The 57,207-nt window shown below is 71.5% G+C and carries 46 protein-coding genes and 1 other RNA gene (1 of these 47 running past the window's edge); 16 read left to right on the top strand and 31 right to left on the bottom strand.

Going from position 1 to position 57,207, the window contains the following annotated elements; genetic code table 11:
• Together ABD120_RS33070 and ABD120_RS33065 are read left to right on the top strand one after the other, a co-directional pair.
• Nucleotides 1-1,813, top strand: the 3' portion of a protein-coding gene (locus ABD120_RS33070; protein ID WP_343954194.1) for a primary-amine oxidase. Its footprint begins 128 nt before the window's first position; 1,813 of the gene's 1,941 nt are visible here — the last part of the coding sequence; its start codon lies off the left edge, out of view; it ends in the stop codon at nt 1,811-1,813.
• Between the two features lie 23 nt (nt 1,814-1,836).
• Entirely contained in the window at nt 1,837-2,472 is a 636-nt protein-coding gene (locus ABD120_RS33065; protein WP_343954192.1) for a LysE family translocator, read from the top strand.
• A 59-nt stretch (nt 2,473-2,531) separates the two neighbouring features.
• On the opposite strand, the gene ABD120_RS33060 is transcribed toward ABD120_RS33065, so the two are convergent.
• The 5 genes from ABD120_RS33060 to ABD120_RS33040 are packed head-to-tail and all read right to left on the bottom strand — an operon-like array spanning nt 2,532 to nt 8,682.
• A complete protein-coding gene (locus tag ABD120_RS33060) occupies nt 2,532-4,121 on the bottom strand; it encodes an acyl-CoA synthetase (RefSeq protein WP_343954191.1) in 1,590 nt (529 codons plus the stop codon).
• On the bottom strand, nt 4,121-5,269 hold the full coding sequence (locus ABD120_RS33055; RefSeq protein WP_343954190.1) for a thiolase domain-containing protein: 1,149 nt from the start codon (nt 5,267-5,269) through the stop codon (nt 4,121-4,123). The genes ABD120_RS33060 and ABD120_RS33055 overlap by 1 nt, the downstream gene beginning before the upstream one ends.
• Complete coding sequence (locus tag ABD120_RS33050) at nt 5,269-6,252, bottom strand: thiolase domain-containing protein (protein WP_343954189.1); 984 nt, start codon at nt 6,250-6,252, stop codon at nt 5,269-5,271. The genes ABD120_RS33055 and ABD120_RS33050 overlap by 1 nt, the downstream gene beginning before the upstream one ends.
• Nucleotides 6,252-7,148 (bottom strand): Zn-ribbon domain-containing OB-fold protein, encoded by an 897-nt coding sequence (locus ABD120_RS33045; RefSeq protein WP_343954188.1) that lies wholly within the window; start codon nt 7,146-7,148, stop codon nt 6,252-6,254. The genes ABD120_RS33050 and ABD120_RS33045 overlap by 1 nt, the downstream gene beginning before the upstream one ends.
• Nucleotides 7,138-8,682, bottom strand: a complete 1,545-nt coding sequence (locus ABD120_RS33040) for an acyl-CoA synthetase (protein WP_343954186.1) — start codon at nt 8,680-8,682, stop codon at nt 7,138-7,140. Before ABD120_RS33040 ends, ABD120_RS33045 begins: the two co-directional genes overlap by 11 nt.
• A gap of 278 nt (nt 8,683-8,960) precedes the next feature.
• Here ABD120_RS33040 and ABD120_RS33035 point away from each other — a divergent pair, with 278 nt between their 5' ends.
• The 4 genes from ABD120_RS33035 to ABD120_RS33020 all read left to right on the top strand — a co-directional run bounded on the left by ABD120_RS33035 (nt 8,961) and on the right by ABD120_RS33020 (nt 13,117).
• The gene (locus ABD120_RS33035; protein WP_343954184.1) at nt 8,961-10,538 is read left to right on the top strand and encodes a COG1361 family protein; all 1,578 of its coding nucleotides are present in this window, start codon (nt 8,961-8,963) and stop codon (nt 10,536-10,538) included.
• Nucleotides 10,539-10,728: 190 nt separating this feature from the next.
• On the top strand, nt 10,729-11,358 hold the full coding sequence (locus tag ABD120_RS33030) for a class F sortase (RefSeq protein ID WP_343954183.1): 630 nt from the start codon (nt 10,729-10,731) through the stop codon (nt 11,356-11,358).
• Nucleotides 11,359-11,399: 41 nt separating this feature from the next.
• Nucleotides 11,400-12,209, top strand: a complete 810-nt coding sequence (locus tag ABD120_RS33025; protein ID WP_343954182.1) for a crotonase/enoyl-CoA hydratase family protein — start codon at nt 11,400-11,402, stop codon at nt 12,207-12,209.
• Nucleotides 12,206-13,117 (top strand): RNA polymerase subunit sigma-70, encoded by a 912-nt coding sequence (locus ABD120_RS33020; protein WP_343954181.1) that lies wholly within the window; start codon nt 12,206-12,208, stop codon nt 13,115-13,117. Before ABD120_RS33025 ends, ABD120_RS33020 begins: the two co-directional genes overlap by 4 nt.
• Nucleotides 13,118-13,125: 8 nt before the next feature.
• Here ABD120_RS33020 and ABD120_RS33015 read toward each other — a convergent pair whose 3' ends face one another.
• Nucleotides 13,126-14,232, bottom strand: coding sequence for an NAD(P)H-dependent flavin oxidoreductase (locus tag ABD120_RS33015; protein WP_343954180.1), 1,107 nt, complete (start codon nt 14,230-14,232; stop codon nt 13,126-13,128).
• Between the two features lie 97 nt (nt 14,233-14,329).
• On the bottom strand, nt 14,330-15,241 hold the full coding sequence (gene pgfA, locus ABD120_RS33010; protein ID WP_343954178.1) for a cell envelope lipid trafficking protein PgfA: 912 nt from the start codon (nt 15,239-15,241) through the stop codon (nt 14,330-14,332).
• 134 nt (nt 15,242-15,375) lie between these two features.
• On the opposite strand from pgfA, the gene ABD120_RS33005 reads away from it, so the two are divergent.
• Complete coding sequence (locus ABD120_RS33005) at nt 15,376-16,095, top strand: methyltransferase domain-containing protein (RefSeq protein ID WP_343954177.1); 720 nt, start codon at nt 15,376-15,378, stop codon at nt 16,093-16,095.
• Nucleotides 16,059-17,249 carry an acyltransferase family protein gene (locus ABD120_RS33000; RefSeq protein WP_343954176.1) on the top strand — a complete coding sequence of 397 codons (1,191 nt, stop codon included), beginning with the start codon at nt 16,059-16,061 and terminating at the stop codon, nt 17,247-17,249. The genes ABD120_RS33005 and ABD120_RS33000 overlap by 37 nt, the downstream gene beginning before the upstream one ends.
• Here ABD120_RS33000 and ABD120_RS32995 read toward each other — a convergent pair.
• The 5 genes from ABD120_RS32995 to ABD120_RS32975 form a co-directional block, all read right to left on the bottom strand.
• On the bottom strand, nt 17,182-21,285 hold the full coding sequence (locus ABD120_RS32995; protein ID WP_343954174.1) for an alpha-(1->3)-arabinofuranosyltransferase domain-containing protein: 4,104 nt from the start codon (nt 21,283-21,285) through the stop codon (nt 17,182-17,184). The genes ABD120_RS33000 and ABD120_RS32995 overlap by 68 nt on opposite strands.
• The gene (locus ABD120_RS32990; RefSeq protein ID WP_343954173.1) at nt 21,282-22,406 is read right to left on the bottom strand and encodes a glycosyltransferase family 4 protein; all 1,125 of its coding nucleotides are present in this window, start codon (nt 22,404-22,406) and stop codon (nt 21,282-21,284) included. The genes ABD120_RS32995 and ABD120_RS32990 overlap by 4 nt, the downstream gene beginning before the upstream one ends.
• Complete coding sequence (locus tag ABD120_RS32985) at nt 22,403-23,206, bottom strand: glycosyltransferase (RefSeq protein WP_343954172.1); 804 nt, start codon at nt 23,204-23,206, stop codon at nt 22,403-22,405. The genes ABD120_RS32990 and ABD120_RS32985 overlap by 4 nt, the downstream gene beginning before the upstream one ends.
• Nucleotides 23,207-23,217: 11 nt before the next feature.
• Nucleotides 23,218-23,352, bottom strand: coding sequence for a hypothetical protein (locus ABD120_RS32980; RefSeq protein WP_343954171.1), 135 nt, complete (start codon nt 23,350-23,352; stop codon nt 23,218-23,220).
• Between the two features lie 114 nt (nt 23,353-23,466).
• On the bottom strand, nt 23,467-25,077 hold the full coding sequence (locus tag ABD120_RS32975) for an MmpA family trehalose lipid delivery protein (RefSeq protein WP_343954169.1): 1,611 nt from the start codon (nt 25,075-25,077) through the stop codon (nt 23,467-23,469).
• Nucleotides 25,078-25,160: 83 nt separating this feature from the next.
• On the opposite strand from ABD120_RS32975, the gene ABD120_RS32970 reads away from it, so the two are divergent.
• On the top strand, nt 25,161-25,910 hold the full coding sequence (locus tag ABD120_RS32970; protein WP_343954168.1) for a hypothetical protein: 750 nt from the start codon (nt 25,161-25,163) through the stop codon (nt 25,908-25,910).
• A gap of 3 nt (nt 25,911-25,913) precedes the next feature.
• On the opposite strand, the gene ABD120_RS32965 is transcribed toward ABD120_RS32970, so the two are convergent.
• The gene (locus tag ABD120_RS32965; protein WP_343954167.1) at nt 25,914-28,091 is read right to left on the bottom strand and encodes an acyl-CoA dehydrogenase family protein; all 2,178 of its coding nucleotides are present in this window, start codon (nt 28,089-28,091) and stop codon (nt 25,914-25,916) included.
• A 307-nt stretch (nt 28,092-28,398) separates the two neighbouring features.
• On the bottom strand, nt 28,399-29,316 hold the full coding sequence (locus ABD120_RS32960; RefSeq protein WP_343954166.1) for a hypothetical protein: 918 nt from the start codon (nt 29,314-29,316) through the stop codon (nt 28,399-28,401).
• A 585-nt stretch (nt 29,317-29,901) separates the two neighbouring features.
• Here ABD120_RS32960 and ABD120_RS32955 point away from each other — a divergent pair.
• From ABD120_RS32955 to ABD120_RS32945, 3 genes are all read left to right on the top strand, one after another.
• The gene (locus tag ABD120_RS32955; RefSeq protein WP_343954165.1) at nt 29,902-30,960 is read left to right on the top strand and encodes a S1C family serine protease; all 1,059 of its coding nucleotides are present in this window, start codon (nt 29,902-29,904) and stop codon (nt 30,958-30,960) included.
• 80 nt (nt 30,961-31,040) lie between these two features.
• A complete protein-coding gene (locus ABD120_RS32950; RefSeq protein ID WP_343954164.1) occupies nt 31,041-32,240 on the top strand; it encodes an MFS transporter in 1,200 nt (399 codons plus the stop codon).
• 3 nt (nt 32,241-32,243) lie between these two features.
• Nucleotides 32,244-32,792, top strand: a complete 549-nt coding sequence (locus tag ABD120_RS32945) for a TetR/AcrR family transcriptional regulator (protein WP_343954163.1) — start codon at nt 32,244-32,246, stop codon at nt 32,790-32,792.
• Between the two features lie 4 nt (nt 32,793-32,796).
• Here ABD120_RS32945 and ABD120_RS32940 read toward each other — a convergent pair whose 3' ends face one another.
• The 6 genes from ABD120_RS32940 to ftsE all read right to left on the bottom strand — a co-directional run bounded on the left by ABD120_RS32940 (nt 32,797) and on the right by ftsE (nt 38,129).
• Nucleotides 32,797-33,267 carry a hypothetical protein gene (locus ABD120_RS32940; protein WP_343954162.1) on the bottom strand — a complete coding sequence of 157 codons (471 nt, stop codon included), beginning with the start codon at nt 33,265-33,267 and terminating at the stop codon, nt 32,797-32,799.
• 171 nt (nt 33,268-33,438) lie between these two features.
• Nucleotides 33,439-33,823, bottom strand: a transfer-messenger RNA (tmRNA) gene (gene ssrA, locus ABD120_RS32935).
• A gap of 296 nt (nt 33,824-34,119) precedes the next feature.
• A complete protein-coding gene (locus tag ABD120_RS32930; protein ID WP_343954160.1) occupies nt 34,120-35,979 on the bottom strand; it encodes a penicillin-binding transpeptidase domain-containing protein in 1,860 nt (619 codons plus the stop codon).
• Complete coding sequence (smpB, locus tag ABD120_RS32925) at nt 35,976-36,443, bottom strand: SsrA-binding protein SmpB (protein ID WP_343954159.1); 468 nt, start codon at nt 36,441-36,443, stop codon at nt 35,976-35,978. The genes ABD120_RS32930 and smpB overlap by 4 nt, the downstream gene beginning before the upstream one ends.
• Nucleotides 36,444-36,465: 22 nt before the next feature.
• The gene (gene ftsX, locus ABD120_RS32920; RefSeq protein WP_343954158.1) at nt 36,466-37,371 is read right to left on the bottom strand and encodes a permease-like cell division protein FtsX; all 906 of its coding nucleotides are present in this window, start codon (nt 37,369-37,371) and stop codon (nt 36,466-36,468) included.
• A gap of 68 nt (nt 37,372-37,439) precedes the next feature.
• Nucleotides 37,440-38,129 (bottom strand): cell division ATP-binding protein FtsE, encoded by a 690-nt coding sequence (gene ftsE / locus ABD120_RS32915; protein ID WP_343954157.1) that lies wholly within the window; start codon nt 38,127-38,129, stop codon nt 37,440-37,442.
• Nucleotides 38,130-38,331: 202 nt separating this feature from the next.
• Between ftsE and ABD120_RS32910 the strand changes: the two genes are divergently transcribed.
• Nucleotides 38,332-38,523, top strand: coding sequence for a hypothetical protein (locus ABD120_RS32910; protein ID WP_343954156.1), 192 nt, complete (start codon nt 38,332-38,334; stop codon nt 38,521-38,523).
• Here ABD120_RS32910 and prfB read toward each other — a convergent pair.
• The gene (prfB, locus tag ABD120_RS32905) at nt 38,509-39,624 is read right to left on the bottom strand and encodes a peptide chain release factor 2 (RefSeq protein WP_343954155.1); all 1,116 of its coding nucleotides are present in this window, start codon (nt 39,622-39,624) and stop codon (nt 38,509-38,511) included. The two genes, ABD120_RS32910 and prfB, sit on opposite strands and share 15 nt — an antisense overlap.
• A 46-nt stretch (nt 39,625-39,670) precedes the next feature.
• On the opposite strand from prfB, the gene ABD120_RS32900 reads away from it, so the two are divergent.
• Complete coding sequence (locus tag ABD120_RS32900) at nt 39,671-40,696, top strand: DUF8094 domain-containing protein (RefSeq protein WP_343954153.1); 1,026 nt, start codon at nt 39,671-39,673, stop codon at nt 40,694-40,696.
• 381 nt (nt 40,697-41,077) lie between these two features.
• On the opposite strand, the gene ABD120_RS32895 is transcribed toward ABD120_RS32900, so the two are convergent.
• Nucleotides 41,078-45,952, bottom strand: a complete 4,875-nt coding sequence (locus tag ABD120_RS32895; protein WP_343954151.1) for an NAD-glutamate dehydrogenase — start codon at nt 45,950-45,952, stop codon at nt 41,078-41,080.
• Between the two features lie 440 nt (nt 45,953-46,392).
• Here ABD120_RS32895 and ABD120_RS32890 point away from each other — a divergent pair, with 440 nt between their 5' ends.
• Entirely contained in the window at nt 46,393-47,019 is a 627-nt protein-coding gene (locus tag ABD120_RS32890) for a GNAT family N-acetyltransferase (RefSeq protein WP_343954150.1), read from the top strand.
• A gap of 142 nt (nt 47,020-47,161) precedes the next feature.
• Here ABD120_RS32890 and ABD120_RS32885 read toward each other — a convergent pair whose 3' ends face one another.
• The 3 genes from ABD120_RS32885 to ABD120_RS32875 are packed head-to-tail and all read right to left on the bottom strand — an operon-like array spanning nt 47,162 to nt 50,864.
• A complete protein-coding gene (locus tag ABD120_RS32885) occupies nt 47,162-49,057 on the bottom strand; it encodes an acetoacetate--CoA ligase (RefSeq protein ID WP_343954148.1) in 1,896 nt (631 codons plus the stop codon).
• 32 nt (nt 49,058-49,089) lie between these two features.
• On the bottom strand, nt 49,090-49,950 hold the full coding sequence (locus ABD120_RS32880) for a serine hydrolase (RefSeq protein WP_343954146.1): 861 nt from the start codon (nt 49,948-49,950) through the stop codon (nt 49,090-49,092).
• The gene (locus ABD120_RS32875) at nt 49,947-50,864 is read right to left on the bottom strand and encodes a LysR family transcriptional regulator (protein WP_343954144.1); all 918 of its coding nucleotides are present in this window, start codon (nt 50,862-50,864) and stop codon (nt 49,947-49,949) included. The genes ABD120_RS32880 and ABD120_RS32875 overlap by 4 nt, the downstream gene beginning before the upstream one ends.
• Nucleotides 50,865-50,951: 87 nt before the next feature.
• Between ABD120_RS32875 and ABD120_RS32870 the strand changes: the two genes are divergently transcribed.
• Nucleotides 50,952-52,541 (top strand): penicillin-binding transpeptidase domain-containing protein, encoded by a 1,590-nt coding sequence (locus tag ABD120_RS32870; protein WP_343954143.1) that lies wholly within the window; start codon nt 50,952-50,954, stop codon nt 52,539-52,541.
• 8 nt (nt 52,542-52,549) lie between these two features.
• On the opposite strand, the gene ABD120_RS32865 is transcribed toward ABD120_RS32870, so the two are convergent.
• From ABD120_RS32865 to ABD120_RS32840, 6 genes are all read right to left on the bottom strand, one after another.
• Nucleotides 52,550-53,305: an HAD family hydrolase gene (locus tag ABD120_RS32865; RefSeq protein WP_343954142.1), complete on the bottom strand. Its 756-nt coding sequence runs from the start codon at nt 53,303-53,305 to the stop codon at nt 52,550-52,552.
• Nucleotides 53,306-53,332: 27 nt separating this feature from the next.
• The gene (locus ABD120_RS32860; protein ID WP_343954141.1) at nt 53,333-53,959 is read right to left on the bottom strand and encodes an HAD family hydrolase; all 627 of its coding nucleotides are present in this window, start codon (nt 53,957-53,959) and stop codon (nt 53,333-53,335) included.
• A gap of 39 nt (nt 53,960-53,998) precedes the next feature.
• The gene (locus ABD120_RS32855; RefSeq protein WP_343954140.1) at nt 53,999-54,505 is read right to left on the bottom strand and encodes a DUF6912 family protein; all 507 of its coding nucleotides are present in this window, start codon (nt 54,503-54,505) and stop codon (nt 53,999-54,001) included.
• Between the two features lie 31 nt (nt 54,506-54,536).
• Nucleotides 54,537-55,187: an HAD family hydrolase gene (locus ABD120_RS32850; protein ID WP_343954139.1), complete on the bottom strand. Its 651-nt coding sequence runs from the start codon at nt 55,185-55,187 to the stop codon at nt 54,537-54,539.
• Between the two features lie 42 nt (nt 55,188-55,229).
• Nucleotides 55,230-56,537, bottom strand: a complete 1,308-nt coding sequence (nagZ, locus tag ABD120_RS32845; RefSeq protein ID WP_343954138.1) for a beta-N-acetylhexosaminidase — start codon at nt 56,535-56,537, stop codon at nt 55,230-55,232.
• 92 nt (nt 56,538-56,629) lie between these two features.
• The coding region (locus ABD120_RS32840) for a putative PEP-binding protein (RefSeq protein WP_343954137.1) at nt 56,630-57,207 on the bottom strand (578 nt) is incomplete at its 5' end.

Genomic DNA, 57,207 nt, shown 5'->3' with positions numbered 1-57,207 from the left:
CAAGAACCCGGCCCGGCCCACCGCCGGCCCGGACGAACCGTCAGGGAAGACGGTAGAACCGGCCGCGACGGACGGCGGGACGGTCGCGCCCGAGCGCCGGGTGCGCGCGTTCCTGCACGATCTGGGCGGAGGCCCGGCCAAGGACGTGCGGGTCTCGCTCACCCGCGAGCAGGTCCAGGACGTGCGGGTGCTCGACGCCGCCGTCGACGGCCAACTGCCGGTGATGGAGGAGGAGTTCGGGCTGGTCGAGGAGATCCTGGCCACCGACGAGCGGTGGCTGTCGGCCCTCAAGGCCAGGGGCCTGGACGTCGAGAAGGTCCGCGCCGCCCCCCTCTCCGCCGGTGTGTACCCCGAGTACCCCGGCGAGGCGGGCCGCCGCATGGTGCGCAGCCTCGCCTTCCACCAGGAGCACGAGAAGGACCACGCCTGGGCCCACCCCGTGGACGGCCTGGTCGCCTACGTGGACCTCGTCAACAGGACCGTGGACCAGGTCATCGACGCCGGCCCGATGCCGGTGCCCGCCGAATCGGGCAACTTCGACGACCCCGAGGTGACCGGCCCGGCGCGCGAGGGCCTGCGGCCGATCCGCATCACCCAGCCGGACGGCCCGAGCTTCACCCTCGACGGCCACGCGGTGAGCTGGCAGAACTGGACGCTGCGGGTCGGCTTCGACCTGCGCGAGGGCCTGGTGCTGCACCGGATCGCCTACCAGGGGCGGCCGATCGTGAACCGGGCCTCCATCTGCGAGATGGTGGTGCCGTACGCGGACCCGGCGCCGGTACGGTCCTGGCAGAACTACTTCGACGTCGGCGAGTACCTCATCGGCCGCTACACCAACTCCCTCGAACTCGGCTGCGACTGCGTCGGCGAGATCACCTACCTCGACGCGGTGATCCCCGACTGGGACGGTGCCCCGCGCACCCTGTCCAACGCGATCTGCCTGCACGAGGAGGACTTCGGCATCCTCTGGAAGCACACCGACCTGTGGACGGGCGCGTCGGAGACCCGCAGGCAGCGCCGTCTGGTGATCTCCACGTTCGCCACGGTCGGCAACTACGACTACGGCTTCGCCTGGCACCTCTACCTGGACGGCACCATCGAGTTCGAGGCCAAGGCCACCGGCTTCGTCTTCACCTCCGCCCACCGGGACGGCTCGCCGTACGCATCGCAGATCGCGCCCGGCCTCGGGGCGCCGTACCACCAGCATCTGTTCTGCGCCCGCCTGGACATGGAGGTGGACGGCCCGGCCAACCGCGTCGAGGAGGTGGAGGCGGCGCGGATGCCGATCGGCCCGGACAACCCGAGGGGCAACGCGTTCACGATGCGCCGCACGCCGCTGCTGCGCGAGCGTGAGGCCGGGCGACTGGCCGACGCGTCGGCGGGCCGGGTGTGGCACGTCACGAACCCGGGCTCGCGCAACCGCTTCGGCGACCCGGTCGCCTACGCGCTGCACCCGGAGGGCGGGCCGGTGCTGCTGGCCGACCCCGGCTCCTCGATCGCCGCCCGCGCCGCGTTCGCCACCCGCCACCTGTGGGTGACGCGCTACGCGCCCGACGAGAGGTACGCCGCGGGCGACCTGCCGAACCAGCATCCGGGCGGCGCCGGGATCCCGGCGTACACGGCTCAGGACCGCGACCTCGACGGGCAGGACGTGGTGCTCTGGCACACCTTCGGGCTCACCCACGCGCCCCGGCCGGAGGACTGGCCGGTCATGCCGGTGGACCGTACCGGGTTCACGCTGCGGCCGGTCGGCTTCTTCGACCGGAACCCGGCCTTGGACGTGCCGGCACCGCAAAGTCATTGCGAGGGCTGAGAGTGGCCTCCTAAGCTCTGCGCATGCCGGACATATCGACACTCGCCCTCTTTGCCGCCGCCACGCTGGCCATCCTCGTCATCCCGGGTCCCGCCGTGGTGTTCATCGTGACCCGTAGCGTGGCGCAAGGACGGTCGGCTGGGTTCGTGTCGGTGCTCGGCGTGCACGCGGGCTCGCTGGTCCACATCGCCGCCGCCGCGCTCGGCGTCAGCGCCCTGCTGGCCACCTCGGCGACGGCCTTCACCGTGGTCAAGCTGGCCGGCGTCGCCTACCTGCTGTGGCTCGGAGTGAGCAAGCTGCTCGCGCGCGGCAGTGGCACCGTCGTCGGCGAGGAGGCGGCGCCGGTCGTCCACTCGCGGCGGCGCATGTTCTGGGAGGGGTTCGTGGTCAACGTGCTCAACCCGAAGACCGCGATCTTCTTCCTCGCCTTCCTGCCCCAGTTCACCGACCCGGCCGCCGGGCCGGTGCTGCCGCAGATCCTGGTGTTCGGCGCGATCTGGTGCGCCCTCGGCCTGATCAGCGACGGGGTGGTGGCGCTGCTGTCGTCGGCCATCGCCGGGCGGGTGCGCTCCTCCGCGCGCGCCCAGCGCCGGGTCGAGGTCGGCAGCGGCGTCGTCTACCTGGGGCTGGCCGCCTTCCTGACCACCCAGAAAGCCTGAGCCCGGAACCCGGCCCGGGTCGCCGACCATAAGCCCCCGGCGGCCGTCCTGATACCGCGCTAAAGGCCCGTGTCGCGTCCCAGCGGGCCTGAGGCCGTCTCCCTGGCCCAGCGATAGTCGGCCTTGCCCGCCGGGGAGCGGATGAGTTCGTCCACGAACGCGTACGTCCGAGGCACTTTGAACCCCGACAGCCGCGCCCGGCAGTGGACGTCGAGCGCGGCGATGCCGGCGGAGGCGCCGGGCCGGACCTCGACCACGGCGGCCACTCGGCTGCCCCAGCGTTCGTCGTCGATGCCGGTGACGACCGCGTCGAACACGGCGGGATGCCCCTTGAGCACCGCCTCGACCTCCTCGGGGAAGACCTTCTCCCCTCCGGTGTTGATGCACTGCGAGCCTCGGCCGAAGACGTTCACGGTGCCGTCGGGTCCCACACTGGCCAGGTCGCCGGTGAGCAGCCACTTCGTGCCGTCGGCGGCCGTGACGAAGGTGCTGGCGGTCTTGACGGGGTCGTTGTAGTAGCCGAAGGCCACCCGCCCGGACTTCGCGACGGTGCCGATCTGACCCGCCGCGACCGGCCGCAGGCGTTCGTCGAGGACGGCCAGGCGGGCGGAGGCGTTCGGCTGGTAGCGCAGGCCGCTCTCCGGCGAGGAGCCCGCCACCCCGGAGGCCGTGAACCCGGACTCGGTGGAGCCGAAGTTGTCGAGGATCATCGTGTTCGGCAGCCGCTCCTGAAGGCGCTCACGCACCGACCCGGTGAGGATCGCGCCCGTGGAGCTGATCGCGGCCAGCGACGAGAGATCGTAAACCGCCGTCTCCAGCGCCTCGGCCAGCGGCCGCGCCATGGCGTCGCCGGTGATGCTCAGGGTGAGTACGCGCTCGCGTTCGACCGCCCGCCAGACGGCGTCGGCCGTGAACCTGCGGACGTACACGATCGTGGCGCCCATCCACCAGGCGATGAAGGTGGCCATCTGGGCGGCGCCGTGCATGAGCGGGGGCGCGGCCATCATGGTGACGGGGGCCGCCTCGGCGGCGGCGTCGATCACCTCCTGCGGGGTGGCGCGCGGCTCGCCGTACGGGTTGCCGCCGCCGAAGGCCATGAACAGGTCCTCGACGTGCCACATCGCGCCCTTGGGCAGGCCGGTGGTGCCGCCGGTGTAGATGATGTACACGTCCTGGCCGCTGCGCTCGGGGAAACCGCGCCCGTCCGAGCTCCCGGCGACGGCCTCCTCGTACGGCACCGCCCCCTCGGCCGCCCCGCCCACCGACACCAGGTGGGCCAGCGTGGGCGCCTGTGGCGCGACGGCCGCGACCCGGGCGGCGAACTCGGCGTCGAACAGCAACGCGACGATGTCGGAGTCGCGGTAGAGGTGGAGCAGTTCGGCCTCGACGTAGCGGTAGTTGACGTTCACGGGCACCGCGCGCAGTTTGAGCGCGGCCAGCATCCCGGCGGCGTACTCGACGCCGTTGTAGAGCTGGAGCCCGACGTGGCGGCCGGGTCCGACGCCGAGCCCGGCCAGGTAGTGGGCCAGCCGGTTGGCCTCGGCGTCGAGTTCGGCGTAGGTGCGGCGGCGCTCGCCGCACACCAGGGCGGTCCGCCCGCCGATCGCGTCGGCGAGCCCCTCGAACAGGTCGGCGTGGTTGAACTCCATCAGGGCCTCTCCCGTCCCACGATCCACATCGCGAAGAACTGGGCGCCGCCGCCGTAGGCGTGGCCGAGCGCGCGTCCGGCGCCGTCCACCTGGTGCTCCCCCGCTCTCCCGCGCACCTGCTGGGCGGCCTCGGCGAACCTGATCAGGCCGGAGGCGCCGATCGGGTTCGCCGACAGCACGCCGCCGGACGGGTTCCAGGGGATGTCGCCGTCGAGCGCGGTCGCGCCGGACTCGGTGAGCTTCCAGCCCTCGCCGTCCGCCGCGAAGCCCAGGTTCTCCAGCCACATGGGCTCGTACCAGGAGAACGGCACGTACACCTCGGCCACGTCGAGGTCGGTGCGCGGGTCGGCGATGCCCGCCTGACGGTAGACGTCGGCGGCGCAGTCCTTGCCCGCCTGCGGGTTGACGGTGTCGCGACCGGCGCGGAAGATCGGCTCCGAGCGCATCGCCGTACCGTGGACCCAGGCCGGGGTGCCGGTGGCGGCGCGCGCGGAGCTGAGGACCATCGCGCAGGCGCCGTCGCTGGAGGGGCAGGTCTCCAGGTAGCGGATCGGCTCCCAGAGCATCGGGGTCGACTCGACCATCGCCCGGTCGATGCCGGGGATGCGCAGGTGCGCGTAGGGGTTCTTCAGGGCGTTGCGCCGGTCCTTGACGGCGACCAGGGTGCCGATGTGGGCGGGGGCGGCCGAGCGGCGGATGTACTCGCGGATGTGCGGGGCGAAGTAGCCGCCCGCGCCGACGACGAGGGAGGCGTTGAACGGCAGGTGCGTCGACAGCGCCCAGGTGGCGTTCGACTCCGACTGCTTCTCGAAGGCGACGACGAGCACCCGGTCGTGGACTCCGCCCTGGATGAGCGAGGCGCCGACCAGCGCGGTCGAGCCGCCGACGGACCCGGCCGTGTGGACGCGCATCATGGGCTTGCCGGCCGCGCCCAGCGCGTCCGCCAGGTAGGACTCGGGCATCATCACGCCCTCGAACAGGTCGGGCGCCTTGCCGATGACGACCGCGTCGATGTCCTTGAAGGTGAGTTCGGCGTCCTGGAGGGCGCGCAGCGCCGCCTCTCTCACGAGCCCGGCGATCGAGACGTCGCGGCGCCTGGCGGTGTAGTGGGTCTGGCCGACACCGATGACCGCGCACGCGTTGCCCATCAGACCTCCAGGACGGCGACGAGGTTGTGCTGCAGGCAGGGCCCGCTCGCGGCGTGGCCGACGGCGCGCCGGGCGCGGCCGTCCATGACGCGCCGGGCGGCCTCCCCGATGCGGATCAGGCCGGTGGCCATGACCGGGTCGGCCGACAGCGGGCCGCCGCTGGGGTTGATCTCGGTCTCCGGCGGCAGGTCCAGTGCCCGCCGCAGGATGATCTCCTCGTGGGCGAACCGGGCGTGCAGTTCGGCGACCTCCACCGGGCCCTTGCCGACTCCGGCCGCCCGCGCGGCGTCCTCGGCCGACGGCGAGCGGGACAGCTCGCGCACGCCCGGGTAGTGGGGTTCGATGCGGTGGGCGATCCCGGTGATGCGGGCGGGGTTCTCGCACAGGTCCCCCGCGCGGTCTCCGGCCGCGAGGACGATCGCGGCGGCGCCGTCGGTGACGGGCGGCTCGTCGCCGTCCAGGGGCAGGTCCAGCGCGTGCGGGTTGGCCCGCCCGGCGGTACGGCTGCGCCGGACGACGGCGTCGAGTTCCTCCTGCGGGGCGCCGAGGGCGGCGCGCTGGAGTCCGGCCATGGACAGCCGGTCGAGGCCGAGCGGTGCCAGGTAGTAGGGGTCGAGCTGGAGGGTCGTGAGCGTGCGCAGGTCGCCGAGGGACGACTTGCCGAACCCGTACACGAGGGCGGTGTCGACGTCGCCGTGCTGGAGCCGTACCCACGCCTCGTACAGCGCCCAGGCGCCGTCCATCTCGACGTGGCTCTCCGAGATCGGCGGCCAGGCGCCGACGGCGTCGAGGGCGGAGACGAACGAGAACGGGGCGCCCGCGAGATAGTCGCAGCTTCCGGAGCAGGTGAAGTCGAAGGCGCGCAACCCGGTTCGGGCGCGGACCTCCTCGATGACGGGCAGGATCAGCTCCGGTTCCGAGGCGCCGGTGTCGTGGGCGGTGTGAGCGGTCTGGGCGAAGGCGACGACGGCGACCTCCCGCATCACAGCTCCACGTCCGGTTCGCCGGTGGGCGCGAACCACCGGACGCAGGCCATCGACGGCGTGCGTTCCTCCTCGGGAAGCCATTCGGCGCGCACCCGCATGCCCTGGCGGACCTCGTGCGCGGGCACGCCGCCGACCAGGGCGATCATGGGTACGTCCGCGCCGTCGAGCAGGATGTAGGCACTGACGAAGGGCACCTCCGGGGCGCGCGGGTCGGGCAGGTTGTTGATCGCGAACGTGGTGACGGTGCCGGTGTCCGGCAGTTCCACCTCTCCGGTGATCCGGCCGCCGCAGCCGGGGCACGACGGGCGCAGCGGGACGTACACGTGGTCGCAGGCGGTGCAGCGGCAGCCGAGGAAGACCCCGCGACTGACGCCTTCGAGGAAGCGGGTGAGCGAGGCGGAGGCGGTGATCCGGTACTCCGCGCGCACCGGCGAGACGATCTCGGTGACCTCGGGGGCGAAGTGGGAGATGTCGCCGATGTGGCCGGTGCGCCGGTCCCTCCAGACGGGCCGGACCCGGGTGCCGGTGCGCAGCGTCTTGGGGTCTCCCACGTCCACCGCGTGCACCAGCGCCGTGTCGGCGCCGTCGAGGCGGATCAGCGCCCAGGCGAAGGGGCGGTCGAGGGGGTGGCGGTCGAGCGGGGTGTCCACCCAGGTCCAGGTGGTGACCGTACCGGCGGGGCCGACCTCGGTCCACTCGTCGGTGACCGGTTCTCCGCTGTCCGGGTCGTACTCCAGCGGCGGCACCAGGACCCGGCCGTCCGCAGTGCGGACGCCGACGATCCGGCGCTCGCGCAGTTCGGTGAGGAATCTGCCGATCACCGGTCCGGTCGTGCGCGTGTAGCCGCCGGGGAACTCCAGGACGTGCTCGGCGACGAGCGGCTCAGATGGCACGGCCGCGTCCTTCCCAGTACGGTGCCCGGAGCTTGCGTTTGAGGAGCTTGCCGTTGGGTTCGCGGGGCATCTCCGCGATGAAGTCGATGCTTCTGGGCCATTTCATCCGGGCCAGCCGCCCCTCCAGCGAGGCGAGGATCTCGGCGGCGAGTTCCGGTCCCGGCGGGCAGCCGGGCGCGGGTTCGACGACGGCCTTGATCTGCTCGCCCCACTCCTCGTCGGGTACGCCGAAGACGGCGACGTCGGCGACCTTCGGGTGGATCATCAGCTCGTTCTCGATCTCGGCCGGGTAGATGTTGGCGCCGCCCGAGATGATCAGGTCGGCCTTGCGGTCGCACAGGAACAGGAAACCGTCCTCGTCGAGGTAGCCGATGTCGCCGACGGTGAAGTGGTCCTTGAGCCGTCCGGCCGCCGTCTTGTCCGGGTCGCCCTTGTACTCGAAGGCGACCCCGGCCATCTTCATGTAGATCGTGCCGGGTGTCCCGGCGGGGACGGGTTCGCCCGCGTCGTCCACGATGAGCAGTTCGCTGATCGGCCAGGCTCTGCCGACGGTGCCCGGGTGGGCCTTCCATTCCTGCGGGGTGGCGATGGTGCCGCCGCCCTCGGTGGCGGCGTAGTACTCGTAGACGACGTCGCCCCACCACTCCAGCATCTGCCGCTTGACGGGCACGGGGCAGGGGGCGGCGGCGTGGATCATCCAGCGCAGCGACGACAGGTCGTACTTGCGCCGGGTCTCCTCCGGCAGCGAGAGCAGCCGCTTGAAGTGGGTGGGCACCAGGTGGGAGTTGGTGACCCGGTGGCGCTCGCACAGCCGCAGCGCCTCCTCGGCGTCCCAGCGGTCCATGTAGACGAGCCGGTGGCCCATGTGCAGGGCGGTGCCGCCGAACTGGGCCACGGCGGTGTGGTAGCTGGGCGAGGTCACGAGGTGGGCGTTGCCGCTGCCGGGCGTCACGCCGAACAGGCCGAGCAGGAAGGTCGTGAACTCGGCGGCGTCGTCGGGGTCGAGGCCGCTGAGCGGGCGTCTGACGCCTTTGGGCCGTCCGGTGGTGCCGGAGGTGTAGTGCATGGCGGCACCGGCGGTGCGGTGCTCGGGCGCGGTTCCCGGCTGCCCGTCGAGCAGGTCGGCCACCGGCCGGAACCCCGGCAGATCCGGTACGGCGAAACGCAGCCCCGCCGCGATCGCCTCGGCCCCTCTGGTGCCCTCCTCGGCGTATCTGGCGTCGACGAACAGGGCCTTGGCCTCGCTGTCGGCGACGATGTAGGCGATCTCGGGGCCGGTGAGGTGCCAGTTGATCGGGGTGTAGTACCAGCCTGCCTGCAGTGCGGCGAGGTAGAGGACGAGTCCGTCGGCGCCGTTGGGCACCAGCGCGCAGAAGCCGTCCCCCGGCCTGAGGCCGAGGGCGCGCAGTCCGTGGACGAGCCGGTTGGAGCGGGCGAGGAGGTCGCCTGCCCGGTGTTCCGTGCCGTCGGGGTCCACGGCCGCGATCCAGTCGGGATCGGCCTGCGCCAGCCGCCAGAATCCGAGCGTGCCCATGGCACTCCTCACGTCGGAAGGTCAAGCTGGACGCAGCGTAACTCGGGACCTCAAACCGAGCAAGCGCTTGATTTCACACCTTTCCCGGCCGTGGGCTAGAGTTTCGTTTTTGACCTTCGACCTGGGTGAACGTAATGAAAAGGTCAAGAAAAACCTCCCTTGTCCGTTTTGGACACTTCTGTCACTTTTGTTGCGAGATGATGTCCCTCGCGAGGCGGCGTGTTCCCGAGAAACGGGGATCTCCTGAACCCCGCGCCGCCTCCATCGATTGGGAGAACATGCGCTTCAACAAGTCCCTCGCGGTGGCCGGCGCCCTCGGCCTCGCCGTACTGACCGCGAGCCCCGCGCTCGCGGAGCCCGCCCCCGAGCCGGCGGGGACCCCGGCCGCGCCGGCGAGCACGGCACCGGTCGAGACCCCGTCTCCCGAGGCTCCGAAGACCCCGGCGCCCAAGCCGGAGACCCCGAAGACCGAGACCCCGAAGACCGGGACGCCCAAGACCCCGGCGCCGAAGGCTCCGGCGGAGAAGGCCAGCCCGAAGCCGGCCCCCTCCGAGACCGCCTCGGAGAAGGAGGTCGAGCAGAAGGGCACGATCTCGCTGAGCGCCACCACGGCCAAGCCCGGCGACATCGTCACGGTCACCGTCACCTCCACCCGCGAGGCCATCACCGCGATCACCTCGCGCGGCTTCTCCCCCAGCTCCTGGAACGTTCCCGGTGAGCGCAAGGAGTACCGCTTCCAGGTCCGCGTCTCCGACGCCCTCGGCGAGCACGCGGTGGACGCCCACTTCGCCGACCGCTCGAACGCCCGCGCCGTCCTGACGGTGGTCGCGGCCGAGGACGAGGCCGTCAAGCCCGCCTTCGGCTTCGACACCCAGGAGGTCGCGCCCGGCGGCCGGGTCAAGGTCCAGGTCTCCGGCGACATGCGGGCCGGAGAGGTCATCGTCAGCTCCGACCTGCTCGGCCACCCGCGCACGCTGCCCCTGCAGGAGAGCGCGGCCAAGGGCACCGGCACGGCGTTCCTGACCGTGGACGTGGCCTCCGACGCCAAGCCGGGCCGCTACCCGATCCGCGCGGACTTCGGCCGCTTCGGCACGGTCTCCAGCAGCATCGAGGTCGTCGCCGGCAAGCCGCCGGTGAAGCCGGTGCCCGTCACCGGTCTCGACCTGAAGCTGGAGCCGAACCGCGTGATCGCGGGCCAGAGCTACTTCGCCGGTGTCACCACGACGAACGTCAAGGCGGGCACCCCGGTCACGATCACCGACCCGGGCGGCAAGAAGTACACGGCCAAGGTGGACGGCTGGGGCACCGCCCGGGTCAAGCTGACCTCGCCGAAGGGGGCCAAGCCGGGGGCGTACACGGTGAAGGCGGCGCTGCCGAGCGGCCAGAGCCGCTCCGCGAAGCTGACCGTGCTCAAGCGCCACCCGCAGACCTCGCTCGCGCTCATCCTCGACCCGGGCAAGGTCTACGCAGGCGGCAAGTTCGACGCGATCGTGGCGACGGAGAAGGGCGAGAAGACCACCGCCACGATCACCGACCCGAACGGCAAGAAGTTCACCGTGAAGGTCGGCACGTCCGGCGTGGCGGTCAAGCGGTTCCACGTGGCCTCCAGCACCAAGGCGGGCGACTACTGGTTCCAGGCCCGGCTGGCCGACGGCACCAAGGCGTGGGCGAAGCTGACGGTCAAGCCGCGCTACAAGGCCAGCGACTACACGCTGACGCCGCGCGGGGGCGCCGCGACCGGCGGCGGCCACTCCGAGAGCACCGGCTTCGCCGGCGTGGCCCTGGGCGGCCTGCTCCTCGCGGGCGGCGCCGGCTCGGCGCTGTTCGCCCGCCGCCGTGCGGGCGAGGCGGCCTGACGGCTGCCGTCCGATGAAGGCCCGGCCGCCGCGCCCCTCTCGGGCGAGGCGGCCTGAGGCCCGGTTTCCGTTCAAGGCCCGCCCGCCGCGCCCTCCCGGCAAGGCGGCCTGAGGCCTGGTATCCGATGAAGGCCCGGCCGTCGCGTCCCTCCCGGGCGCGGCGGCCGGCCCGGCACCCAAGGGGAGGGTGATGGACAAGCGCATGCTGGCGACGGCCGCGGCGGCCGTCCTGGTGTTCTGCGGCGCGCTGGCCACGGCGGGGGCGCTCAAGGGCGAACCGCGCCCTGCCCAGGCCGCTCCGGTTCCGGCCGCCGTGCCGCCGGAGGCGGCGGCCCCGGTGTTCGCGGAGGCGGCGCCGACACTGCCGAAGTCGGAGCCGACGAGCGTTTCCGTACCGAGGATCGGGGTGAAGGACGCCCCGATCGACCCGGTGGGCCTCAACCCCGACCAGAGCGTAGAGGTGCCGCCGCTGGACCGGCCGGAGCTGGTCGGCTGGTACGAGCACCGGCCGACGCCGGGCGAGGCGGGACCGGCCGTGCTGCTCGGGCACGTGGACGCGCGCGGCAAGCCCGCCGTCTTCTACCGGGCGCACACGCTGCGGCAGGGCGATGTGATCACGGTCGAGCGCGCGGACGGGACGACGGCGCGCTTCGCGGTGGACGCGGTCGAGCGGGTGGACAAGGACGCCTTCCCGACCGAGAAGGTGTACGGCGCGACGGACTCGGCCGAACTGCGCCTGGTCACCTGCGGCGGCGCCTTCGACGAGGCGAGCGGTCACTACGAGGACAACGTCATCGTCTACGCGCACCTCACCGGGTAGCCTAACAAGCGCTTGATACTTCAGCGCCTGGAGGCTACGCCGTGGAACTCCTGCCGATCAGCACGCCCCACTGCCGCGTCGAGCGCGACGGACACGTCGTGATCGTCACCCTCGACCGCCCGCAAGCCCGCAACGCGCTCTCCTCCGACATGCTGGTCGGCCTGGCCTCCGCCTGGGCCTACGTCTCGGAGGAGCGGGAGGTGCGCGTGGCCGTGCTCACCGGAGCCGGTGGCACGTTCTGCGCGGGCGCCGACCTCAAGGCCATGGGGCAGCCGTCGGCCGACCCCGAGGTCGCCGCCCGCGCCGCGCGCATCCCCGATTTCCACTGGAAGGGCCTGCTGCGCCAGGACGTCCCCGCCAAGCCCGTCGTCTGCGCGGTCGAGGGCCACGCCGTCGCCGGAGGCACCGAACTGCTCATCGGCACCGACCTGCGCGTGGTCGCCGAATCGGCCGTACTCGGCCTGTTCGAGGCCAGGCGGGCGCTGTTCCCGATGGGCGGCGCGGCGGTCCGGCTGCCGAGACAGATCCCCTACTGCCACGCCATGGACCTCCTGCTCACCGGCCGCCCGGTCACCGCCGCAGAAGCCCTGGCGATGGGCCTGGTCAACCGGGTGGTGCCGGACGGCCAAGCCCTCACGGAGGCCCGGCGGATCGCCGACGACGTGGCGGCGTCCGGCCCGCTCGCCGTACAGGCGATACTACGGACGTACCGCGACACTCTCGGCATGTCCGAGCCGGAGGCGCTGAAGGTGTCCGACGCGTACGGCTGGCCCGTGATCGGTTCCTCGGACGCGCGGGAGGGGGCCAGGGCGTTCCAGGAGAAAAGGCCGGCGGAGTTTCATGGGGGATGAACGTGGAAGAGGCCGAGCGCTACCGGCGCGAGTTGCATGTCCACTGCTACCGGATGCTGGGCTCATACAGCGAGGCGGAGGACGCCGTCCAGGAGACGATGGTCCGGGCCTGGCGTAAGGCCGACACCTACGAGGGGCGCTCCACCTACCGCGCCTGGCTGTACAAGATCGCGACCAATGTCTGTCTCGACCTCATCGCCGGGCGCAAGGAGGTGGTGCTGTCGGAAGCGCCGCTGTCGGACGTGCCGTGGCTGGAGCCGTACCCCGACGACCAGTTGCCCGAGGAGCTGGCCGTGGCCAGGGAGACGATCGAGCTGGCCTTCCTCGCGGTGATCCAGCACCTGCCGCCGCGCCAGCGGGCGGTGCTGGTCATGCGCGACGTGCTCGGCTGGCCCGCGACGGAGGTCGCCGAGGCCCTGGAGATGAGCGTGCCGTCGGTCAAGAGCGCCCTCCAGCGCGGGCGCGCAACGCTGCGCGCCAACCTGCCGGAACGGCGCAGCGAGTGGGCCAAGGCCACCGAGCCGAGCGCGGAGGAGCGCGAGGTGCTCAAGCGCTTCGTCGACGCCTCGATGCGGGCCGACATGGCCACCCTGGCCAAGCTGCTGCGCGAGGACGCGATGCAGTGCATGCCGCCGACCCACGATTTCTACATCGGCCGGGCGGCCATCCTCGACATGTGGCGGCCGGTCCTCGAAGGGCAGCAGGCGTGGGGCGAGTGGCGCACCCTCGCGACCTCGGCCAACCGCCAGCCCGCCGTCGCCAACTACGTGCGCAAGCCGGGCGAGGACCACTTCTCCGCCGTCAACCTGGACGTGCTGCGGATCGAGGACGGGCGGATCGCCGAGATCACCACGTTCCCGCCGGAGCGCATCCCCTCCTTCGGCCTGCCGGAGAAAATCTTCGACTAGACCGACGGTCAGGCTCGGGTGATGGCGGTGAGTCGTTCCATCGCCTCGACGTACCCCTCCACCAGCGAGAACATCACCTCCTTCGTCGGCCGCACCTGATCGGTGACCCCGATGATCTGACCCGCCGGGAACGTGGCCAGCTCGGCGGCCTCCGACCGGCCGATCCGCCGCAGCGCATCCGAGACCAGCATGAACTGCAGCGGCATCGGCAGTGTGCCAGGGGAGTCCGCGGCTTCCCAGGCCTCCGTCCACGCGTTCTTCAGCAACCGGGCGGGTTTGCCGGTCCAGCTCCGCGACCGCACGGTGTCTCGCGAACTCGCCGCGAGGATGCGGCGTCTGGCCAGTTCGGGCGTGTCCGCCTCCTCGACCGTGAGCCAGAGCGAGCCGGTCCACACCCCTTCGGCGCCGAGCGCGAGCCCGGCGGCCACCTGCCGGCCGTCGCCGATCCCCCCTGCGGCCAGCACGGGCACGTCCACGGCGTCGACGACCTGCGGGACCAGCACCATCGTCGAGATCTCACCGGTGTGCCCGCCCGCCTCCGTGCCCTGTGCGACCACCACGTCCACGCCGACCTCGACCTGCTTCACGGCGTGGCGGGGGGTGGAGGCGAGGGCGGCGACCCGCACCCCCCGGGCGTGGGCGAGGTCGACCACGTCGGCTGGGGGCGGGCCGAGGGCGTTGACCAGCAGCGCGATGGGGTGCCGCAGCGCGACCTCGACCTGGGGTCGGGCGGTCGCGTCGGTCCAGCCGAGCAGCACCTTGCCCGGGTCGGCCGCCGAGGTGAGCGGCGGGACGTCGTGCCTGGCCAGCAGGTCGTCGACGAAGGCGCGGTGGCCGGGCGGGATCATGCCCTGGAGGCGGCCGACGAGTTCGTCGGGGGCGAAGTCCGCACCCTCGTAGGAGGCGGGCATGACCACGTCCACGCCGTACGGCCGCCCGTCCACGTGCGCGTCGATCCAGGCGAGTTCGGTCTCGAGTTCTTCGGGGGTGAAGTAGAGGGCGCCGAGCACGCCCATGCCGCCGCAGCGGCTGACGGCCGCGACGACGTCCCTGCAGTGACTGAAGGCGAAGATCGGCAGATCGAGGCCGAACATTTCGGTGGCACGGGTCCGCATGACCCTGAAGATAACATCGAATTGAAACGCGTTCTACCGAGTTGGGGCTGACGTGTACCGACTGGTAACTTACATCTGGAACGTGTTCTAATTTTGGTCAGGCGGGCCTGCGGCGGCCGAGCACCACGCCGAGCAGCGCCACGGCCACGCCCACCACCAGCAGCACCAGCGGGATGACGTTCTTCAGCAGGTTGATCTGGCTCTTGCCCTCCTGGGCGCCCGCCACCAGGTCGCCCACCGTCTGTTCGGTCATCTTCGCCGTCGCCACGAAGGCCGGCGAGCGCTCGACGCTGTCCTGCGTCTTCAGCACCTCGTGCCGCTGCTGCTCCTGCCGTACCGGGGAGCCTGTGACCGGTTCGATCCAGAAGGTGTTCTTGCCGTCGTACCAGCGGTCCACCTGCACGTCGCCCTTCTCGGTCATGCCGAGCACCGCGGCGGGGGCGGTCAGTGTCTCGGTCTTGGTGGCCGGGATCGGCTGCTCGAAGACGTACACCGGCAGGCCGTTGACCCGGTCCTCGCGCACGAACCGCGCCTGGTGGGCCTTCTGCACGCTGGAGTTGAAGACCAGGTAGTCCCTCTTCTCGGTGCCGAACGGGAACTTGTAGATCTGCCCTTCGAGGGTGACCGGCGCCTTCTTGACGTTGACGCCGCAGCAGTTGAGTCCCACGCCCGTGTACTTGTCGAAGGCGCTGCGCCGGTCCGACAGGTCGATCTGCGGGCGGCGGTTGGTCACGTCGTTGACCACGGTGGCCTCGTCCCAGACCACCCGGTCGCCGATGGACTCCTTCACGTCGCCCCGGGTGGTGACGATGATGTCGAGGTCGGCCGTGAGCACCTTCAGGTCCTGGCGGGAGAAGTACTGCGCGCCGGTCGCCGTCAGCCGTGCGATGCCGAACTGGTCGGCGGGCGCGGCGATGATCCTCTCCGCCGCCCAGAACTTCACCAGCGGGGCCAGCGTGATGAAGAACGCTCCGACCCCGATGAGGACAAGCGTGGATAAGCGGCCCATCAACGGCTCCTAGAACGTGTTGTCGTACGGCCGGACGTCAGGCCACCAAAGTATGACGGTCAGTGACATGCGTCACGGGGCGGTATGCAGCCGCAATCAAATTGATAGAAACAAGTTCTAGCGTAGGGACCGCTATGGAGGAGGATCCGGTGCGCGCCGATCTCGCGCGATCGCTGCGGCTGTTCCGCGCGTTCCGCTCGGAGCAGTCCGACGGCGAGTCCTACTACACGACGCTGGCCGCCGACACGGCCGCGCTGCTGTCCGGGTACGTCGCGCTCGACGGCCTGACCGTGCTCGACGTGGGCGGCGGGCCCGGATACTTCGCCCGGGAGTTCCGCTCGCGCGGGGCCCGGTGCGTGTGCGTGGACATCAGCGCCGGGGAACTGGCCGGGGGCGGGGTGCTGGGCAGCGCGCTGGAGCTGCCGTTCCGCGACGGCAGCGTGGATGTGTGCTTCTCCTCCAACGTCCTGGAGCACGTGCCGCAGCCATGGCGGATGGCCGGGGAGATGGGCCGGGTGGTCCGGCCCGGCGGACTGGTCTTCCTCGCGTACACGAACTGGCTGTCGCCGTGGGGCGGCCACGAGACCTCGCCGTGGCACTACCTGGGCGGCGAGCGGGCCGTCCGCAGATATCACCACAAGCACCGAAAAATGCCGAAGAACCGCTACGGGGAGACTCTGTACCCCGTCTCGGTCGCCGCCGGGCTCCGCTGGGCCCGCGCGGCCGGAGACCTGGAACCGGTGGACGCGTTCCCGCGCTACCTGCCCCGGTGGTACCGCCCGATGCTGAAGGTCCCGATCCTCAGGGAGTTCACGACGTGGAACCTGGTGCTCGTCCTCAGAAAGAACGCCTGAGCCCACCCGGTGGAAGAGACGCCGCGCTCGACGGGATCCGGGGGCTGGCGGCACTCGGCGTCTGGCTGCTGCACGTGGGCGGCAACACCGGCGTCATCTACCGCGACGGCATGCTCGCCTGGATGACGACCCGGCTCGGCGTCGCCGTACCGATCTTCTTCGTGCTGTCGGGGCTGCTGCTCTACCGCCCCTTCGCCCGCGCCGTCGTCGACGGCGGCCCGCCCCCGTCCACCGGCCGCTACCTGTGGCGGCGGGTGCTGCGGGTCTTCCCCGCGTACTGGCTGGTGGTCGCGCTGGCGCTGTCGGCGTGGAGTTCGCCTGACTGGTACGGCTGGCTCACCTGGCTGCTCATGCTGCAGAACTACACCGAGCAGGTCAGACCGCCGGACGGGCTCTACCAGATGTGGACCATGCCCATCGAGCTGGCCTTCTACCTGCTGCTGCCACTGCTGGCCTGGGCGCTGGGCCGCTGGGCGCGGCGCGGGGCGCCCGCGTCGAGGCCGGTGCGGCTGCTGGGCGGCCTCGCCGTACTGCCGGTGCTCTCCCTCGCCACCGTCGTGGCCGGGCACGTCGCCGAGCAGCCGCAACTGGCGCTGTGGCTGCCCCACCATCTCATCTACTTCGCGGCGGGCATGGCGATGGCCGTGCTGTCGGTGTGGATCGGGCGGTCACGGGCGCTCGACTCGCTCGCGCCGCAGCTCCTGGTGCTGGCGTTGCTGCTGTTCGCACTGCTCAGCACCGAACTGGCGGGCCCGCGTACGCTCGCGCTGCCGACGCTCTCGCAGTCGCTGTGGCGGATGGTCCTGGAGACGGCGGTCGCGGTGCTGGTGGTGGCGCCGTTCGCGCTGGCGCCGCGCGGCGACTCGCTCAGGTACCGGCTGCTGGGCAATCCGGTCTCCGCCTATCTCGGCCGGATCTCCTACAGCGTCTTCCTCTGGCACGCGCCGGTGATCACCCTGTACTACCGGCTCAGCGGCGCCGAGCCGTTCAACGGCGACTTCTGGCCGGTCGCGGCCTTCACCCTGGTCGTCACACTGCTCGTGAGCGCCGGCAGCCACCACCTGGTCGAGGAGAGCGCGCTGCGCCTCAGCGGGCGGCGGCGAGTTCCCGCTCCGCCGTCCCCGGCTCGGGAGCCCTCGGCTCCCGGACCGTGACCAGCGCGCCGAACAGCCCTCCCATGGCCGCGCAGGCGACGAGCTGGGCGACCTGGTCGCCCAGCACGGCGAGCCCCGACCACTGCGCGGCCGCCGTCGCCAGCGCGGCCGCGCACAGCAACCCGGCTCCCGACCATGCCCCCCACCGTGCCCCCCACCGTGCTCCCGGCCACCGTTCCGGCCTACCGGCCGGCCGGTCCCCCGCCTCCCGCCCTTCGCGCGCCCGCACCCACAGCACGGCGCCGCTCACGGCCAGCACCGCGAGCAGGCCGGGCCAGCTCGCCACCCAGGCGCCGAAGCCCGTCCCGAGCACCAGCGTGTACGGCGCCCGCCAGCGCGTCAGCCGCGACGCTCCGGCGGGGGCGGTGCGCAGCACGTGCTCAGGCCGGGGCCCCCGCATCGCCAGCGCGAGCCCGGCCAGCACGGCGATGCCCGCGAGCCCGGCCCCGAGCGCCAGCCGGTAGGCGCGGTCGGGCGCGTACTCCATCCGCACGGTCCCCGACGACCCGGCGGGCAGCTCCCAGCCCTGCTTCCAGCCGTCGAGCCGTACCGGCGTGAGCGCCTGCCCGTCCAGGCTCGCCTGCCAGCCCGCGTTGAAGTTCTCGCCGACGACGAGGAAGGCGTCCTTGGGCGCGCTGACCCGGACCTCGCGCACGGACTGCGACCAGCTCTCGGTGACGGCGGCCCCCCGTACGGCGGGAGCGTCCGGCCGCAGCGCGCCGACCATGAGACTGGTGATCCCGAACGCCTCCCATCCGGCGGCCGCGACCCGGTTGGCCCCTGCGGTGAGCTCCGCCCGCTTACAGCCGGTGATCTTGACCGGGCGTTGTTCGAGCAGGTCCGCGTAGGTGCCGCTGACCCGGGTCGGCACCGGCCGGCCGTTGACGAACAGGCGCGGTCCCTGCCCGCAGGCCAGCCGGAACGGCAGTCCCTGCGGGCGGCCGGCCGGGGTGACGCCGGGGATGAGGAGTTCGGTGATCTGGAGCCTGCGCGAGTCGGCGTGGAAGCGGAGCTTGAGCGTACGGGTGGTGAGCGGCTCGAAGACGAGGTAGCCGGCGGCGTCCACGCGGGCGCCCCTGGTGGTGCCCTTGTCTCCGGTGACGTAGACGTCGAGGGGCTCTCTGTCGCCGCCGGGGCGGGCGACCTGGATCCGGGAGACCTTCGTACGGCGCCGCAGGTCGAGGGTGAGCACCGGTGCGGGGTCCGAGGCGGCCGGGATCCAGGTGGTGGCGGCGTCGGCGTCGAAGGCCGAGCGGGGCGCGACCACCGGGTCCCTGCTGACCTGAGAGCTGCCCTTGACGCCCGGCAGGTCGCGGCTGAGCCGGGTGTACCTGTCGACCAGCGCGGGGTCGCGCAGCACGGCGTACCCGCCGATCCCGGCCTTTCTGGCGCGGTCGGCGGTGAAGGAGCGGTCGAAGCCCGCACCCTCCTCCCCGGGCCTGGCCAGCAGCGGGTTACAGACCCAGCGGGCCTGGGTGCGCAGGCAGCGGGGACGCTCGTCCAGGCCCCGGTCCATGGCGTAGACGTCGCCGGAGGCGCCGGGCAGGCGGATGGTCCTGCCGGGCAGCAGCCCGGGGACCGACAGGTCGGTGATGCCCGCCCGCTGCCCGAAACTCCAGGCCCCGCCCGTGGTGGCGACGATCTCGACGCGGACCCAGCCGGTGGGGCCCGGGGGGACCCTCAGCCGCTGGGGGTCGCTGGTCCGCCTGACGTCCTGGACGGCCCTGCCGCTCTCCGTCTCGACGGCGACGGTCCTGACGGAGGTGCCGATCAGGACGTTGTCGGTGAAGGCGACGCTCAGGCCGGACAGCGTGCGCTCGGCGGCCAGGTCCACGCGCAGCCACTGGCCCACAGGCGACTTCCAGCCGCTGGTCTCCCAGTTCGTCTCCAGGTCGCCGTCGAGGGCCGCCCACGGGCCGCGCCCGCCGGCGGCGATGCCCGGCACGGCCCCGGCGTCCGAGGCCGAGGAGGAGGCGGTGACGCCGGAGATCCCCGTGTACTCGGCCGTGGCGGTGTTGTCGAGCCAGCCGTCGTCGAGCAGGTCCAGCGCCCGGACCCCGGTGAAGTCGGCGTGCCGTTCGGCGGGCAGCGTCTGGCTCCAGTTGGATCTCAGCTCGCCGAAGTTGCGCTCGCGCAGCCGGAGCGCGTCGCTGACGACGGTCGGCGGCTCGCGTCCGCCTGCGTCCCCGTTGACCAGGACGGGCGCGTCCCCGAGCAGGCCGAGGTCGCCCATCGTCAGGAGCGAGTCCGGGCCGCCGCGCACGGCGAGCGCGTCGCCCGCCGCCCTGGTCTCCACCAGGCCGCTCGCGCCCGCGATCTCGTAGACCTCCAGGGCGGGGAACGGCCAGTCCACGGAGTTCTCCGCGTCGTCGGTGACGGTGTCGCCGACCTCGCCGCCGAACACCTGGACGCGGGTGATGCCGGGCGACTCGCGCAGTGCCTCGTAGACGCGCGCCGGGTAGGCGCCCTGGAGGCCCGCGCGGGCCAGGTCGTTGCGGACGAGCAGGAAGCGCACGCCCATCCGGCGCAGCACCTCGGTCAGGCCGGGGGAACCGTACCCGGCGGCCAGGCGCTGGTCGATCGCGTCGAGGAGCCTGCTCAGGCCGACGGAACCGGCTGCGGTCACCTGCCTGGTGCTCCAGCGGGCGGTGAACAGCGGCTGCATGGGGTCGTCCATCGGGCGGCCCCACAGGTACTCGCCGAACTTCGCGCCCGGCACGACGAGCACGCCGTCGTCGCCCGCGTGCTCGTTGAGCCAGGTCGCCGCCTCCCGCCAGTAGAGCGGCACCTCCTTGAAGTGGCCGGGGGCGGCCAGGCCCGCGTTGAAGGCGGGCAGCACCAAGGCCGCCGTGGCGGTGGCGGCCGCCGTTCTGACCGGCAGGCGGGTGTGCACGAGCAGGTGGGCCACGCCGAGGGCGAGCGGCAGCCGTACGAGGGGGTCGAACTTCCGCAGGTTGCGCAGCGGCGCCAGCGGACCGTCGAGCAGCCAGCGCACCGGCTCGGCGACGACGGGCTCCAGCGCGCTGAGGTGCCCCGCCGTCAGCACTGCCACTCCCACGAGGAACACCACGAGGAGGAAGCCGCGCGCGGGCAGGTCGCCTCTGGCCAGCCCGGCCAGGCCGAGCGCGGCGAGCACCCCGGTGACGACGATCAGCGGCAGGCCGGTGGCGATCGCGAACCCGATCGGCTGCGTCTCCACACCGTCGACCGTGAGGTAGCGCACCCAGTCCGAGGCGCCGCGCAGCACGTTGGTCAGCGAGGTGACGTAGGTGGTGGCGGCCGAGGTCTCCGTGTACGGCAGGAACGAGAACGCGTAGCGGCCGACCAGCAGCAGCGGCAGCCACCAGAAGAGCGTGGCGACGGCCACGGCGCCGCCCCACCAGCCGAGCATACGCAGGCGCGGCACCGGAGCGGGCCGGGTCAGGATGTAGATCACCGGCACCACCAGCACGGCGAGCACGGCGACCGCGTTGACGCCGCCGCAGAGCGCGACCGCGAGCGCCGACCGGATCGCCGCGCGGGCCCGCTGCCCGCTCTCGGCGGCGGTGAGCAGCGGGAGGAGGATCCACGGCAGCATCGCGGCGGGCAGCCACTCGGCGGACAGCTCGCCGATGATCGACAGGGTGCGCGGGGCCAGCGTGTACACGAGCGCGCCCGCGATCCGGGTGCCGGGACCGCCCAGTCCCAGCCTCCCGGCCAGGCGTTCGACGCCGAGGAAGGCCACGCACATGAGCAGGGCGATCCAGACCCGCTGGGTGACCCACGCCTCGACCCCGGCCAGGTCGCCGAGGGCGAAGAAGGGGCCCATCGGGAACAGGTAGCCAGCGACCTGGTTCTGCAGCTGGCCGAAGTGCTGCGGGTCCCACAGGTGGGCGGCGCGCTCCAGCCAGCCGACCGGGTTGAGCGCCAGGTCGATCTTGGTGTCGGAGATGACGGCGCCGGGCCGGGTGGTGAACGCCAGCACGAAGAATCCGAGGCAGCAGACGGCCAGCCAGAGCCGGTGGCGCACCTGGCCGCTGACGGGGGTGTCGCTCACTGGTGCTCCCAGCCGGAGATCCGCATCGGGGCCACCGAACGGCCGAGGACGAGGGCGGCCATGCGGGCGGCGCTGCCGTCCCAGTCGAAGCGGGCGGCCCAGGCGCGGCACCGGTCGGCATGGGTGGCGTCGAGTTCGGTGAGCGCGGCCGCGACGCCCTTGGCCAGGTCGCCGCCCTCGGGGACGAGCCAGCCGGTCTCCCCGTGCCTGATGGCGTCGCGCAGGCCGTCCACGTCGAAGGCCACCGTGGGGACGCCGAGGGCGGCGGCCTCCAGCACGCACAGCCCCCAGCCCTCGCCCTGCGAGGCGATGACCTGGAGCCGGGCCCCGGCGACCAGCCGTTCCTTGTCCGCGTCCGGCAGGTAGCCGTGCAGGGTGGTGCCCTCCGGCAGGCGGGCGCGCAGGCGGTCCTCCTCCGGGCCGCGCCCGACGATGTCCACGCGCAGGTCCGGCCAGCGTTCGCGCAGTTCGGGGACGGCGTCGAGGAGCAGGTCCACCCGCTTGTGCGCGACCAGCCTGCCGACACAGACGATCCGGGGCCGCCGCTCCCGCGAGCCCCCGCCGGGGTCCACGCTCACGCCGTTGGGGACGATCTCTATCGGGCCGAGCCAGCCGAGCCGTTCACGCATCGCGGCCGCCGTGGACGGCGAGACGGCGACGCTGAGCCGCCGCCGGTAGGTCCACCGGGCGCCCGGCCCCTCCAGGAACCTGCCCAGCACGGCCAGCAGGAACGGCAGCACGGCGAACTGCCGGTCGTGCACGTGGTGGACGACGCACAGCACCCTGGTCCGCCGCGAGAGCACCCACGGCGTGAAGAACGGGATGCCGTTGGAGCAGTCGAGCACCGCGTCGAAGCGGCTCCTGCGCCGGAGTAACCAGTACAGGACCAGCGGGTAGACGGTGAACAGGCCGCCCATGCGGATCAGCCGTACGCCGTCGACGAGTTGGTAGGGCGCCTGTCCCCGGGCCCGCGCGGTGACGAAACGGACGCGGGCCCCGGCGGCGGCGAAGCGCCTGGCCATCTCCCAGGCGTAGGTCTCCGCGCCGCCCGCCGCCGGATGCCAGGGGTCGCGCCAGTTGACGACGGCGAGCCGTAGCCCGGCCAGTTCGGTGGAGATCACGGATATCCGATGGGATCGGGCGCCTGGTCCCAGGCGGGCTGCTCCCCTCGGCGCGGTTCGAGGCGCAGCCGCAGCCAGATCCGGCCGAGTTCCAGCACGATCCCGGTGGTGTGCCGGGCCGGTGAGAAGCGGGAGCCCGGCATGTCGTGCCACTGGACCGGGATCTCGACGGCGGGGAAGCCGAGCCGGGCGCAGCGGGCGAGCAGTTCGACGTCGAAGGCGAATCCCGGGGTGCGCAGGCGGGCGGCGACCTGGCGGGCGAGGCTCCCATCGAAGAACTTGAACCCGCACTGGGTGTCGCTCACGCCGTTCACCAGGCGCCTGGCCAGCGCGCGGAAGCCGACGGCGCCGAGTTCGCGCACCCGGCTGTGGCGGTTCTCGACGTCGGAGCGGTCGTGGGCGCGCGAGCCGACGACGACGCGCTCGCCACCGATGAGCAGCCCGACGGCCACGTCCACGGCGTCGAGGTCGGTGGCCATGTCCGCGTCGCAGAAGCCGACGAGCGGGGCGGTGGTGGTCAGCAGTCCGGCTCGGACGGCGGCGCCTTTGCCGGGTCTCGGACACTCGACGAGCCGGACAGGAACCTGTTCTTGTGGCCACTCTCTGACGATGCGGGCGGTGTCGTCGGTGCTGCGGTTGTCGACCACGATGACGGCGGCGGGGAAGGGCAGGCGGGCGAGCTTCGCGCACAACTGCAGGAGGCCCCCGGGTAGTCGCGCTTCCTCGTTGAACGCCGGAACGACGATCTCAAGCAGTGGTGGCCGGCTCGTCCTCTCGTCCTCTTGGCGGGAGGGCGGCATGACGTCGCGGCTTACCGGTCGCCGTAGTTGTAGAGCGGCTGGTTGACCGGGGTGGCCGTCGCTCCGGTCAGTGAGACGGTGGTCACCGTCGCCACGAGTGCGGCCGCAGCGACCCCGATGATCGCTGCCAAGAGGATCTTGATCACTGGGCTTCTCCTCCAGCGGACTGGTGAGCGGGGGCGCTCACCAACCTAGAACCAATTCTAGCTACTCGGAAGTAGCCAGCCGGAATCTTCTTATTCCGGACTTGTCTCGACGACTTAGTGGACAACCCGATAAAGCCTGATTTCATGGGTTTCGAGCACTGCTGTCAACCCCGGCAGCCAAAGCGGCGGACCAGCATCGATCACCACGAACCCTATCCCTTCGGCCGCCAGCGCCCCCGGATCAGCCAGCCGTTCCGCGAGGCGCCGCGCCCTCGGGTCCTCCGCGCCCACCACCAGGGAGCCCACGCGCACCGCGTCGTTCACCACGACCTCGCGGCCTGGCACGGCGAAGAAGCGCTGCGCCGGGTCCAGGACCGCGCGCCCGCCGTTCCAGCCGTACCGGCGGTAGGACTCGAACGGCAGCACGAGCACATCGCCGGGCGCCGGGTCGCGGCGCAGGATCTCGCGGGCCGCGCTCCACGAGCGCGGGTAGTCCACCGCCTCCAGCCGCCCCGCCGCCCCCCAGGCCAGCGTCGGCAGTACGGCCAGCGGCACCAGCACCATGGCCGCCGCCCACCGGGACGCGGCCCGCGCGGTCAGCGACCCCAGCCCGACGGCGGCGAGGAGCGCGAGCGGCGCCACGAACTGCTGCGCGTCCCGGAACACCGCGACCCCGGCCCACATCTCCACCAGCCCCTTCAACACCGCCCGTCCACCGGGACCCACTCCGGCCACGGCGATCCCGGCCCCTGCGAGCGCCGCCACGACCAGCCCACCCCAGACCTCGGCCCCGAGCACCCCCCGACCCCCCGGCCTCCTCCCAGAACGCCCCGGCGCCTCTGAACGGCCCCATGTCCCAATATTTCCTGGCGCCCCCGGTTTCGCCCGCTCGCGCCGTACCAGGGCGAAGCCCGCGACACCCGCCGCCACCAGCGTGAGACGGGCCACGGCGCCCGGGACCGTGTCGAAGGCGGCGGGTACCGCCCACGCGTTCCAGACGCCGCCCAGCGACAGCAGGCTCGCCACCGCCCCGAAGGGCCCGTCGGCGCGGGCGGCGAACGCCTCCACCCCCACCGGGTCGCCGGTCAGCCCGCCCGGCCGGGCCAGCGCGGTCACCAGCCACGGCAGACTTCCGGCCGCCAGCAGCGCGAACGGCCACAGCAGCGCCCGGGGCGTACGGGAGCGCCAGGCCACGAAGGCGGCGACCGGCAGGGCCGTGATCGCGGTGACCGTCATCGCGGCGAACCCGCCGACGGCGGCGGGCAGCAGCGCGACGGCGACCCGCCGCCGGTCGCGGACCGCCGCCACCACCCACGGCAGGCCCGCGTACCCGAGGAGCAGCGCCCACTGCCCCATGAGCAGCCGCTCTGCGACGTACGGGTTCCAGACGTAGAAGCCTCCCGCCACCAGCCGCCCGGCCAGGGACGCCGAGGGCACCAGCCGCGCCGCGCCGGCGCACCCGAGCACGAAGATCCCCAGCAGCACCGCCTTCTGCACCAGCCACGCGGGCACGACCTGCGCGAGCGCCGTGACCACCAGATCGCTGGGCACGGCCCGAGGCGATCCTCCGGCCAGCCCGAACGCGAACCGGGAGAAGACCGGCTCGGGAACGAACACCATGTCCTGCACGAGGACGTAACCGGGCAGCAGCGCCGGGCCCAGGCAGAGCCCGCCCAGCACGAGCCCGAGCAGAGCCGGGGCCGCGCGCCGCACCCTGGGAGACATCCGGCTATGACACCACATCACAAGCGCACAACGCCTATTCCCGGCAATCACCCCATCGCCTAGCATCCAGCCCAGTGGCGGGTATGGTCGGCAGACGCGCGGAGGCCGTGATCGCGGTCGCCGTCGTCATGCTCGCCGCCCAGTTGGTGTGGCGCTTCGACCTGGTCCGCCGCGTCTACTTCAGGCAGGACGACTTCACCTTCCTCGCCCGGGGCCTGGAAAACGACCTGACCTGGGACTATCTCATGCGGGTCGACTACGGACACCTAGTGCCGGGCCCGTTCGCGATCCAGTGGGCGATGGGCCGTCTCGGCGTCTACAACGACACGCTCGCCCACACCGTCACCCTCACCCTGACGGCGGCGGCCGCGCTGGCGCTGCTCCGGCTGCTGCACCTGCTGTTCGGCGCCCGCCCGGCGATCCTGCTGCTGTCGGGGCCGGTGGCGAGCCCGATGACGTTCGACACCGAGGGCCGGTTGCGGCCGGTCGAGATCGAGGGGGTGACCGTCCCCCAGCGCGCGGCCTGCCGCACGGTACGGTCCCCCGAGACCTTCCGCCTCCCCCTCCCTCTGCCGGAGGGCACCTGGACGGTCCAGGTCGGCTACCTGAACCCCGCGCCCGGACACGTCACGATCACCCTGGGCGAGGGGCAGGCCACGGTGGCGACGGCCCCGGGTTTCGGCTGGACCTTCGCCACGGTCCAGGGCGGCGGGCAGGACCTGCGGATCAGCGCCCCCGACGGCAGCCTGCCGTGCGTCGGCGAGGTCCGGGCCGGAGTGGCGTTGCCCTCGCGGCACGCCGTCCCGATCCCGGCGCGCCCGGTGGCGCCGTGAGCCTCAGCGGCCGGGCTCCGGGTCGCGGGGCAGGCCGAGCAGGCGTTCGCCGATGATGTTGAGCTGGACCTCGGTGGTGCCGCCGTAGATGGTCATCGCCCGGGTGGCGAGCACCGCCCGGTTCCAGTAGCCGGGGTCGCCGAGCCGCAGGTCGGCCGCCGCCACCGCCCTGGCCCCGAGGAAATCGACCGCCGTCTCCGACACGTGCTGGGCGTGCGAGGTGGACAGCAGTTTGCGGACCGAGGCGTCGGCGCCCGGCTCGGACCCGGCGAGCTGCTTCAGCGTGACCCGCAGCGACAGCGCGTTGATCGAGTGACCCTCGCACACCACGGCGGCCAGCGCCTGCTCCTCGACCGGGCTCAGCTCGCGGCCCAGCCGGGAGACCAGCCCGAGCAGGTCGGACACGGAGGAGCCGGTGCCGCCCGAGCCGGACGACAGCGAGACGCGCTCGTTGGACAGCGTGTTGCGCGCGACCTTCCAGCCCTGGCCGACCTCGCCGACGACCAGGTCGTCCGGGACGAACACGTCGTCGAGGAAGACCTCGTTGAACAGGTTCTCACCGGTCATCTCGATCAGCGGCCGGACGGTGACGCCGGGGGCCTTCATGTCCACGAGGAAGTAGGTGATGCCCTGGTGCTTGGAACCCTCGGAGGAGTTCCTGGCGATGCAGATGCCCCACTCGGCGACGTGGGCGACGGAGGTCCAGATCTTCTGGCCGTCGAGCCGCCAGCCGCCCTCGACCCGTTCGGCCTTCATCTGCAGGGAGGCGAGGTCGGATCCGGCGCCGGGCTCGGAGAAGAGCTGGCACCAGATCAGCTCGCCGGAGAGGGTCTTCGGCAGGAAGCGCTCCTGCTGCTCAGGGGTGCCGTACGACACGATGGACGGCACCACCCAGGCACCGATGATCATCGCGGGCGGCCGTACCCCGGCGGTCCTGAGTTCCTGGGCGATCAGCACCTGCTCCAGCGGCGTGGCGCCGCGCCCCCACGGCCTCGGCAGATGCGGCATGACGAAGCCCCTGGCGGCCAGTTCCCGCTTCTGCTCCTGGCCCGTGAGCCGCGCGATCTCGGCGATCTCGGCGCGCAGCGCCGCACGCGCCGGTTCCGCCTCCTCCGGCAGGTCCGGCTCCATCGGCCGCGACACTCCCCGGAGCGCCAGCTTCGCGACGGCGGCCGACCACTCCGCCGACGGGCCGAGGAGGGCGCGCAGGGTGAGCGCGCGGCGGTAGTACAGGTGGACGTCGTGCTCGAAGGTGTAGCCGATGCCGCCGAAGGTCTGGATCGCGTCCTTCGCGCACTGCACGGCCGCGTCCGGTGCCATCGCACCGGCGACGGCGGCGGCGTAGGCGAGTTCCCCGCCCTTGGCGCGGGTGGCGTCCCACACGGTGGCGCGGGCCTGCTCCAGGGCGACCAGCATGCGCGACAGCTTGTGCTTGATGCCCTGGAACTGGCCGATCGGCCGGCCGAACTGCACCCGTACCTTCGCGTACTCGGCCGCCGCCGTCACACACCACGACGCCAGCCCGGCGGCCTCGGCGCCCAGCAGGATCGCCGCGACGGCCCGCACGTCCTCGCGGACGACCCCGTCCAGAACCCGCTCTGCCGGTACGGTCACCCCGTCCAGTTCGACCTCGGCCACGGGGCGGGTCAGGTCGAGGGAGTCCTGGGCGGTGACGGTGACGGCCTCGGCGTCCACGGCGATCCACACCTCGCCCTCCGGCGTGGTCGCGGGCAGCACCAGCAGGTCGGCGAGGGAGCCGCCGAGGACGGGCGCGGCCGTACCGGAGACCAGCAGGGAACCGTCGTCCGCGCGGGTGGCGCTCAGGTCGCCCGTGAGGGCGAGCGCGGCGGTGCGGCTGCCGTCGGCGAGGGCCGGGAGCAGGTCGTGGCGCTTGGAGGCGTGGACGACGGCGCCGGCGAGCACCGTCGGCACGTACGGCCCCGGCGCCATCCGCTCGGCGAGCGCCTCGACGGCGACCGCCGCCTCCAGCAGCCCGTAGCCGGAGCCTCCGGCTACTTCCGGCAGGTGCAGCCCGAGCAGGCCCTGCTCGGCGAGGCCGGGCCAGAACGAGGGCCGGCCACCGGATCCGGCGCGCAGCGCTTCGGCGGGGATGTGGCGCTCCGCCCAGCCGCTGACCGACTCGCGCAGCGCTTCGTGTTCCTCGCTCAGCCCGATCGCCATGACTCACCCTCCAGCCGGTGCCCCATCACAGGTAGAACCATATTCTAGAGGATGCTTCTGCCCAACCTCCATGCCCGGCACGCACCGCAGCCCGCACCATGCTCCACCGGCCTGACGGACCGCCGGCCCACTACGGACCGCTGTCGCCTGCCAACGGGCACCACGAACGGAACTCCCTCACGAACCGCTCTCGCCTGCTACGGACGGCCCCATCCACCCCCTGACGAACCGCTCATGCGATGGCCGTTCTGATTTCACGACGCCATACCCGCCGACCAGGTCAAACTCGTACACCACTTCCACCCGACTACGGGTTCAGCGGTCGGATTCGGGTGAGCAGGGTGTTGAGGTCGGCCCAGTGGGAGCGCCGGGTGTCGGGGATCGTGGCCAGCAGCATCGCGGGCTTGTCCTTGCCCACCTCGACCACCGCGACCAGCGCCTGCGACATCCTGTCGCCGTAGGCGACCTCGTAGCCGAGCACCCAGCCGGTGCCCTCCCGCATCGGCTGCGAGCCCGTCCAGGTCAGCGTCGCACCGGCGGGGAACTGCGTCTGCAGCGACCACCTGGCCGCCCGTACCGCGTGGTCCCGGTAGCCGGACTCCTTCTTCGGCTTGGCCTCCGGCGCCTCGCCGGGCAGCATCGCCGAGGCGATCACCGCATGCGGTACCGCCACCTTCCCGGCCCGCTGCGCGAAGGCGAACGGGGCGGACGCGCCGGCCTTCCACGGCCCGCCGAGCCTCGGATAGGCGAGCCCGGTCCTGCGGTCGGCGACCGTCCCGCTCACCGGGCTCGGCCGGCCGCCGAGCACCGGCAGCGCCCCGGTCGCCGGTACGGCGGGCAGCGCGAGTCGCGGCGCCGACGGGGTGGGCGCGGCGTCGGCGGGCCCCGAGGGCGCGTCGCCGGGCGGTGCCGACGTGGCCTCGGCCTGCCGGGCGGGCTTGGACGCCGACGGCCCCTCCCCCGCGAACACCATGAACCCCACAAGGACCGCCGCCACCAGCGCGACGACCGCTCCCACCAGGGCAAGGAGCCTGAGCCCCACTCTGCTGTTCTTGCCGGTCCCGCGCTCGCCCGCCTCCGGCACCGGGGCCTGCGCCACCGGCTCCGGTCCGGGCGGCGGCGGGGGCGCCTTGGTCGGCACCACCAGCGGCGGCCCGAAGTTCGGCAACGACCCCGGCGGCACCGGCTTCGACGGCCGCCCGGCGACCAGCACGTTGACGGCCACTCTCGGCCCTCGGCGCGGCGGCGCCTTCCTGGGATCGTACGGACGGCCCGGATCGGCGGGCCCCTCCCCCGGCACCGGCCACGGCCCCGCACTGCCAGACGCCCCCGCACCACCGGAAGGCCCCGCGTTGCCAGACGCCCCCACACCACCGGAAGGCCCCGCGTTGCCGGACGGGCCTGCGTCGGCGGGCGGCCGCGACCTGTCAGAGCGCCGTGCGCTGCCGGACGGCCGCGCGGGCGGGCGGCCCGGGGCCTGTCCGACGTTCGCGCCCGCCTCCGGCCGGGTCTGGGCCGGTTCCCGCGGGCCGGGATGCTGCGGCCGGGCGGCCGGGTTCAGCTGGGCGGCGGGCTTGGCCGGAGGCCGGGGCAGCTTGACGGTCTCCTCAGCAGGCTTGCCCACCCGTTGGAGAGGAGCCGTGGGTGCGTCCTGGGAAGGCTGCTGATCGCCGACGTCCGCCATGTGATCGAGATTACGGCACCTCGGATGCCGAAATTTCCGTCACAGTCGGCCCGTAACCCCGCGAGTGCTCCGCCACGCCGGGCGGCAAGGATTACATTTCCTCCTGACCTGGGAAGATACCTCCGCATGAGGTTGATCACGGTAGGTCTGGCCATCGTCCTGGCCGCAGGATGCGGCATCGGCAAGCCGAGCGCCACCACGCCCGCCGCCTCGCCGACGTCCACGACCCCCGCCACCTCGCCGAACCCCGCACAGCTCCCGCTGGAGGCGACCTTCGAGCAGATCATCGCCCAGGTGCTGCCCTCGATCGTGCAGATCACCACCAAGGTCGGCCTCGGCTCCGGCGTCGTCTTCGACACCTCCGGCCATGTGGTGACCAACGCCCACGTCGTGGGCACGGCCACCAAGATGCAGGTCACGCTCGCCACCGGCGGCGCTCCCCGCGAGGCGAAGCTGGTCTCCTCCTTCCCCGCCGGCGACCTGGCCGTGATCAAGGTCACCGACCCGTCCGGACTGCGGCCCGCCACGTTCGGCGACTCCTCGAAGCTCCGCGTCGGTCAACTCGTGCTCGCCATGGGCAACCCGCTCGGGCTGTCGGGCAGCGTGACCAACGGCATCGTCTCGGCCGTCGGCCGTACCGTCACCGAGCCGCAGAACCCCGGCTCGCCCGGAGCGACCATCACGGGGGCTGTCCAGACCTCCGCCGCGATCAACCCAGGCAACAGCGGCGGCGCGCTCGTGGACATGTCCGGCCAGGTCATCGGCATCCCCACGCTGGCCGCCACCGACCCGGAACTGGGCGGCGGCGCGGCGCCGGGCATCGGATTCGCCATCCCCAGCAACACCGCCTCCGACCTCGCGAGCCAGATCGTGAAGAGCGGCAAGGTCACCAGCAGCCACCGCGCCGCACTCGGGATCAAGGGCAGGACCATCCTCGGCGAGAACGGCCGGCCCGTGGGCGTCGCAGTGGCGAGCGTCGAGCCGGGCAGCGCCGCCGCCAAGGCGGGCATCGAGACCGGCGACGTGATCACCTCGGTGAACGGCACCGCCACCCCGACGATCACCAGCCTGACGGAGCTGCTGAGCGGCATGAAGCCGGGCGACCAGGTCAAGGTCGAGGTGATCGAACGCGACGGCACCACGGAGAACGTCACGGTGACCCTGGGCGAACTCCGAGCCGACTGACGGCCCTCGGGTTGAAAATTTAACACTCGCTCAATATGTTACGAGTGTTAAATTTTCTCCCCGAGCCAGGAGGCCGCCCGATGGCCAACCCCTACCGCGAGCTGTTCCGGGCACCGGGCGCCCTGGCCTTCTCCGCCGCCGGATTCGTCGCCCGCCTGCCGCTGTCCATGACCGGGATCGGGCTCATCGCGATGCTGTCCCAGCTCCACGGCGAGTACGGCCTGGCCGGCGCCGTGTCCGCGACGTTCACCCTGTCCACGGCCCTGTGCGGACCACAGGTCTCCCGCCTGGTCGACCGGGCGGGCCAGAGCAGGGTCCTGCTGCCCGCCACCGGCCTGAGCGTGCTGTCCCTGGCCGCCCTGGTGCTCTGCGCCCGCTACGACGCCCCCACCGCGACACTGTTCGCCCTCGCCGTACTCGCCGGGCCGCTCCCCAACATGGCCGCCATGGTGCGCGCCCGCTGGACCCACCTGTACGGCGGCTCCCCCAGGCTGCACACGGCCTTCTCCCTGGAGTCGGTGGTGGACGAGCTCACCTTCGTCGTCGGCCCGGCGCTGGCCGTGGCGCTGTCCACCTCGGTGTTCCCCGAGGCGGGCCCGCTGGTCGCGATCGTCCTGCTGGCGGTGGGTGTGCTGCTGTTCGTCCCGCAACGGCGGACCGAGCCGCCGGTCCACCGTGCGGACGCGGGCGCGCGGGCGGGCTCGGCGATCAGGATCGGCTCCGTCCGGCTGCTGGCGCTGGTCCTGGCCGCAGGCGGCGTCATCGTCGGGGCCGTGGACGTGGTCAGCGTCGCCTTCGCCGAGCAGCACGGCTCACCCGCCGGGGCGGGTCTCGTCCTGTCCGCGTACGCCGCCGGCTCCGCCCTGGCCGGGCTGGTCTTCGGCACCCTCAGCCTCCGGACGCCGCTGCCGAGGCTGCTCGCCCTCGGCGCCACCGGCACCGCGCTCACCACCCTGCCGCTGCTGCTGGTGGACGGCCTGCCCACGCTCGCCGCCGCCGTGTTCGTGTCCGGCCTGTTCTTCGCGCCCACCATGATCGTCGTGATGCGGCTGGTGGCGCAGACCGTGCCCGCCGCCCAGCTCACCGAGGGAATGACGTGGGCGATCACCGGGCTGAGCACCGGCGTCGCGCTGGGCGCCGCCGTCTCCGGCGCCATGGTCGACGGGTACGGCGTCACCGGCGGCTTCACCGTGGCGGTCGTCGCGGGCGGGCTCGCCGTCCTGCTCACGCTGGCAGCCCAGGGTAGGGTCCACACAGCGAGACGGGAAGCGGAGGGGTGAGGGGTGGCCGAGGCCGTCGACGGTCGCCGGGTCAAGGGCGAGCGCAGCAAGCAGGAGCTGATCGAGGCGACCGTCCGGATCGTGGCCCGCGACGGGGTGGCGGGCGTCAGCCACCGCGCCGTGGCCAGGGAGGCGGGGCAGCCGCCCACCGCCGCCGCCTACCACTTCAGCAGCATCGACGACCTGCTCACCGCCGCCCTCACCCGCTGCATGCAGGAGGACGCCGCCCGCATGCGGGCGCTGGCGGCGAGCGAGCACGTCTCCCTGCGTGAGCTGGCCGAGCTGATGTGCCGGCTCCGCACCCGCCCCGACCAGTTGCTGGCCGCGTACGAGCTCTACCTCCTGGCCGTCCGCCGCCCCGAACTGCGCGCCGCCACCCAGGACTGGCTGGACGCCGTGACCGAGTTCGGCGCCCGCCACACCACCGACCCGGTACGGCTGCGCCTGCTGGCGGCCGCCATGGACGGCCTGCTCATGCAGGCCCTGCTCACCGACGACCCGCCGACGGCCGACGACTACGAGGCCGCCCTGCGCGCCGCCCTTCTGCCATGAGGGCTCAGCCGCAGTTGCCCCACGCGGTGCGCTTGCCCGTGGCGAGCGTGAAGTCGACGCGCGTGTCGGTCGTGTAGCCCTCGAACTTGGCGCACTTGCCCTTGCCGTAGCCGATGGCCGTGGCGTAGTACTTGTACTTCTTGGCGGTCAGCGTGCCCGGGTCGCGGTACTCCGCGCCGTCCTTGAACTTCAGCACCGCCTGGGTGAAGGTGGGCGTTCCCGCGTAGGCGGTCTTGATCACCGCGACGCAGTTCTTCTGCAGGCCCCGGTTCCACATCAGGTACACGTGGCCCCACGTCGAGCCGCCCGCCTTGAGCGGCCGCTTGTTGTCCTTCACATGCGTCCAGCCGCCACGCCCGGAATCCTTGGCACAGGCCGCCTCCGGGCTGTACGAGGCCGCCGAGGCGGAGACCGGACTGACGACAACCACTCCGGCTGCCAGGGCTGCCGCCAGGGCAAGGGTCTTGCTGCGCATGCGGATCCTTCCACGTACTGTCAAATCAGACGTGAAATTCTAGTCACGCACGGCGAAGAGATCTACCGAAAACGCATCTTCTCCGGCGACCCGCACCCGCAAGGCACCCCCCACGAACAGGAAAACCGCCCCGACCTGCCGAAGTTTCGGCAGGTCAGAGGCGGTTTGATCGAGTGGAGGTGGCGGGAATCGAACCCGCGTCCTTCAACCCCAAGACAGGGCTTCTCCGGGCGCAGCCTGCTTGACGCTTTCTCAGCCCCGGCGCTCACGCAGGCGTGTCGCCGACAGGCTCAGCCACTGTTTGTTTTCCCGATCTCCCCCGTGGCCGGGTTGATCGGTGGAGCCCTCTAGCGATGCCAGGTCCTGAGCCGAGGGCGTGCTCAGGCTGACAGAGGTTTCGCTACTTAGGCAGCGAGAGCCAGGGAACCCTGGCTTACCTCGGAGTGCTTCTTATTGGCACTTGTTGTTCGCGGTCACAGGATTAACGAGGTTATGTCCGCCGTCCTCGGCCCGCTTCACCTGACTTGCAAGGTCAAAGTCGAAGCCAGTCACCCCCATGTTCAGTTTTCAACACCGCCCCCGCAGGGACCGCGCATCTAGAAGATACATCCGCCAACACCCCCACTGCCAACTCAATTCCCCCCACAACGGCAAAGCCCCGGAGACGTGGCACAGCGAGCGCGCGTCTCCGGGGCCGACCGGCAGGGTCGAGCCGGTCCGGTCAGCCAGGACTTCCCCCGAGATGAAGTCCTGGCCAATCACGGCGACTGAGTCCGCAACCCCCCGAGCGGGCCCAGTCATCAGTTAAGACGCAGGCTGCCCGACAGATGGTTGCTCGCAGTCAGGAAATAATCACCGAGAGTTTTCAAGGGCTCCGAAGAAGCGTCCCGCGACGGCGGCCGCATCGGAGTTCTTGACCAGTACGGCGACGGCCACGTTCCCCTGCCAGCCGACGAACCAGGCCATGTCGTCGGGCAGATCGGCGGTCACGCCGTACACCCTGCCCTTGCCGCCCTGCGCGGCCGGATTTCCGGCCACGCCCGCCTGCATCATCTTCGTGAGCGCAGAACGCACCTTCGGATCGACGGGCACCGGCGCGGGCGGCGTCTCGGCGACCTGCCCGGTGCCGGGGTCCGGCGCGGCGGGGCTGGTGACCAGCGTGGGCGGCCGCCAGGTGCCCGACTTGACGGCGCCCGCGACGAGCGCCATCGTCAGCGGGCTGACCTGGACGTTCTGCCCGGCGATGGCCTTGGCCTCGTCGGCGTCGGAGTCGAGGGCGGGCATGCTGCCACTGAAGGACTTCAGGGGCAGCTTCCACTTCACGCCGATGCCGAACGCCTTGGCGCTGCTCTGGAGCTTGTCCGGAGTGACACGGCGGGCCAGTGAGGCCAGCGCGGTGACACAGCCCTTGGCGAAGTTCTCCTGGAAGGTGGCCGACACCCCGCCGGTCTGCTGGCTCGCCTGGACGAAGGGCGCCCCGCCGACCGTGCGCGAGGTGGGGCAGCGCAGCCGCTGGCTGGGCTTCACCCCCGCCTTGAGCAGCGCGTCGGCGGCGACGATGGAGAAGGCGGTGCCCGCCGGGTACTTGCCTCCGAGCGCGTCCTTGACCTGGCCCATGCCCCTGCTGCCGACGGCGCGGATCTGGCTGTTGGCGGCGTCGACGGCGACGATGGTGCCGCTCTCGGCGGCGAGGAGCGCGTCGTCCGCGGCCTTCTGGAGCCTGCTGTCGATGGTGGTGTGGACGGGCCCGTTCGTGCGGCCGTCCCACTTCTTGAGCACGGCGACCTCGTTGCCGGTCTTGAGGTCGATGGTGATGACCTGCGACTCGGTGGAGCCGGTCAGATGGTCCTGGTACTCCTTCTGCAGGCCGTTGATGCCGACGGAGTCGCCCGCCCGCTGCGGCCCGCCCAGCTTGACCTCGGTCTCGGGGGTGAGGGCTCCGACGCGGCCGACGATCTCGCGCGGCGAGGCGGGCTCGACGGGCTGCTCCTGCAGATCGACGGTGACCTTGGGGGTAATGGCGTCGAGCTTGGCCTTGACCCGCTGGTAGCGGTCGGTGCCGAAGGTGGCCAGCTGCACGAAGTCGCCGGGCGGCGCCGAACGCACCCGGCTGAGCAGCCGGTCCTCGGCGAAGCCGGTGACCTCGGCGAGCTGCTTGACGAAGGAGGCGGTGTTGTCGCCGAGGTCCGCGGGACGCACCCCGACGACGTACAGCCTGCCGGAGCGCTGCAGCGCGCCGCCGTTGCGGTCGAGGACGTTCTGGCGCGGCTCGGGGTCGGGCTTGACCGCGAACCGCTGGCCGTCCTTGAGCTGCGGATGCAGCACGGACGGCGACCAGCGCACCTTCCAGGCTCCGTCGACCAGCCGCAGCGGCAGCGTGCTCTCGTACTCCCACAGCGGGTTGTTCTCGCCGAGGTCGACCTCGGCGGAGAAGGTGGCGGTCGTGGCCTCGCCCTCGCGGACCACCGACTTGATGTGGAAGCGGTAGGAGGCGGCGTCGAGGTCGAGCTTGGTCGCCTCCAGCGCCTTGCGCACCACGGCGGGGTCGCCGTCCGCCCGGCTGGCGGCCAGTTCGTAGTCACCTGACTGCCAGCCGACGAGGAAGTCGCGGATGGCGTTGTGCGCCGACGGCTCCGCGAAACAGGCCGTCAGCGTCATGCTCGCGACCGCCAGGCTGGCGGTCGCGGCAAGCGTACGGCGGACGCGGCTCATCTGTTGTGTGCGCGTAGCGCCCTGGCCATCTCCCGCTTGGCCTGCTGCTCGGCCAGGGTCTGCCGCTTGTCCCAGTCCTTCTTGCCTCGGGCGACGCTGATCTCCACCTTGGCCCTGCCGTCCTTGAAGTACAGGGTGAGCGGCACGATCGTGAGCCCGCCCTCCTTCATCTTGGCGGCGAGCTTGGCGATCTCCTTGCGGTGCAGCAGCAGCTTGCGCTTGCGGCGGGCCGCGTGGTTGGTCCAGGTCCCCTGGGAGTATTCGGGGATGTGGACGTTGAGCAGCCACGCTTCACCGTTGTCGATGCTGGCGTAGCCGTCGACGAGCGAGGCGCGTCCCTCACGCAGCGACTTCACCTCGGTGCCCTGTAGCACGAGCCCCGCCTCGATGGCATCTTCGAGGTGATAGTCGTGCCTGGCACGCTTGTTCTGGGCGATGACCTTCCGCCCGGTCTCACGTGGCATGTTCTGACTTTACCGGCGACCGCTACACCCTGAGGTATCGGCGGAGTGTCACGAAGGACGCGAGGATACAGATCACGACGCCGATGAGCATCGTGAGCAGGATGTGCTGCGCCACATCGTCCCAGCCGATCGGGTTGTTGATCGCGACGTACTCGGTCAGCGACTCGAAGATGAAGACCTTCGTGACGATCAGCATGACGGCCGCGAAGACGCCGCCGATCAGGCCCGCGATCACGCCCTCCATGACGAAGGGCAGCTGGATGTAGAGGTTGGAGGCGCCGACCAGCCGCATGATGCCGGTCTCCCGGCGCCGGTTGAAGGCCGACAGCCGGACGGTGTTGCCGATGAGCAGGGCGGCGGCGAGCACCAGCACGAGCGCCACGCCGAGCGCGTAGCTGCGGAGCTTTTCGAGGAAGTCGAAGAACTTCCCGATCAGGTCCTTCTGGTGGATCACCTGGGCGACGCCGGGCTTCTTCGACACCTGGTCGATGATGGGCGCGAAGTTGTCGGGGTCCTTCAGCTTGATACGGAAGGACTCGGGCATGTCCTCGGCCCTGGCGACCTGCACGAGCGCCGGGTTGGAGCCGTAGTTCGCCTTGAAGTTCTCGTACGCCTGGGCCTGGTTCTCGAAAGAGGCGGACTCGACGCCGGCCATGGCCTCGATCTCGGTCTTGAGAGCCGTGGTCTGCCCGGGGGAGATCCCCTTGCCCTTGCAGGAGGGCATGGCGTTGCCGCTGGAGCACAGGAAGGCCGAGATCTCGACCTTGTCGTACCAGTAGTCCTGCAGCAGCTTGACCTGCGAGTTGATCATCAAACCGACACCCAGCATGGCCATACCGACGGCGACCGTGATGATCACCGCGACGGTCATGGTCAGGTTGCGCCGGAGGCCGATCCAGACCTCCGAGAAGATGAAATTAGCCCGCATGTTCTGCCCTTAGCTCCCTCTTCATCGCTCACCCACCGACCGGAACGTCGCGCCGGACGCGCTGCCTGTCAGTAGGCCTGACCGTAAACGCCGCGCGACTGGTCGCGAACGATCTTGCCGTCCTCCAGCTCGACGACCCGCTTGCGCATGGAGTCGACGATCGCCGCGTCGTGTGTGGCCATGACCACGGTAGTGCCGGTCCGGTTGATCCGGTCGAGCACCTTCATGATGCCGATGCTGGTCGCGGGGTCGATGTTGCCCGTGGGCTCGTCGGCCAGCAGGATCATCGGCCGGTTGACGAACGCGCGGGCCATGGCGACACGCTGCTGCTCGCCGCCCGACAGTTCGTCGGGCATGCGATGTGCCTTGCCTTCGAGGCCGACCAGCTCGACGACCTCGGGGACCACCTTGCGGATGAAGCGTCTCGGCTTGCCGATGACCTCGAGCGCGAACGCCACGTTCTCGTAGACGTTCTTGTTCGGGAGCAACCGGAAGTCCTGGAAGACGCAGCCGATGCGGCGGCGTAGGTGCGGCACCTTGAAGTTGGACAGCCGGGCCAGATCCTTGCCGGCGACATGGATCGCACCCGAGTTGGGCCGCTCTTCCTTCAGGATGAGCCGCAGGAACGTGGACTTGCCAGATCCGGATGGACCGACGAGGAACACGAACTCGCCCTTGTCCACGTCGACGGAGACGTGGTCGAGAGCGGGCCTGTTCTGGTTCGCGTAGACCTTGGTGACATTTTCGAAATGGATCACGAGAGCATCACGGCATGCCAGTCTAGAGGTCAGGACGGAAGCAAGGGTGGCACATGCCCACCTCCCGCCGTGGCCTAACGGGGACGTCCGTCTTTACTGATGATCGACGTTCCGATTGGCCAGGGGACAGTCTAGGGGGAAGACTGGCATGGAACGTCCATAACGGAAACAAAACGATTGTGCGGCTACACTGAGGACCGACATGAGTTGCGAAGACCTCGTCTGTGCGCGCTGCGCCCACCCCGTCGCCGAGGGCCGGTGCCCGCTCTGCCGTGCCAACCGCGAGCGGCTGCACCGCCAGGGCTTCGGCGGGTTCTCACCCACCGTCATCATTCTGGCCCTGGTGGTCCTGCTGTTCCTGTCCCTGGTGCTGCGGCACCTACTGGGCGCCTGACTCCTGCCTGCGCATCCACCGGATCTCGGACTCGATGAACTCGTCGAGCTCGCCGTCGAGCACGGACGACGGGTTGCCCGCCTCGGTGCCGGTGCGCAGGTCCTTCACGATCTGGTAGGGGTGCAGCACGTAGTTGCGGATCTGCGTGCCCCACGAGGTGGTGGTGGCGCCGCGCAGCTCTGACATCTTGTCCGCCTCTTCCTGGCGCTTGCGCTCCAGCAGCTTGGCCTGGAGCACGTTCATCGCCGAGGCGCGGTTCTGCAGCTGCGAGCGCTCGTTCTGGCAGGAGACCACGATGCCGGACGGCAGGTGGGTGATGCGCACCGCCGAGTCGGTCGTGTTGACGCCCTGGCCACCGGGGCCCGACGAGCGGTAGACGTCGACGCGCAGCTCGTCCTCGTTGATCTCGATGTGGTCGGTCTGCTCGACGACCGGGACGATGTCGACGCCCGCGAAGGAGGTCTGGCGGCGCCCCTGGTTGTCGTAGGGGCTGATGCGGACCAGCCGGTGGGTGCCGTGCTCGCCGCGCAGCGTGCCGTAGGCGTAGGGGGCCTTGATGGTGAAGGTCGCCGACTTGATGCCGGCCTCTTCGGCGTAGGAGGTGTCGTAGACCTCGGTGGCGTAGTTCTTGCGCTCGGCCCAGCGGAGGTACATGCGCAGCAGCATCTCCGCCCAGCTCGCCGCGTCGACGCCGCCCGCCTGGGCGTTGATGGTGACCAGTGCCTCGCGCGCGTCGTACTCGCCCGACAGCAGGGTGCGGACCTCCATCGCGCCGACGTCCGACTTCAGCTGCCCGAGCTCCTTGTCGGCCTCGGCCCTGGTCTCCTCGTCGGCCTCCTCGGCGGCGAGCTCGAAGAGGACCGACAGGTCGTCGAGCCGGCGGACGAGGTTCTCGACCCGGTTGAGTTCACCCTGCATGTGGGACAGCTTGCTGGTCACCTGCTGTGCCTTGGCAGGGTCGTCCCACAGGTCGGGTGCGGCGACGCGCGCCTCCAGTTCCTCGATCTGCTTGCGCATAGCGTCGAGGTCGAGCACATCCTGGATGCTGCGAAGCGTGCCCGCTAGCGCGTTGATCTCTTCTGCGGGATCGATGACTGCCACGTCTCCCAAGGGTACGCGACCCCTCGTACCCGAATAACATATTTGCGTGCGTGCTGACGGTCGCAGAAAGCTGACGATGCTCGCCGCGGGCCTGATGGCCGGAGCGGTCGCCTGTTCCGGCGCGCCGGAAACGGGCCTGTCCGCCAAGGTCGACCCGACTCCGGCCGCCACCGGGCCAGCCGCTGAGCCCGCCGCCACGGCGGCGCTGGTCACGCCGGAGCAGGCGCGTGAGGTGTTCGCCACCATCACCTCGACCGACAACCTGGCGCGGGCCATGGGCTCGCACATGTACGCCGAGCAGCTCAACCGCGACGGGCAGAACTCCCTGACCTCGACGGCCTTCCAGGTCAACGACGGCCGGCCGCCGACGCGCGCGTGGGGGCCGCCGGAGGTGTTCGTGCCGAGGTTCACGGCGGAGGAGGGCTCCCCGTGGTTCACCGCGCTCGCCACCCGCGACGGGCGGCCGACGCTCCTGACGTTCGTGCGCGGCGACTCCGGCTGGCGGCTCAGCCTGGCGGCCGAACTGGTGCCCGGTGAGAAGGCGCCGGAGGTCGCGCTCGACGCCGAGGGCTATGCCACGGTGGTGCCGCCCGAGGACAAAAGCGTGCTGATCGGGCCCAAGTTCATGGCGCCGCTGCACGCGACGGTGGCCGAGACCGGCTCCGGCGGGGTGGCGGCCGAGTTGCTGACGGCCGGGCCGTACACGACGGAGGTCGCGGCGAAGTCGGCCGCCGACCGCAAGAAGTGGGAGCTCGACGGCTACTCCTACGACGCCATCTTCACTCCGGGCGACAACCCGGTCTACGCGCTGCGCACGGCGGACGGCGGGGCGCTGATCCAGTACACACTGACGCGGGCGACGACGACCACGCCCGCGACGAAGTCGGCCGAGAGCGAGGGCGTGCCGGTGCCGCGCGAGGCCCGGTGGGCGATCGACGTGAGCCGGGCGCGCCGCTCGCTCAAGATCTACGAGGTCAACCAGTACGCGACGGCGGTACCACCGGCCACTTCGACCACCCGCGCCACGGTGATCGCCCGCGACGGCGCCATCCACCGCGCCGTGGGCGAGTAGATACCTTAAAACCAGTTCGTCCGTTACGGCTGGCCAACCTCACACCGCCGCAGGCACCCCCGACGGCCTCTCCGGCGCTACTCACCGCACCCCTGAGCACCACAACGACGCCAGGAACCCACCTGGGTGGCCAAACCCCGAACCTGCCTGAGCGATAGGGGTCCAGACCTGCCTGGAGGATCAAGATCCGCGACACGCCTCCGGTATCGGCCCCGTCCAGGCGGAAAAGCCGCGCGAACCCACCCAGTTCGCCAAGGACGCGTCGTCGGGGCGGGTGGGGTACGCGGTGAGTGGCGTGCTTGGAGGCCCACCGCCACCTGCGGCGGGTGGCGGTGGGGGCGGCTGGGCCGTGACTGTGACGTATGAAGTCGCCTTTGTGACTTATGAGGTGGCCTTGTGCGGCAGGCTCGTCGTCGACACCAGCGTGCGGACGGCGCGGAGGGCGACGCTCAGCGTCGCCAGGTCGAAGTTGTCGCTCTCCCAGATCTCCGACAGCGTCTGCCGTGCCCGGCCCACCGCCGCCGAGTTGGCCTCCGACCAGCGGGCCAGCCGCTCCTCCGGCGTCGATCCCGACGAGCTGTGCGCCAGCACGTCGCCCGTGAGGGCGGCGTGCGCCGCGTACAGATCGTCGCGCAGGGCCGAGCGCGCCATCGCGTTCCACCTGTTGTCCCTCGGCAGCGTGATGACCCGCTCGCGCAGCCGGGCCAGTTGCAACCGGTCGGCCAGGTCGAAGTACACCTCGGCCACCTCGTTGACCGGCCGTCCCATCTGCGCCGCCGTCTCGACCAGGTCGAAGGTCGAGTAGGCGGGCACCAGCGCGGACACCCGCTCGGCCAGGTCGCGCGGCACCCCCCTGCCGACGAACGAGTCGCGCCGCTCCTCGAAGGCGTGCAGGTCGGGGCCGGTGAGCAGCTTGGGCAGGTGGGCGAGCAGCCCGTTGACGCCCTTGAGGAAGAAGTTCGTCGAGGCCGCCAGGTCGAGCGGCGGGCGCCGGTGGGTGAGCAACCACCTGGTGCCGCGCTCGGCCAGCTTCCTGGCTTCGAGGAGCATGGCGATCTGGGTGGAGGTGTCCACCTTGTTGTCGAGCGCCTCGACCGCCCGGCAGAAGCTGGGCAGGTCGAAGACCTCGCGGGTGACCAGCCAGGCGCGCACGATGTCCGGCATGGAGGCGCCGGTCTCCTCGCCGAGCCGGAACATGAACGTGGTGCCCGTCGAGTTGACCAGCTCGTTCACCACGCAGGTGGTGATGATCTCGCGGCGCAGCGGGTGGTTGTCCATGTAAGGGCGGAAACGCTCGCGCAGCGCCGACGGGAAGTACGACACCAGCCAGGGAGCCAGCGCCGGGTCGTCCGGCAGGTCGGAGGCGCGCAGTTCGGCGTCGATGACGAGCTTGGTGTAGGCGAGCAGCACGGAGAACTCGGGCGCGGTCAGCCCGAGGCGGGCCTGGCGGCGCTCGGCGAGCTGCTTGTCGGACGGCAGGAACTCCAGCTCGCGGTTGACCAGCCCGTCGCGCTCCATGCGCCGCAGGTAGCGGGAGTGGATGTGGAGCATCTCGGTGCCCTGCGCGCGGGCTGCCGCGAGCACCACGTTCTGGTCGTAGTTGTCGCGCAGGACCAGGTCGGCGACCTCGTCGGTCATCGAGCTGAACAGCTGGTTGCGCTGCTTGTCGGTCAGCTCGCCGTCGCGGACGACCTGGTCGAGCAGGATCTTGATGTTCACCTCGTGGTCGGAGGTGTCCACTCCGGCCGAGTTGTCGATGAAGTCGGTGTTGATCAGTCCGCCGCCGAGGGCGAACTCGATCCGGCCGAGCTGGGTGAAGCCCAGGTTGCCGCCCTCGCCGACGACCTTGCAGCGCAGGTCGGCGGCGTTGACGCGGAGCCCGTCGTTGGCCTTGTCGCCGACGTCGGCGTTGGACTCGGCGACGGCCTTCACGTACGTGCCGATGCCGCCGTTCCACAGCAGGTCGACGGGGGCCTTGAGGATGGCGCTGATCAGGTCGTTCGGCGCCATCGAAGTGACGCCGGGCTCGATGCCGAGGGCCTGGCGCATCTGCGGCGTGATCGGCACCGACTTGGCGGTGCGCGCGAAGACGCCGCCGCCCTCGGAGATCAGCGACTGGTCGTAGTCGGCCCACGAGCTGCGGGGCAGCTCGAACATGCGCTGCCGCTCGGCGAAGGAGCGGGCGGCCTCCGGCGACGGGTCGACGAAGATGTGGCGGTGGTCGAAGGCGGCCACGAGCCGGATGTGCCGGCTGAGCAGCATGCCGTTGCCGAACACGTCACCCGACATGTCGCCGACGCCCGCCACGGTGAAGTCGGTGTTCTGGACGTCGACGCCGGTGGTGCCGAAGTGATACTTCACCGACTCCCAGGCGCCCCTGGCGGTGATGCCCATGGCCTTGTGGTCGTAGCCGACCGAGCCGCCGGAGGCGAAGGCGTCGCCGAGCCAGAAACCGTAGTCCTTGGCCACGCTGTTGGCGATGTCGGAGAAGGTGGCGGTGCCCTTGTCGGCCGCGACGACCAGGTAGGGGTCGTCGCCGTCGTGCCTGACGACGTCCGGCGGCGGGACGATGGCGCCGTCGACCAGGTTGTCGGTGACGTCCAGCAGGCCGGAGATGAAGGTCCGGTAGCAGGCGATGCCCTCGGCCAGCAGTTCCTCGCGCCCGCCGGCGGGCGGTCGCTTGACGACGAAGCCGCCCTTGGAACCGGTGGGCACGATCACGGTGTTCTTCACCATCTGGGCCTTGACCAGGCCGAGGATCTCGGTGCGGAAGTCCTCCATCCGGTCGGACCAGCGCAGGCCGCCGCGCGCCACGTTGCCGAAGCGCAGGTGCACGCCCTCGACGCGGGGCGAGTAGACGAAGATCTCGTACTTCGGCCGGGGCAGCGGCAGCACGCTGATCGCCAGCGGGTCGAACTTCAGCGAGATGTACGGCTTGCGCCTGCCCTGCGCGTCGGTCTGGAAGTAGTTGGTGCGCAGCGTCGCCTGGATCATCTCCAGGTAGGCGCGCAGGATGCGGTCCTCGTCGAGGGAGGCGACCTCGTCGAGCGCGCCCAGGATCTCCTCGGTGAGCGCCTCGGTCAGGTCGGTGCGCACCTCCTCCGAGCGGCGCGGGTCGAGGCGGGCCTCGAACAGGCGCACCAGCAGCCGCGACAGGCGGACGTTGCCGCCCAGGACGCGCTCCATGTACCGCTGGCTGAAGGTGGTGCCCGCCTGGCGCAGGTAGTTGGCGTACACCCGCAGGATCTCGACCTGCTCCCAGGTCAGCCCGGCCGACAGCACCAGCGCGTTGAAGTTGTCCGCCTGCACCTCGCCCTGCCACAGGGCGTGCAGCGCGTCCTGGAACAGGCGCTTGAAGTCGTTCCTGTCGATCTCGTCGGAAGGCGTGTAGCGCAGGCCGAAGTCGTAGATCCAGGCGTTCTTGGTGGCCGGGTCGTTGTCGCGGTCGACCTCGTAGGGGCGCTCGTCCACGACCTCGACGCCGAGCCGCTGGATCAGCGGCAGCGCCTTGGACAGCGAGATGGGCGCGCCCAGCTTGTAGATCTTGAGCCGCCGTTCGCCGTCGGCCGCGTCGTAGGGCTCGTACAGGTTGACGCCGACCTCGCCCTCGGCCTCGCCCACGAGTTGTTCGAGGCGGCGCAGGTCGACCACGGCCATCCTGGGCGGGAAGTCGGCCTTGTACCCCTCGGGGAAGGCCGACTGGTACCGCCGGGTGAGCGCGGGCGCCTCGGTCTCCGAGGTCATCTCGGCGAGCGCGCTGGCCAGGTCGTCCTCCCAGGAGCGGGTGATCGCGGCCAGGCGCGACTCCAGCTCCTCGACGTCCACGGCGGGGTCGGGCAACTGGATGCCGCGCTCGCCGCGCACGACCAGGTGCAGGCGGGCCAGCGCCTGCTCACCGACCATCGCGCTGTAGTCGAGGGTCCTGCCGCCGAGCGCCCGCAGCAGCAGTTCCTGCATCTTCACGCGGACCTTGGTGGTGTAGCGGTCGCGGGGCAGGTAGATCAGGCAGGAGATGAAGCGGCCGTAGTCGTCGCGCCGCATGAAGAGCTTGACCTGCTTGCGCTCGCGCAGCCGCAGCACGCCCCGCGCGATCGGCAGGAGCTGGCCGGTCGAGGTCTGGAACAGCTCGTCGCGCGGGAAGGTCTCCAGGATCTCGATGAGGTCCTTGCCGTCGTGGCTGTCGGCGGCCAGCCCGGCGGCCTCCAGCACGTCGGCCAGCTTGCGGCGCAGCACCGGGATCCGGGAGATCGACTCGTTGTAGGCCACGTGGGTGAACAGGCCGAGGAAACGGCGCTCGCCGACGACCTCGCCCTGGGGCGAGAACAGCTTGACGCCGATGTAGTCGAGGTAGGCGGGCCGGTGCACGGTGGCGCGGGAGTTGGCCTTGGTGATGATCAGCAGGCGCTTCTCGCGGGCCTTGGCGCGCACCTCGGGAGGCAGTACGGAGAAGCTCTCCGAGCTGGCCTTGTCGTCGCGCAGGATGCCGAGCGCGGCGCCGGGCACCGAGCGCAGCGCGTCGCCCTCGTCGGTCTCCTCCAGGCGGTACTCGCGGTAGCCGAGGAAGGTGAAGTGCCCGTCGGCCAGCCAGCGCAGCAGGTCGAGGCTGTCTTCGACCTCGGCGGGCTCCAGCGGCGGCGGGTTGACGCTGAGGTCCTCGGCCGTCTGCACGGCCAGGGCGCGCATCTTGGCGAAGTCCTCGACGGAGTGCCGTACGTCGGTGAGGATCCGCTGCAGGTCGGCTTCGAGCCCGCGCAGCACCTCGGGGTCGGCCTGGCGGTCGATCTCGATGTGCATCCAGGACTCGACCAGGAGCTGCCCGGTGACCTCCTCCTGGCCCCTGCCGAGCATGCGGCCGGTCATGTCGCGCCGCACCCGCATCTGGGGGTGGATGATCAGGTGGATGCCGATGTCGTGCCGTTCGAGCTCCATGGAGACCGAGTCGACGAGGAACGGCATGTCGTCGGTGACGACCTCGACCACGGAGTGGCCGGGCTCCCAGCCGTGGTCCTCCAGGGCCGGGGTGTAGGCCCTGACCAGCGCGCGGCCCTGGGGGCGGGTCTCGGCCAGCTGCTTCTGCGACATCGCCGGGCCGTACACGTCGATGGGGTTGCGGTCGAGCAGGTCCTCTGGGGCCACATGACGGTAGTAGACGCGCAGGAACGCGAGCGCGTCCTCGGGGGTCACGCGCTCGGTGCCGACCGCGCATCTTTCGGCGGCTCGCTGGAGCAGCTCGTCCTTGGCCTCGTCGAGCGGCATGTCGCTCTCACTCCTTTGTGAGGGTTTGCCAGATCTCGCCTGTCTGGTCACAGTCAGGCTCTCAGTTCCCGAAGCAGCGGGAAGCGTTGGGGGCAGGCGTGGTCGCGGATGTGGTCGGGGCATGTGAGGTGCCTGCGCCCGGGGTCAGCGTCGTCCCCACCCGGCACCTCCCCGAATTCCGATACCACCCGAAAACAACACTCACGTCAACGTGAGTCTTCCGGGGTCCTCGGAGAACGCGCCAAGGCGCAGGCGTGGTGCATCGGCCATGCGCCCCCTTCCGCGTAGCGCCACACCCCAATCGTACGATCTCAGGGGTGTCCGACGGCAAACCGGCAACCGTACGGTCCTGATCTGGGGCGGCTGCGTCATGGGCCAACGCTACTTCCCGGCCCCTGAGATCATTCGGTATGCGAAATCTGCCGCTTTACCATCTGCGAGTGCACACTCCCCGGCTGGAGCTGCGACTGCCCTCGGCGCAGGACCTCGACGACCTCGCGGACCTGGCGGCCGAGGGCGTGCACCCGGCCGACTACATGCCCTTCACCTATCCGTGGACGGACGCGCCGCCCGCCGAAGTGGGTCAGCGGGCGGTCCTGTACCACCTGCGCACGCTGGGCTCCTGGACGCCGGAGAAGTGGCGGTTGCCGCTCGCGGTCGTGCACGACGGCGAGATCGCCGGAATCCAGGAGGTGGGGGCGGAGGACTTCGCCGTCGTGGGCGAGGTCGGCACCGGCTCCTGGCTCGGCCGCCGTTTCCAGGGCAGGGGGATCGGCACCGAGATGCGGCGGGCCGTACTGCACCTGGCCTTCGAGGGGCTGCGGGCGCGGGCGGCGCTCACCGACATCTTCGAGGACAACCACGCCTCGCTCGGCGTCACCCGCAAGCTCGGTTACCTGCCCAATGGCAGCCGCAGCCTCAGCAGGCGGGGCGAGGCGGCCACGCAGCTCCTGTTCCGTCTCCCGCGAACCGGCTGGCGGCCGGAGCCCGGCTACGAGATCAGCGGGCTGCGGGAGTGCCTGCCGTGGTTCGGCGGGATCTTCCATGAGCGAGACGGCCTGACGTGAGGTGGCCAGCGTCCAGACGGCGGTGGAGCTCAACATGTTCACCGCCTTCAAGCCCGCTCGCACCGGGAGGAGGTGCTGGGGCACCTGCTCGACCAGGTCGTCGCCTGGAGCGGCGCGCTGTGCCCCCTCCGCGCGGCGGCTCTCACGGGGTGAAGTGGCGCAGGACCTCGGGGTTGGCCATGGCGTCCGGGTTGGCCGCCTGCTCGACGGGGGTACCGAGGAGGATCTTGCGGACCGGCACCTCCAGTTTCTTGCCCGACAGGGTGCGTGGGATCCCCGGCACCACGCGGATCTCGTCCGGCACGTGCCTCGGCGACAGTTCGCCGCGCAGCGCCGTACGCAGCGCGCTGCGGAGGTCGTCGGTGAGGGCGGCGCCGTCGGCGAGCGTCACGTACAGCAGCAGCCGCCCTTCCTGTCCGAGCTGCCCGGTGTCGATCACCAGGCTGTCGGCGATCTCGGGGAAGCGCTCGACCACGCGGTAGAACTCGCTGGTGCCCATCCGCACCCCGCCCCGGTTGAGGGTGGAGTCCGAGCGGCCGTAGATGACGCACGAGCCGTCGTCGTCGACCCTGATCCAGTCGCCGTGTCGCCACACGCCCGGGTAGACGTCGAAGTAGCTGTCGCGATACCGCTCGCCGCCGGGGTCGTTCCAGAACATGACCGGCATGGACGGCATCGGCTGGGTGAGCACGAGTTCGCCCACCTCGCCGGTGACGGGCCGGCCCGCCGGGTCGAAGGCGGCCACAGCGGCGCCGAGCGACCGGCACGGGATGATCCCGGCCCGCACCGGGTGCAGCGGCGTCGCGCCGACGAACCCGGTGCACACGTCGGTGCCGCCGGAGAACGAGCCGAGCGGCACTCCGGGCAGCACGTCGGCCACCCAGGCGAACCCCTCGGGGGGCAGCGGCGAGCCGGTCGAGCCGATCCCCCGCAGCCGCTCCAGCCCGCCGGGGCGCTCGCCCGCCTTCATGGAGGCCAGGATGTACGGCGCCCCCACCCCGAAGTAGGTGACGCCCTCGTCGGCCGCGAGGCGCCACAGGTCGGTGGGGGCGCCGTCGTACAGCACCGGCACCGCGCCGACGAGCAGCGCGCCGACGAGGTAGTTCCACATCATCCAGCCGGTGGTGGTGTACCAGAAGAACACGTCTCCCTCCCCCAGGTCCTGGTGGAAGGAGAGCGACTTGAGGTGTTCGAGCACCACTCCGCCGTGACCGTGGACGATGGGCTTGGGCAGCCCTGTGGTGCCGCTGGAGTACAGGATCCACAGCGGGTGCCCGAACGGCACCCGTTCGAACTCCAGCGGCCCCTCGTGCGCGCGCAGCTCCGCCCAGGGCACGCCCGCGCGGGTGGGGTCGTGCTCGCCGCTCAGCCGGGGGACCCACACGGTGGCGCGCAGGGACGGCAGCGCGGCGGCGATCTCCGCCACCGCCTCGGTGCGGTCGAAGCTCTTGCCCGCGTAGCGGTAGCCGTCCACCGCGATCAGCACCTTCGGCGCGATCTGCGTGAACCGGTCGACGACACTCGGCACTCCGAAGTCGGGCGAGCCCGCCGACCAGATCGCCCCCAGGGAAGCGGTCGCGAGGAAGGCGACGAGCGCCTCGGGGATGTTGGGCAGGTACCCGGCGACCCGGTCGCCGCGCGTGACGCCGAGCCGGACCAGCCCGGCGCGCACCCTGGCGACCTCCTCGCGCAGTCGCGCCCAGCTCAGCTCCCGGCGTCCGCCGTCCTCGTCGGCGAAGACCACGGCGGTGCCGGGGCGCTCGCGCAGCGCGTTCTCGGCGTAGTTGAGCGAGGCTCCGGCGAACCACCGGGCATCGGGCATCTCCCCGGCGAGGACCGGTCCCTCGCCGGGATCGCCGAGGACCCCGAAGTACTCCCAGATCGACGTCCAGAACGCGGCGGGCTCGGTGACGGACCACGCCCAGACGTCCTCGTACGGTCTGCCCGCACGCCCCACGGCCGCGAGATAACGGGTCAGCCGGGCCCGCGCGGCCACCTCGGGGGTGGGCTCCCACACCAGCGTGCCTTCATCCACCATGAGCCTCATCCTGTCGTGCGGAAACCGGAAAGTCATATACGGCGTAGACGGTCCACCGCCGTGTGCGCGGCCGTGCCGATGACCGCGTCGGCCCACGGCTGGTTGACCGCCGGGCTGAACGAGCGGGTGAAGACGGCCACGGCGTAGCGGCCCCCGTCGGGGTACTCGACGACCCCCGCCTCGTTGCGGACGGTCGGCAGGGTGCCGGTCTTGCCGCTGACGTCCACGTCGTCGTACGGGAACCCGGCCGCCAGCCGGTGCGGCCACACCTGCAGGCCGAAGACCTCCCGCATCCAGGCGCACGAGCCGGCGGAGGCGGCCTCGTCGCGCCAGATCATCGCGAACAGCTCGGCGAGTTGCCGCGCGGTGCTGCGGTTGGTGCGCTCGGGGTCGAGTGCCCGCATCCGGCTGAGTTCGTCCGGATCCTGGTACGGCCAGCCGTGCCCGGCGTCCTCCGACATGCTGGACAGCATGTCGGCGCCGTTGACGAGCACCCGCGTCGCGTCCAGGCCGAACCCGTCGAGCATGGCGTTGACGGCATCCAGCCCGACCCGTCCGACGAGGACGTCCGCGGAGGCGTTGTCGCTGACGGCGATCATGAGGTAGGCCAGGTCGCGCAGGGACATGGTGACCTCGTCGCGCATGGCGGACAGTCCGGTCGGGCCGCCGGTGCGCCCGGCGACGGGCACCCGTACGCGCTCGGTGAGGTCGAGCAGGCCCGCGTCCGCCTGGCGGCACAGCTCGACGAGCAGCGGCACCTTGAACACCGAGGCCAGCGGCCGAGGGGTGTCCGGCCGGTAGCCGCAGGCGCGGCCGGTGTCGATGTCGATCGCGTGCAGCCAGCCCTCGACTCCGGCGGCGGCGAAGTGTTCACCCAGTTCGACGGCGCTCATGCCAGCGCCCCCGGCCTGCGGCTGACCCGGCGTGCGGGCGCGGCGGCCCGCGCGGCCATTCCGGCGTTGTCCTGCAGCACGCCTGCGGCCACCGAGGAGAAGTCCGCGACGGTGTCCGTGGCGGTGCGCCAGGCGGTGGACACGCGGATCGCGAGCGGCGCGCCGATCAGCGGCCGCCACACCAGTCCCGGCGTGTCCTGCCCGGCGCCGAAGGCGACTGCGGCACCGGCCATGACGAGCCCGAGGCCGGATCCCTCGTGCACCTGCGTGGGGACGTATCCCCTGCGCCGGCATTCCGCCAGCGTCTCGGCGTACATGCCTGGCTCGCCCTCCTTCGGCGGCATGAGCAGCTCGCGCCCGGCCAGGTCGGCCAGGTGCACCTCGGCGCGGGCGGCCAGCTCGTCGCCGTCGGCGAGCAGCACACCCTGGGTCTGGACGAGTGTCCCGCCGAAACTCAGTCCCGGTGCGGTGACCGGGTGGCGCACTATACCGACGTCGAGGGAGCCGCCTGTGAGGGAGGTCACCTGATCGGCGGTCCAGCTCTCGGCGGGGGCGAGGCGGACGTCGGGGTTGCTGTCGCGGAACCCGGCGACGAGGGCGGCGATGACGGCGGCGCCGAGGTCGGGCGGGACACCGACCTTGAGCACGGCGCCGTCGCCGTGCCGGGCGAGTTCGCGCAGGCGGTCGACGCGGGCGACGATGTCGCGGGCCTCGCCCAGCAGCAGCCGGCCCGCCTCGGTGAGGCGGACCTGCCGGGCCGAGCGGTCGAACAGGCGGACGCCGAGCTCCTCTTCCAGGCGTTTGATGCGCTGGCTGAGCGGCGGCTGGGCCATGCCGAGGCGGATGGCGGCGTTGCCGAAGTGGAGTTCCTCCGCCACCACGGTGAAGTAGCGGAGGTGCCGGACGAGGTCCATACCCAGCAACTATATCCAGATTTATATTTATGTTGGGTATATATCCGTATTGGACATGTTTCAGGGGGTTCTGGTGTCCTCTGCGATATGACAGTTACAGGGGGACGGAGAAGGGGACGGCGCCGGTGGCCGTGGGTGGCGGGGGTGCTCGTGCCCGTCGTCGCCGGTGGGGCCGTGTGGGCGGCGACGGGCCCGGACGACGGCGCGGAGAAGGTCGTCGACGCCTATCTGACGGCCTGGTCGGCAGGCGACTACGCGACGATGCGAACGTTGGTGGACGAACCGCCGGAGGACTTCGTCTCCTGGCACCGGAAGGTGTGGCGCGACCTCCGGCTCGACCGCGCCGACTTCACGGTCCCTCCCACGGGCGGCGTCTTCGCCGCCTCCGTCGAGGACCAGGGCCACGAGAGCTTCTCCGCCAGGCTCTCCGGACGGGGACCCGACCTGGAGTACGAGGGACAGCTCGACGTGGTGGAGCGCGACGGCGGCTGGAAGATCGCCTGGAAGCCCGCGACCATCCACCCCGACCTGCGACCCGGCCGCTCGCTGCGCCTGGTCATGGGCAAGGAGGAGAGCGCGCCCATCCTCGACGCCGGGGGGCGCAGGATCGACGACGACCCCGACACGCCCGGCTCGGTGCGGCAGCTCGTCGCCGGGCTGAAGGAGAGGTACCAAGACCGGCTCGTCGTGCCGAACAGCTCGAAGATCAACCTGTACGAGGGCGGCGACCTGCTGGTCAAGACCCTGGAGGAGAACACGGCGGCCCAGCGCAAGCCGCTGGAGACCACCCTCGACCTGCGGGTGCACCGGGCGGGCGCCGACGCGCTCAAGCTGACGAAGAAGCCGGCCGCCCTGGTCGCGCTGCGCCCCTCGACCGGCGAGATCAAGGCGATCGTCAACAACAGGGGCGGCTTCGACCGGGCGCTCATGGGGAAGTACCCGCCCGGCTCGACGTTCAAGGTCGTGACCGCCTCCGCGCTGGTCGCGGCGGGTATCTCGCCGTCGCAGCAGGTGAACTGCCCGGCCGAGCAGACCATCGGCGGTTTCCCGTTCCACAACGCGGGCTTCAAGGACTACGGGCGGCTGCCCTTCCGCGACGCCTTCGCCCACTCGTGCAACACCACCTTCGGCGCGATGAGCGTGGACCGGCTCGGCGCCGAGCGCCTCGCCAAGGTGGCGGGCGACTTCGGGTTCGGCGTCCCCATCGACCCGGGGGTGCCCGCCGTGCGCGCCGACTTCCCCGCGCCCAAGGACGCGACGGACCTGGCCTCGGCCTCGATCGGGCAGGGCAGGGTGCTGACCAGCCCGCTCAACATGGCCGCCGTGGCCGCCGCCGTCGCCTCCGGCATCTGGCAGCCGCCTCGGCTGGTGCCCGCCGAGCTGATCCGCTCCGAGGGCGAGACCCGCCGCCCGCTGGAGGACGGCGTGGTGAAGGCGCTGCGCTCGCTGATGCCCGCGGTGGTCTCCGAGGGCACCGCCCAGGCCGTGTCCTTCCCCGCGCGTACGGCCGGCAAGACGGGAACGGCGGAGTACGGCTCCGGCAAGGAGCCCCCGTCGCACTCCTGGTTCATCGGCTACCGGGGCGACCTGGCCTTCTCCGTGATCGTGGAGGGCGGCGGCGACGGCTCCGCCGTGGCGGCCCCGATCGCCGCCCGCTTCCTCGAAACGCTGTCCTGACGCGGGGCTCAGCCCGTCTGGCGCTCGAACGGGGCGGTCAGCCCGGCGACGGCCGCGACGACCTCGGAGGCGTTGGTCAGATCGGGCAGCACCACGTCGGCGCCCGCCTCCCGCAGTTCGGAGGCCGTGGAGCGGCCGGAGGCCACTGCGATGACGGCGGCGCCGCCGATCCTGGCGGCCTGCACGTCGCGGGTCGAGTCGCCGATGACGACGGTGTTGGCCGAGGTGAACACGGTTCCGGTGCGCTGCTTGGCCCGGCTCTGCGCCACCTGCAGCAGGGTGGCCTTGGGGTAGACCTCCTCGCCGTAGCCGCCGAGTTCGAAGTCGACGTACTTGTCGAGCCCGAACGCCTTCAGCTTGTGCACCGCGTTGCTCTTGATGGTGCCGGTCAGCACGCTCTGCACCACGCCGTCGAGCCGCGCGACCGCCTTGAGCGCGTCGCGGGCGCCGGGCAGCATCCGGCCCTCCTTCGGCAGCCGCTTGCGCCGTTCGGCGAACGCCCCGGCCAGCGCGGACAGGAAGCGCGGCAGGTGCTCGTCCTCCGCCCGGATCCCGTTGACCGCCAGGGTCTCGAAGATGATCTCCGAGTCCGGGCGGCCGTTGGCCGGGACCAGTTTGACGAGCGGGCGGCCGGTGACCGTCCTGAACGCCTCTGCGTAGGCGTCCCTCGTCACGATCGCGACGTCGACGAGGGTGAGATCGACGTTCCAGAGCACTAGGCGGTTGATGACGGCCTCCCAAGGTTGCTCAAAGGGTACGGCCATCGCCCAGGGCGGGGCGATCTTCGCATCTCAGGCGTAGGCCAGCGCCTCCGCCAGCGTGTCGACCACGGGGTGGCCGGTGGACTCCAGTTGCCCGCGCGGGGTCATGCCACCCGTGTAGAGCACCGCTCTGGCGCCCACGTGCGCGGCGGCCTGGGCGTCGTCCACGCTGTCACCGATGACGAGCACGTCCGAGGGATCGACGCCGAGCGCGGTGACGTGCTTGACCAGGTGCTCGGCCTTCTCGCCGCCGGTGGTGCCGGTGAGGCCGTCCACCCGGCTGAAGTGCCCCTCGATGCCGAACGAGCGCACGGTCGGCACCAGGTGGATGTGCGGCGCCATCGAGCACAGCGACTGGGTACCCGTCCAGCCCTCCAGCGACGCCAGCGCCCCCACGGCCAGGCCGCAGGCGCCGCTCAGCCGGAAGTAGCTCTCGTGGAAGCCGTCGTCGAGCCGCTGCCACTCGCCCTCCTCCAGCGGGCGGCCCAGCATCCGCTCGTAGAGGAGCCAGATGGGGCGGGTGTAGAGCGCGCGGAAGCCGTCGGCGTCGAGCGCGGGCAGCCGGTAGGCCTGGAAAACCTCGTTGGTGGCTCCGACGACGGCGTCGATGTCGTGGAAAAGCGTGCCATTCCAGTCCCACACAATGTGCTTGGTCATCGCACAAGAGCCTACACCGGGTCATTTCCCCCCAAGGGCCTACTCCAGCAACGAGGGGATCTCCTGTGTCGCGTACCACATGAGCTCGTGGGCCTCGGCGCCGTCGACGGTGAACCGGGCGTCGTCGTCGCCCTTGTCCGCCTCGGGCAGGGCCACGACCGCCAGCTCGACGTCGGGCGCCGCGACCGGGTCGTCCACGTGCACGGCGGCGACCTTGGCCAGCGGGATCGGCTCGGCCAGCCGTACCCGGGCCCGCTCGGCCACGTCGACCGCGACCGTCAGCATCGCCTCCGGCACCTCGGCCGCCACGACGACCCGCCGAGGCGGCGTCGGGGCGCCGTCGGCGCGGTCGGCGGCGAGCATGCGCAGCGAGGCCCGCGCGGCCTCGGTGAGCGCCACGTACTCAAGCTCCTCCGTGTCGCCGGAGGCATACCACTCGGTCAGCGCGGGGGTCACCGCGTAGCCGATCAGAGGTGCGGGGCCGAGTTCGCCCGAGGCGAGCGCCTTGGCGAGCGCCGGGAGCGTGCACGGCAGGTAGACGCGCATGATGTGCCTTTCGGAGAAATCAAGAGCTCTATCATGCCCGCCGCAGCGGCAGCCGGAGCATCGACTCCAGCCGGGCGATGGTCGAGTCGGCGTCGAGGTGGTGGATGCCGGCGATGCCGAGGTCCCGCGCGGCCACGATGTTGGCCTCGATGTCGTCGACGAACACGCACCGCTCGCCCGGCAGCCCGACCAGGTCGAGCGCGTGCTGGAAGATCCTCGGCTCGGGTTTGCGCATGCCGACCTCGCCGGAGATCACGACCGCGTCGAACACCTCGTCCCAGTCGTCGCGCGGGTAGGTGTTGGACCAGGAGTTCGACAGCAGGCACGTCTTCACGCCGTGGCCACGCAGGTCGAGCAGCGCGTCGTACATGGCGTCCACCCGGTGGAAGCCCGCGAACATGCGCTCCAGCAGCCCCTCCGCCACCGGCGGCACCCCATCGAGCGTGAGCAGCCGGGCAGCCAGGTCGCGCTCGAAGTCCGCCCCCGACAACTCGCCGCGCTCCAGGGCGTGGACCAGGTTCCCGTCGCCGTTGCCGCCCTTGTAGGCGTGCTCGATCAGCTCATGCATGACCGCGCGGTAGTGGACGCCGTCGATGCGGTCCGCCTCGATCCACCGGCCGATCGCCTCGGGCATGCTGGACGTGAGCACGCCACCCCAGTCGATGAGCACCCCACCGATCACTGCGCAGCTCCTGTCTCGAATCTTGTTCTGGTGTTACGCACTCTAGCGGGCCGGCCCCTGGGCCAGCCTGCGGTGCTTGGCCGAGCGCAGCACCGTCGCCGCCCGCTCGGCCGACACACGCGGCGCCTCGGTCAGGAAACCCCGCTTCTGGCGCAGCGTCAGCAGCCGCGTGACCGACGCGTCCAGCCGTTCCTTCGAGATCCGGCCCGACTTCACCGCCGCGACCACCGCCGTGTGCGCCTTCTTCAGGTCGTACGGCATCAGCAGCAGGTCGGCCCCGGCCAGCACCGCGCGCACGGCCACCTCCCCGTCGTCGTACTTCTTGCGCACGCCGTCCATGTTGAGCGCGTCGGTCGAGATCACGCCCTTGAACCCGAGCTCGTCGCGCAGCAGGCCGGTGAGGATCTTCTTCGACAGGGTGGCGGGGTCGCTGGAGGAGTCGAGCTTCGGCATCACGATGTGCGCGCTCATCACCGCGTCCACCCCGGCGTCGATCGCCGCCTGGAACGGCGGCGCGTCCAGCCGCTCCCACTGCGCCCGGGTGTGCTTGATCACCGGCAGCCCGGTGTGACTGTCGGTGGCGGTGTCGCCGTGGCCGGGGAAGTGCTTGGCGGAGCTCGCGATGCCGGAGTCGCCGAACCCCTTCACCGCCGCCCCCACCATCCTGGCGACCTTGCGCGGGTCGTCGCCGAAGGCCCGCTTGCCGATGACCGGGTTCTTCGGGTTGATGTTGACGTCGGCGACGGGCGCGAAGTCCATGTTGACGCCGAGCGCCTTCAACTCGGTGCCGGTGGCGCGGGCGACCGCGCGGGAGTAGCCGAGATCGCCGCTGGCGCCGATGCGGTCGGCGCTCGGCAGGTCGGTCATCAGCGCCGACATCCGCGACACCAGGCCGTTCTCCTGGTCGGTGCCGATGATCAGCGGCACCTTGGGCGAGGCGGCCTGGAGGTCGTTGGTGAGCTTGACCACCTGGGCGGTGCTCTTGACGTTGGCGGGGAAGAGGATGACGCCGCCGAGCTTGTACTTCGCGATCACCTTGGCGGGTGTCTGGGCGCCGTACCTCGTCTGGTTCTCGCCGGAGACGGTGTCGGCGGCGGTGCCGTACAGGACCGGCATGAACAACTGGCCGACCTTCTCCTCCGTCGTGAGGCGGCTCAGCACCCCCCGCACATCGGAGCCCGCCTTCGGGCGGGCCAGCGGCGGCGTCGTGATGGCCGACTCCGCGGCCGCCGGGGACTGGTCCGAGGCGGGCGGTGCCGCCGGTGCCGAGGGGGCGGCCGCCTGGCCGCCGCCGCTGCACGCGGCCAATGCGAACACGAGGAGCCCTGTTGCGCCGATGCGTCCAACCATGGCCCATACGCTATCGGGGGCCGGCGGGTGGGCGCGGCGCTCCTGGGGGAACCCTGGGCGACATGCCGCGCGCCCGTTCCGGCCCCGGGAGCTCAGAGCCCGAGTTCGGCGAGGCCCGGCAGGTTCGAGCGGGCCACCGCGCGGGCGTGCGCCGCCGTCTCCGCCTCCAGCGCCGCACGGGCCGCACGCTCACACTCGTCGAGCGTCGCCACGGACAACCCCGCCCGTACGGCCGGCAGCGCGCTCGCGCCCATCGACAGCGTGCTCACCCCCATCCCGACCAGCACGCAGGCCAGCACGGGATCGGCCGCCGCTTCGCCGCAGACGCCGCACAGGCGCCCGTTGTCCGAGGCCGAGCCGGCCGTCCTCGCGACCAGGCCGAGCAGCGCGGGCTGCCAGGGGTCCTGCAGTTCCACCAGCGAGCCGAGTTGCCGGTCCGCGGCGAAGGTGTACTGGGACAGGTCGTTGGTGCCGATCGAGAAGAAGTCGACGACCTGGGCGAGCGCGTCGGCCCGCAGCGCCGCCGCCGGGACCTCGATCATCACGCCAACGCTGGACAGGCCCGCGTCGTGGCAGACCCCGGCGAACCACCTGGCCTCCTCCGGCGTCGCCACCATCGGGGCCATGACGTGCAGTTCGGCCGCAGTGCCCGAGGAGGTGCCCGAGGCGG

This window comes from Nonomuraea longicatena, from assembly GCF_039525605.1.
GTDB classification, from domain to species: Bacteria; Actinomycetota; Actinomycetes; order Streptosporangiales; family Streptosporangiaceae; genus Nonomuraea; species Nonomuraea longicatena.
Note: the sequence above shows the minus strand (reverse complement) of the source record. Positions and strands in the feature narration are given on the sequence as shown.

Excerpts from the sequence above, each read along its gene's own strand:
- ABD120_RS33065 (WP_343954192.1), top strand. The coding sequence starts at position 1,837 with ATGCCGGACATATCGACACTCGCCCTCTTTGCCGCCGCCACGCTGGCC.
- ABD120_RS33060 (WP_343954191.1), bottom strand. The coding sequence starts at position 4,121 with ATGGAGTTCAACCACGCCGACCTGTTCGAGGGGCTCGCCGACGCGATC.
- ABD120_RS33055 (WP_343954190.1), bottom strand. The coding sequence starts at position 5,269 with ATGGGCAACGCGTGCGCGGTCATCGGTGTCGGCCAGACCCACTACACC.
- ABD120_RS33050 (WP_343954189.1), bottom strand. The coding sequence starts at position 6,252 with ATGCGGGAGGTCGCCGTCGTCGCCTTCGCCCAGACCGCTCACACCGCC.
- ABD120_RS33040 (WP_343954186.1), bottom strand. The coding sequence starts at position 8,682 with ATGGGCACGCTCGGATTCTGGCGGCTGGCGCAGGCCGATCCCGACTGG.
- ABD120_RS33035 (WP_343954184.1), top strand. The coding sequence starts at position 8,961 with ATGCGCTTCAACAAGTCCCTCGCGGTGGCCGGCGCCCTCGGCCTCGCC.
- ABD120_RS33030 (WP_343954183.1), top strand. The coding sequence starts at position 10,729 with ATGGACAAGCGCATGCTGGCGACGGCCGCGGCGGCCGTCCTGGTGTTC.
- ABD120_RS33020 (WP_343954181.1), top strand. The coding sequence starts at position 12,206 with ATGAACGTGGAAGAGGCCGAGCGCTACCGGCGCGAGTTGCATGTCCAC.
- ABD120_RS33015 (WP_343954180.1), bottom strand. The coding sequence starts at position 14,232 with ATGCGGACCCGTGCCACCGAAATGTTCGGCCTCGATCTGCCGATCTTC.
- pgfA (WP_343954178.1), bottom strand. The coding sequence starts at position 15,241 with ATGGGCCGCTTATCCACGCTTGTCCTCATCGGGGTCGGAGCGTTCTTC.
- ABD120_RS33005 (WP_343954177.1), top strand. The coding sequence starts at position 15,376 with ATGGAGGAGGATCCGGTGCGCGCCGATCTCGCGCGATCGCTGCGGCTG.
- ABD120_RS32985 (WP_343954172.1), bottom strand. The coding sequence starts at position 23,206 with ATGCCGCCCTCCCGCCAAGAGGACGAGAGGACGAGCCGGCCACCACTG.
- ABD120_RS32975 (WP_343954169.1), bottom strand. The coding sequence starts at position 25,077 with ATGTCTCCCAGGGTGCGGCGCGCGGCCCCGGCTCTGCTCGGGCTCGTG.
- ABD120_RS32970 (WP_343954168.1), top strand. The coding sequence starts at position 25,161 with ATGGTCGGCAGACGCGCGGAGGCCGTGATCGCGGTCGCCGTCGTCATG.
- ABD120_RS32965 (WP_343954167.1), bottom strand. The coding sequence starts at position 28,091 with ATGGCGATCGGGCTGAGCGAGGAACACGAAGCGCTGCGCGAGTCGGTC.
- ABD120_RS32955 (WP_343954165.1), top strand. The coding sequence starts at position 29,902 with ATGAGGTTGATCACGGTAGGTCTGGCCATCGTCCTGGCCGCAGGATGC.
- ABD120_RS32950 (WP_343954164.1), top strand. The coding sequence starts at position 31,041 with ATGGCCAACCCCTACCGCGAGCTGTTCCGGGCACCGGGCGCCCTGGCC.
- ABD120_RS32940 (WP_343954162.1), bottom strand. The coding sequence starts at position 33,267 with ATGCGCAGCAAGACCCTTGCCCTGGCGGCAGCCCTGGCAGCCGGAGTG.
- ABD120_RS32930 (WP_343954160.1), bottom strand. The coding sequence starts at position 35,979 with ATGAGCCGCGTCCGCCGTACGCTTGCCGCGACCGCCAGCCTGGCGGTC.
- smpB (WP_343954159.1), bottom strand. The coding sequence starts at position 36,443 with ATGCCACGTGAGACCGGGCGGAAGGTCATCGCCCAGAACAAGCGTGCC.
- ftsX (WP_343954158.1), bottom strand. The coding sequence starts at position 37,371 with ATGCGGGCTAATTTCATCTTCTCGGAGGTCTGGATCGGCCTCCGGCGC.
- ABD120_RS32910 (WP_343954156.1), top strand. The coding sequence starts at position 38,332 with ATGAGTTGCGAAGACCTCGTCTGTGCGCGCTGCGCCCACCCCGTCGCC.
- ABD120_RS32895 (WP_343954151.1), bottom strand. The coding sequence starts at position 45,952 with ATGCCGCTCGACGAGGCCAAGGACGAGCTGCTCCAGCGAGCCGCCGAA.
- ABD120_RS32885 (WP_343954148.1), bottom strand. The coding sequence starts at position 49,057 with ATGGTGGATGAAGGCACGCTGGTGTGGGAGCCCACCCCCGAGGTGGCC.
- ABD120_RS32880 (WP_343954146.1), bottom strand. The coding sequence starts at position 49,950 with ATGAGCGCCGTCGAACTGGGTGAACACTTCGCCGCCGCCGGAGTCGAG.
- ABD120_RS32875 (WP_343954144.1), bottom strand. The coding sequence starts at position 50,864 with ATGGACCTCGTCCGGCACCTCCGCTACTTCACCGTGGTGGCGGAGGAA.
- ABD120_RS32870 (WP_343954143.1), top strand. The coding sequence starts at position 50,952 with ATGACAGTTACAGGGGGACGGAGAAGGGGACGGCGCCGGTGGCCGTGG.
- ABD120_RS32865 (WP_343954142.1), bottom strand. The coding sequence starts at position 53,305 with ATGGCCGTACCCTTTGAGCAACCTTGGGAGGCCGTCATCAACCGCCTA.
- ABD120_RS32860 (WP_343954141.1), bottom strand. The coding sequence starts at position 53,959 with ATGACCAAGCACATTGTGTGGGACTGGAATGGCACGCTTTTCCACGAC.
- ABD120_RS32855 (WP_343954140.1), bottom strand. The coding sequence starts at position 54,505 with ATGCGCGTCTACCTGCCGTGCACGCTCCCGGCGCTCGCCAAGGCGCTC.
- nagZ (WP_343954138.1), bottom strand. The coding sequence starts at position 56,537 with ATGGTTGGACGCATCGGCGCAACAGGGCTCCTCGTGTTCGCATTGGCC.